The 57671-nt window shown below is 61.5% G+C and carries 52 protein-coding genes, 3 tRNA genes and 1 pseudogene (1 of these 56 only partly in view); 44 read left to right on the top strand and 12 right to left on the bottom strand.

From position 1 onward, the window contains the following. The 7 genes from CD932_RS02700 to rlmD form a co-directional block, all read left to right on the top strand. On the top strand, window positions 1-595 hold the 3' portion of the coding sequence (locus tag CD932_RS02700) for a toll/interleukin-1 receptor domain-containing protein (RefSeq protein WP_094441286.1). Its footprint begins 11 nt before the window's first position; the window shows 595 of its 606 coding nt (coding positions 12-606); the start codon falls outside the window, past its left edge; its stop codon occupies window positions 593-595. Window positions 596-606: 11 nt separating this feature from the next. Next, entirely contained in the window at window positions 607-2928 is a 2322-nt protein-coding gene (locus tag CD932_RS02695; protein ID WP_094441285.1) for a tetratricopeptide repeat protein, read from the top strand. Window positions 2929-3014: 86 nt separating this feature from the next. Then, entirely contained in the window at window positions 3015-3752 is a 738-nt protein-coding gene (gene surE, locus CD932_RS02690; protein WP_094441284.1) for a 5'/3'-nucleotidase SurE, read from the top strand. After that, on the top strand, window positions 3749-4639 hold the full coding sequence (locus tag CD932_RS02685) for a protein-L-isoaspartate(D-aspartate) O-methyltransferase (protein WP_094441283.1): 891 nt from the start codon (window positions 3749-3751) through the stop codon (window positions 4637-4639). Before surE ends, CD932_RS02685 begins: the two co-directional genes overlap by 4 nt. 42 nt (window positions 4640-4681) lie before the next feature. Next, complete coding sequence (locus CD932_RS02680; protein ID WP_094441282.1) at window positions 4682-5620, top strand: peptidoglycan DD-metalloendopeptidase family protein; 939 nt, start codon at window positions 4682-4684, stop codon at window positions 5618-5620. 8 nt (window positions 5621-5628) lie between these two features. Continuing rightward, window positions 5629-6657, top strand: a complete 1029-nt coding sequence (gene rpoS / locus CD932_RS02675) for an RNA polymerase sigma factor RpoS (protein ID WP_094441281.1) — start codon at window positions 5629-5631, stop codon at window positions 6655-6657. Window positions 6658-6788: 131 nt separating this feature from the next. Then, window positions 6789-8129, top strand: coding sequence for a 23S rRNA (uracil(1939)-C(5))-methyltransferase RlmD (gene rlmD, locus CD932_RS02670; RefSeq protein WP_094441280.1), 1341 nt, complete (start codon window positions 6789-6791; stop codon window positions 8127-8129). Here the strand turns inward: rlmD and CD932_RS02665 are convergent. Next, window positions 8126-9496 (bottom strand): hypothetical protein, encoded by a 1371-nt coding sequence (locus CD932_RS02665; protein WP_141213152.1) that lies wholly within the window; start codon window positions 9494-9496, stop codon window positions 8126-8128. The two genes, rlmD and CD932_RS02665, sit on opposite strands and share 4 nt — an antisense overlap. A 227-nt stretch (window positions 9497-9723) precedes the next feature. Next, window positions 9724-10410, bottom strand: a complete 687-nt coding sequence (locus CD932_RS02660; protein WP_094441278.1) for a Bax inhibitor-1/YccA family protein — start codon at window positions 10408-10410, stop codon at window positions 9724-9726. Window positions 10411-10629: 219 nt separating this feature from the next. Between CD932_RS02660 and ndk the strand changes: the two genes are divergently transcribed. The 22 genes from ndk to CD932_RS02550 all read left to right on the top strand — a co-directional run bounded on the left by ndk (window position 10630) and on the right by CD932_RS02550 (window position 35196). Then, complete coding sequence (gene ndk, locus CD932_RS02655; protein ID WP_065310563.1) at window positions 10630-11046, top strand: nucleoside-diphosphate kinase; 417 nt, start codon at window positions 10630-10632, stop codon at window positions 11044-11046. A 114-nt stretch (window positions 11047-11160) separates the two neighbouring features. After that, window positions 11161-12336, top strand: coding sequence for a 23S rRNA (adenine(2503)-C(2))-methyltransferase RlmN (gene rlmN / locus CD932_RS02650; RefSeq protein WP_094441277.1), 1176 nt, complete (start codon window positions 11161-11163; stop codon window positions 12334-12336). 11 nt (window positions 12337-12347) lie between these two features. Further along, window positions 12348-13124 (top strand): type IV pilus biogenesis/stability protein PilW, encoded by a 777-nt coding sequence (gene pilW / locus CD932_RS02645; RefSeq protein ID WP_254926432.1) that lies wholly within the window; start codon window positions 12348-12350, stop codon window positions 13122-13124. A gap of 13 nt (window positions 13125-13137) precedes the next feature. Then, on the top strand, window positions 13138-14079 hold the full coding sequence (locus CD932_RS02640; RefSeq protein WP_094441275.1) for a helix-turn-helix domain-containing protein: 942 nt from the start codon (window positions 13138-13140) through the stop codon (window positions 14077-14079). A 17-nt stretch (window positions 14080-14096) separates the two neighbouring features. After that, on the top strand, window positions 14097-15371 hold the full coding sequence (gene ispG, locus CD932_RS02635; RefSeq protein WP_094443410.1) for a flavodoxin-dependent (E)-4-hydroxy-3-methylbut-2-enyl-diphosphate synthase: 1275 nt from the start codon (window positions 14097-14099) through the stop codon (window positions 15369-15371). A gap of 57 nt (window positions 15372-15428) precedes the next feature. Beyond that, window positions 15429-16790, top strand: coding sequence for a histidine--tRNA ligase (gene hisS / locus CD932_RS02630; RefSeq protein WP_094441274.1), 1362 nt, complete (start codon window positions 15429-15431; stop codon window positions 16788-16790). A gap of 69 nt (window positions 16791-16859) precedes the next feature. After that, window positions 16860-17528 (top strand): tetratricopeptide repeat protein, encoded by a 669-nt coding sequence (locus CD932_RS02625; RefSeq protein ID WP_094441273.1) that lies wholly within the window; start codon window positions 16860-16862, stop codon window positions 17526-17528. A gap of 39 nt (window positions 17529-17567) precedes the next feature. After that, window positions 17568-18713 (top strand): outer membrane protein assembly factor BamB, encoded by a 1146-nt coding sequence (bamB, locus tag CD932_RS02620; RefSeq protein WP_094441272.1) that lies wholly within the window; start codon window positions 17568-17570, stop codon window positions 18711-18713. Between the two features lie 5 nt (window positions 18714-18718). Beyond that, window positions 18719-20065, top strand: a complete 1347-nt coding sequence (gene der, locus CD932_RS02615) for a ribosome biogenesis GTPase Der (RefSeq protein WP_094441271.1) — start codon at window positions 18719-18721, stop codon at window positions 20063-20065. A gap of 252 nt (window positions 20066-20317) precedes the next feature. Next, window positions 20318-20554 carry an RNA chaperone Hfq gene (hfq, locus tag CD932_RS02610; protein ID WP_008450615.1) on the top strand — a complete coding sequence of 79 codons (237 nt, stop codon included), beginning with the start codon at window positions 20318-20320 and terminating at the stop codon, window positions 20552-20554. A 108-nt stretch (window positions 20555-20662) separates the two neighbouring features. Next, window positions 20663-21904, top strand: a complete 1242-nt coding sequence (gene hflX / locus CD932_RS02605; protein ID WP_094441270.1) for a GTPase HflX — start codon at window positions 20663-20665, stop codon at window positions 21902-21904. Between the two features lie 2 nt (window positions 21905-21906). Further along, window positions 21907-23181, top strand: a complete 1275-nt coding sequence (gene hflK, locus CD932_RS02600; protein WP_094441269.1) for an FtsH protease activity modulator HflK — start codon at window positions 21907-21909, stop codon at window positions 23179-23181. Next, the gene (hflC, locus tag CD932_RS02595; RefSeq protein WP_094441268.1) at window positions 23181-24077 is read left to right on the top strand and encodes a protease modulator HflC; all 897 of its coding nucleotides are present in this window, start codon (window positions 23181-23183) and stop codon (window positions 24075-24077) included. The genes hflK and hflC overlap by 1 nt, the downstream gene beginning before the upstream one ends. A 56-nt stretch (window positions 24078-24133) precedes the next feature. Further along, on the top strand, window positions 24134-25315 hold the full coding sequence (locus CD932_RS02590; protein WP_254926431.1) for an acyltransferase: 1182 nt from the start codon (window positions 24134-24136) through the stop codon (window positions 25313-25315). A 465-nt stretch (window positions 25316-25780) separates the two neighbouring features. Next, window positions 25781-26941, top strand: coding sequence for an ATP phosphoribosyltransferase regulatory subunit (locus CD932_RS02585; RefSeq protein ID WP_094441266.1), 1161 nt, complete (start codon window positions 25781-25783; stop codon window positions 26939-26941). 3 nt (window positions 26942-26944) lie between these two features. Then, a complete protein-coding gene (locus CD932_RS02580) occupies window positions 26945-28258 on the top strand; it encodes an adenylosuccinate synthase (protein WP_094441265.1) in 1314 nt (437 codons plus the stop codon). 63 nt (window positions 28259-28321) lie between these two features. After that, on the top strand, window positions 28322-28867 hold the full coding sequence (locus CD932_RS02575; RefSeq protein WP_094441264.1) for a phosphoribosyltransferase: 546 nt from the start codon (window positions 28322-28324) through the stop codon (window positions 28865-28867). Window positions 28868-28936: 69 nt separating this feature from the next. Further along, on the top strand, window positions 28937-29446 hold the full coding sequence (locus CD932_RS02570) for a GNAT family N-acetyltransferase (protein WP_094443409.1): 510 nt from the start codon (window positions 28937-28939) through the stop codon (window positions 29444-29446). Between the two features lie 13 nt (window positions 29447-29459). Beyond that, complete coding sequence (locus CD932_RS02565; RefSeq protein ID WP_094441263.1) at window positions 29460-29765, top strand: NIPSNAP family protein; 306 nt, start codon at window positions 29460-29462, stop codon at window positions 29763-29765. Between the two features lie 138 nt (window positions 29766-29903). Beyond that, window positions 29904-31673: a TerB N-terminal domain-containing protein gene (locus tag CD932_RS02560; RefSeq protein ID WP_094441262.1), complete on the top strand. Its 1770-nt coding sequence runs from the start codon at window positions 29904-29906 to the stop codon at window positions 31671-31673. Between the two features lie 2 nt (window positions 31674-31675). Then, on the top strand, window positions 31676-32971 hold the full coding sequence (locus CD932_RS02555; protein ID WP_176460965.1) for an ATP-binding protein: 1296 nt from the start codon (window positions 31676-31678) through the stop codon (window positions 32969-32971). Window positions 32972-32973: 2 nt separating this feature from the next. Next, the gene (locus tag CD932_RS02550; protein ID WP_094441260.1) at window positions 32974-35196 is read left to right on the top strand and encodes a DEAD/DEAH box helicase; all 2223 of its coding nucleotides are present in this window, start codon (window positions 32974-32976) and stop codon (window positions 35194-35196) included. On the opposite strand, the gene CD932_RS02545 is transcribed toward CD932_RS02550, so the two are convergent. Further along, the gene (locus CD932_RS02545; protein ID WP_094441259.1) at window positions 35193-35543 is read right to left on the bottom strand and encodes a hypothetical protein; all 351 of its coding nucleotides are present in this window, start codon (window positions 35541-35543) and stop codon (window positions 35193-35195) included. The two genes, CD932_RS02550 and CD932_RS02545, sit on opposite strands and share 4 nt — an antisense overlap. Before the next feature lie 144 nt (window positions 35544-35687). On the opposite strand from CD932_RS02545, the gene CD932_RS02540 reads away from it, so the two are divergent. Then, window positions 35688-36314 carry a flavin reductase family protein gene (locus CD932_RS02540; protein WP_094441258.1) on the top strand — a complete coding sequence of 209 codons (627 nt, stop codon included), beginning with the start codon at window positions 35688-35690 and terminating at the stop codon, window positions 36312-36314. Between the two features lie 21 nt (window positions 36315-36335). On the opposite strand, the gene CD932_RS02535 is transcribed toward CD932_RS02540, so the two are convergent. The 3 genes from CD932_RS02535 to CD932_RS02525 form a co-directional block, all read right to left on the bottom strand. Next, on the bottom strand, window positions 36336-37670 hold the full coding sequence (locus tag CD932_RS02535) for an MFS transporter (protein WP_094441257.1): 1335 nt from the start codon (window positions 37668-37670) through the stop codon (window positions 36336-36338). 88 nt (window positions 37671-37758) lie between these two features. Further along, on the bottom strand, window positions 37759-38574 hold the full coding sequence (locus CD932_RS02530) for a substrate-binding domain-containing protein (RefSeq protein ID WP_094441256.1): 816 nt from the start codon (window positions 38572-38574) through the stop codon (window positions 37759-37761). A gap of 17 nt (window positions 38575-38591) precedes the next feature. After that, on the bottom strand, window positions 38592-39683 hold the full coding sequence (locus CD932_RS02525; protein WP_094441255.1) for a porin: 1092 nt from the start codon (window positions 39681-39683) through the stop codon (window positions 38592-38594). Between the two features lie 110 nt (window positions 39684-39793). Here CD932_RS02525 and CD932_RS02520 point away from each other — a divergent pair, with 110 nt between their 5' ends. From CD932_RS02520 to CD932_RS29220, 3 genes are all read left to right on the top strand, one after another. Further along, window positions 39794-40708 carry a LysR family transcriptional regulator gene (locus CD932_RS02520; RefSeq protein WP_094441254.1) on the top strand — a complete coding sequence of 305 codons (915 nt, stop codon included), beginning with the start codon at window positions 39794-39796 and terminating at the stop codon, window positions 40706-40708. 53 nt (window positions 40709-40761) lie between these two features. Then, the gene (gene otnI, locus CD932_RS02515; RefSeq protein ID WP_094441253.1) at window positions 40762-41562 is read left to right on the top strand and encodes a 2-oxo-tetronate isomerase; all 801 of its coding nucleotides are present in this window, start codon (window positions 40762-40764) and stop codon (window positions 41560-41562) included. Between the two features lie 79 nt (window positions 41563-41641). Further along, window positions 41642-41752 carry a hypothetical protein gene (locus CD932_RS29220; protein ID WP_369679803.1) on the top strand — a complete coding sequence of 37 codons (111 nt, stop codon included), beginning with the start codon at window positions 41642-41644 and terminating at the stop codon, window positions 41750-41752. 27 nt (window positions 41753-41779) lie between these two features. Here the strand turns inward: CD932_RS29220 and uvrB are convergent, their stop codons facing one another. Beyond that, window positions 41780-43867 carry an excinuclease ABC subunit UvrB gene (gene uvrB / locus CD932_RS02510; protein ID WP_094441252.1) on the bottom strand — a complete coding sequence of 696 codons (2088 nt, stop codon included), beginning with the start codon at window positions 43865-43867 and terminating at the stop codon, window positions 41780-41782. A gap of 119 nt (window positions 43868-43986) precedes the next feature. Here uvrB and CD932_RS02505 point away from each other — a divergent pair, with 119 nt between their 5' ends. The 5 genes from CD932_RS02505 (at window position 43987) to CD932_RS02490 (ending at window position 46038) form a co-directional block, all read left to right on the top strand. Beyond that, window positions 43987-45201, top strand: a complete 1215-nt coding sequence (locus CD932_RS02505; protein WP_176460856.1) for an amino acid aminotransferase — start codon at window positions 43987-43989, stop codon at window positions 45199-45201. Window positions 45202-45333: 132 nt separating this feature from the next. Further along, a tRNA-Asn gene (locus CD932_RS02500) sits at window positions 45334-45409 on the top strand. Window positions 45410-45413: 4 nt separating this feature from the next. Next, the gene (locus CD932_RS28665; RefSeq protein ID WP_176460855.1) at window positions 45414-45560 is read left to right on the top strand and encodes a hypothetical protein; all 147 of its coding nucleotides are present in this window, start codon (window positions 45414-45416) and stop codon (window positions 45558-45560) included. Window positions 45561-45565: 5 nt separating this feature from the next. Then, entirely contained in the window at window positions 45566-45892 is a 327-nt protein-coding gene (locus tag CD932_RS02495) for a Dabb family protein (protein WP_094441251.1), read from the top strand. A 70-nt stretch (window positions 45893-45962) separates the two neighbouring features. Further along, window positions 45963-46038, top strand: a tRNA-Asn gene (locus tag CD932_RS02490). 577 nt (window positions 46039-46615) lie between these two features. Here CD932_RS02490 and CD932_RS02485 read toward each other — a convergent pair. Continuing rightward, a complete protein-coding gene (locus CD932_RS02485) occupies window positions 46616-46864 on the bottom strand; it encodes a DUF1272 domain-containing protein (RefSeq protein WP_094441250.1) in 249 nt (82 codons plus the stop codon). 662 nt (window positions 46865-47526) lie between these two features. Between CD932_RS02485 and nhaA the strand changes: the two genes are divergently transcribed. The 5 genes from nhaA (at window position 47527) to CD932_RS02460 (ending at window position 53120) form a co-directional block, all read left to right on the top strand. Then, a complete protein-coding gene (gene nhaA / locus CD932_RS02480) occupies window positions 47527-48738 on the top strand; it encodes a Na+/H+ antiporter NhaA (RefSeq protein ID WP_094441249.1) in 1212 nt (403 codons plus the stop codon). A 120-nt stretch (window positions 48739-48858) separates the two neighbouring features. Continuing rightward, window positions 48859-50847, top strand: coding sequence for a BCCT family transporter (locus tag CD932_RS02475; RefSeq protein WP_176460854.1), 1989 nt, complete (start codon window positions 48859-48861; stop codon window positions 50845-50847). A 375-nt stretch (window positions 50848-51222) separates the two neighbouring features. Further along, entirely contained in the window at window positions 51223-51627 is a 405-nt protein-coding gene (locus tag CD932_RS02470; protein WP_094441247.1) for a GtrA family protein, read from the top strand. A 42-nt stretch (window positions 51628-51669) separates the two neighbouring features. After that, the gene (locus CD932_RS02465) at window positions 51670-52971 is read left to right on the top strand and encodes an NCS2 family permease (RefSeq protein WP_094441246.1); all 1302 of its coding nucleotides are present in this window, start codon (window positions 51670-51672) and stop codon (window positions 52969-52971) included. 73 nt (window positions 52972-53044) lie between these two features. Further along, a tRNA-Asn gene (locus CD932_RS02460) sits at window positions 53045-53120 on the top strand. 93 nt (window positions 53121-53213) lie between these two features. Here CD932_RS02460 and CD932_RS02455 read toward each other — a convergent pair. The 3 genes from CD932_RS02455 to CD932_RS02445 all read right to left on the bottom strand — a co-directional run bounded on the left by CD932_RS02455 (window position 53214) and on the right by CD932_RS02445 (window position 56403). After that, window positions 53214-54626, bottom strand: coding sequence for a S41 family peptidase (locus tag CD932_RS02455; RefSeq protein WP_176460853.1), 1413 nt, complete (start codon window positions 54624-54626; stop codon window positions 53214-53216). Between the two features lie 327 nt (window positions 54627-54953). After that, a complete protein-coding gene (locus CD932_RS02450; protein WP_254926430.1) occupies window positions 54954-55862 on the bottom strand; it encodes an alpha/beta fold hydrolase in 909 nt (302 codons plus the stop codon). A 154-nt stretch (window positions 55863-56016) separates the two neighbouring features. After that, the gene (locus tag CD932_RS02445) at window positions 56017-56403 is read right to left on the bottom strand and encodes a hypothetical protein (protein WP_094441244.1); all 387 of its coding nucleotides are present in this window, start codon (window positions 56401-56403) and stop codon (window positions 56017-56019) included. 229 nt (window positions 56404-56632) lie between these two features. On the opposite strand from CD932_RS02445, the gene CD932_RS02440 reads away from it, so the two are divergent. Next, on the top strand, window positions 56633-57409 hold the full coding sequence (locus tag CD932_RS02440) for an alpha/beta fold hydrolase (RefSeq protein ID WP_094441243.1): 777 nt from the start codon (window positions 56633-56635) through the stop codon (window positions 57407-57409). Window positions 57410-57416: 7 nt separating this feature from the next. Here the strand turns inward: CD932_RS02440 and CD932_RS02435 are convergent. After that, window positions 57417-57671: pseudogene (locus CD932_RS02435) on the bottom strand (hypothetical protein); the annotation flags it as partial.

The raw sequence follows: 57671 nt of genomic DNA, 5'->3' as shown, positions 1-57671 counted from the left end.
CTACGGCTGTTTCTTGAGCTATGCACACGGAAACTTCGCTTTCATGAACAAGTTCAAGAATGATCTGGTGGAAGCCCTGTCGTGCTATCTGGAACCCCACCTCGACCGCGAAGACGCCCTGTTCATCGACAGCGAACAACTTGGCGGCGGCGACGACCTCGATCTGCGCGTGGCGCGCGCCATGTGCGAAAGCGTGTGCATGATCGTGCTGTACACGCCGAAATACGAAGCGCATGGCTATACGCGGCGCGAGTTCGCCGCCATGCAACTGATCGAACAGGAGCGCCGCAACTGGTACGAGCTGCCCAGCCACCTGATCATCCCCATCATCATGACGCAGCATACCGAGGGCTTGCCGGCGCAAATCGCCGGCCCCGGCTTCTACGTCGATTTTTCCGCCTACACGCTGGCCAGCGGCGAGCTGAAGTCGAATCCGCAGTTTTTGCCCGATATCAAGAAAATCGTGCAGCGTATCGCCAGGCATTATCAAATGCTTAAGCGCTCGACACCGCCTGGCCATGATTGCAGCCGCTTCGTCCTGCCGGAGATCCCGCCGCAGTGGCGGGCCGTGCCGCCCCCTCACTTCCCACGTTAAAGGTCCCCGCCATGGAATGCCCACGCCTGTCCCTGCCGCCTTTGAGCGCCCCTGGTGAAGTCGTCACCTTTTATTCCTACAAGGGCGGTACCGGCCGCACCATGGCCCTGTCGAATATCGCCGTGCTGCTGGCGCGCCGCGACAACGCCAGCGTGCCGGTGCTGATGCTGGACTGGGACATGGAAGCGCCCGGGCTGCACCACTATTTTGATCAGCACGAGGAATGCCCTGGCGTGCTGGAGTTTTTCGAGGCTTGCCGCGAACAGCTGGAACAACTGGGCGCGACGCACGGCGAGGGCGGCGCGCAGGACGACGCGGCGCTGGCCGAGCGCGTGCTCGACGCCATCGACTGGCAGCAATACGTGGTGCGGGTCGACCAGGGCAGTCCGCTGTACCTGATGCGCGCCGGGCGCTTCGACGCCAGCTACAGCGAGCGGCTGGCGCAAATGCGCTGGGATCAATTGTTCGACGCCTGCCCGGCGCTGTTTCGCTGCTTTGCCGATACGCTGGCGCGGCATTTCCGCTACGTGCTGGTCGACTCGCGCACGGGGCGCACCGACAGCGCCGGCATCTGCACCACCTTGCTTCCAAAGAAACTGGTGGTGGTGTTCACGCCGAACCGGCAAAGCCTGGAAGGCGTCGATGCGCTGGTGACGCGCGCCATCGAGTACCGGCGCAGCCATGAAGACGAACAGCGCCCCTTGCTGGTGTACCCATTGCCGTCGCGCATAGAAATGGGCGACGGTGCGCAACGCGCCGAATGGCGGCGTGGCGACAGCTACAAGGGCATCGCCGGCTACCAGCCGATGTTCGAGCGCCTGCTGCGCAACTCCTACGGCTTGCCGCAGATCGCGCTCGACAGTTATTTCGATGAAGTGCAGTTGCAGCAGACCAAGACCTTCGCCTATGGCGAGCAGTTGGCCGTGCGCATCGACCAGGGCGGCGACCGCTTTTCGCTCACGCGCACCTTCGAAGCGTTTTTGCAGTGGCTGACAGGCGGCTATTTTCCATGGCAATCGAGCCGCGAGATCGGCCTCTTGGCCGCCATCGAGGAAGCCCGCAGGGCGCTGCAGCTGGAGCCGGGCCGCGCCGTGGCTTTGCCGCTGGCGCGCGATCTGGCCCGGTTGGGCGAGCTGTACCGCAAAGACGGCCGGCCGGAACCGGCATTGGACGCTTTCCGGCAAAGCGTGGAGATCCGCACCCGCGTCCTCGGTGGCGAGCATATCGATACCCTGGCCGGCAAGAGCGGCATGGCGCGCCTGCTGCGCCAGCTGGGCAGCCTGGACGAAGCGCGCCGGCTGGAAGAAGACGTGGCTGGAGCGCGCGCACGGCTGCAGGGCGCCGAACATGCCGACACCCTGGCCGCCAAGGCCTGCCTGGCGCAGACCATGGTACGCCAGGGCGATTATGCGGCCGCGCTGGCCTTGCAGGATGCGGTGCTGGCCAGCCAGTTGCGCCAGCTGGGCGCCGAGCATCCGCGCACCCTCGGCGCGATGGAGTGTCGCGCCGCCACCTTGCTGCACATGGGCAAGCTCGACGAGGCGCGGCAATTGCTGGTCACCGTGGTCGCCGCGCGCACGCGGCTGTTTGGCGCCGAGCATGGCGACACCCTGCACAGCAAACTGGTATTGGCCCAGGTGCTGGGGCGGCAGGGCGAGCTGGACGGCGCACGCCTGCTGCTCGACGCCATCCTGCAGGCGCAGGAGCGCACGCTGGGCCTCGACCATCCAGCTACCCTGGCCACGCGCGACCGCCTGGCCGATATCATGGCCGGGCTCGGCGACTGGGCTGGCGCGCGCCAGTTGCATGAAAACCAGGTGGCGGCGCGCGAGCGCACGCGCGGACTCGACCATCCTGAAACGCTGATGAGCCAGCGCAAGCTGGCCGAAGCGCTGCTGCGGCGCGGTGAGTTCGAAGCCGCCCGCAGCGTGCAGGAGCAGGTGCTTGAAGTGCATGCGCGCGTGCTGGGCGAGGACCATCTCGATACCCTGCACAGCCGGAGGCAACTGGCCGGTACCGTGCAGCAGCAAGCCATCCTGGCCGAGCATGACGCGGCCTATACGCAGGAGCCGGAGACCCTGACCAGCATGATCGCCATGTTGCAGGCCATGATCGAGCGCGAGCAATACCGCCAGGCCGGCGAGCTGGCCGGACACCTGAAGTCCAGCCTGTTGCGCCCCGGCGTGCCGGGCAAGCTGCGCAAGCGCGGCATGGTTCAGCTCAAGCTCCTGTACAAGCTGCAGGGCGACCTCGAGGCGCTGTTCGCGCTGCAGGAAGATGAGGTGCAGGCGTTGGAAGGGGCGCTGTCGGAAGCGGGCATCGAACAACGTTGACGCGGGGTTGTCTGGAATGCAAAAAAATGCCGCATTGCATCGTCGCAGGCACGCAGCGCAGGCCTTGCTTCGGTTAAAATCGCGGCATGAGAATCTTAATCAGTAATGACGATGGCTACCTTGCGCCGGGCCTGGCCGCTCTGGCCGATGCGCTGGCGCCAATTGCCGACATCGTGGTGGTGGCGCCCGACAGCAACCGCTCGGGCGCGTCCAACTCCCTGTCGCTGGACCGGCCGCTGTCGGTGCACAAGGCCGGCAACGGCTTTTATTATGTCAACGGCACGCCGACCGACTGCGTGCACGTGGCGCTGACCGGCATGATGTTCGAGCGCCCCGACCTGGTGGTGTCCGGCATCAACAATGGTCCCAACATGGGCGATGACACCCTGTATTCGGGCACGGTGGCGGCCGCCACGGAAGGCTATCTGTTCGGCATCCCGGCGATGGCTTTTTCGCAGTCCGAATTCGGCTGGGCCAATCTGGACGCCGCTGCCCGCGTGGCGCGCGACATCGTCGAGCGGCGTTTTGACGAACTGCAAAAACCGTATCTGCTGAACGTGAATATCCCTGCCATTCCCTACGAGCAATTGCAGGGCATGGCTGCCACGCGGCTGGGCAAGCGTCATTCGGCCGAGCCGGTGATCCGCGCGCTCGATCCGCGCGGGCGCGAAATCTTCTGGATCGGCCCGGTGGGCGCGACCCGGGAAGGCGGCCCCGGCACGGATTTCCATGCGGTGGCGCAAGGGCAGGTTTCGATCACCCCGCTGCAGATCGACCTGACCCATGTGACGCAACTGGGCGCACTGGCAAAAGGCCTGGCATGAGCGACAAGCCACGCAGTTTTCCTTTATCGCTCGATGCGCTGGCCGGCAAGCCGTCGCGCCAGGGCAAGGGGCCGACGCTGGCACAGTCGCGCATCGTGCGGCCGCAAACGGCGACGCAGAATGCGGCGCAAAACGCCGGGCGCGGCGCGGCGCCCGTGTACGGCGCGCCAAACGGCATCACGCCGTCGCGCGCCCAGGCGATCGCGAACGAACGCGCGCAGCCGGTGCCGGTGGCGGCACCAAGGCAAAATCCGCTGGTGTCGGACGCCGTGCGGCGCGCCATGGTGGTCAGGGTCGCCAGGCATGGCGTCAAGGACCAGCTGGTGCTCGACGCCATGCAGGCCGTGCCGCGCCATCTGTTCGTGGACGAGGCGTTCGCCTCGCAGGCGTATATCGACGCGTCCTTGCCGATCGGCCACCAGCAGACCATTTCCCAGCCGTATATCGTGGCGCGCATGATCGAAGTGATGCGCAATGGCGGCGCGCTGCAGCGCGTGCTCGAGATCGGCACCGGCTGCGGCTACCAGGCGACGGTGCTGTCGCGGGTGGCGAAAGAGGTATTTTCCATCGAGCGCATCAAGCCGCTGCACGAACTGGCCAAGGCCAACCTGCGCCCGCTGCGCGTGCCGAACCTGCGCTTGCAGTATGGAGATGGTATGCTAGGCTTGCCGCAGGCGGCGCCCTTTGACGGGATCATCCTTGCCGCAGCCGGCCTGGAAGTGCCGCAAGCCCTGTTGGAGCAATTGACGATAGGCGGGCGCCTGGTGGCGCCGGTGGGCGACAAATTGCAGCATTTACAACTCATTACCCGGGTAGGAAAAATGGAATGGACCAGCGCAGCCCTGGAAGACTGCCATTTTGTGCCTTTGCGCCCGGGGACCATCTGATCCGCGGATCAATCAGCAAGCAGGACAGACAACGACATGCGAATGATGAAACAAACCAAGGTACTTCTCAGCGGCGTCACGCTGGCCATACTGCTTAGTGCTTGCGGCACCACCGGCGTGCAGGCGCCCGTCGTCGAACGCCAGCATGCGCCGGGCGCTACCTCAGCGAGCGAGGCGCGTGACCGCGATCCCGCCCTGTACACGGTCAAACGCGGCGACACCCTGCTGCGCATCGCGCAAGAACACGGTCAGAACTTCCGCGACCTGGTGCTGTGGAATGAGCTCGCCAATCCGAACGACATCAAGGTCGACCAGGTGCTGCGCGTGCTGCCGCCGAGCGGCGAGGCGGGCGGCGCCCAGACCTCGGCCGTCGTCATGCCGGCCGTCACGGAAGTGCGCAGCGCCGCGCCGGTGGTGCCGAAAAAGTCCGGTCCGCGCGGCGAGAAACGCCCGTATTCCGATGCGACCCTGGCCGAGCTGCGCAGCGATGCCGGCGTGACCGACACCGCGCCGCCGGCGGCGCCCCTGGCCGTGCCGGCCAAGCCTGCGGTTGCCGTCGTGCCGGCGGGCGCGCCGGCCGCCGCTGCCACCGCCGCGCCAGCGAACGGCGATGAAAAGCTCAGCTGGATGTGGCCTTCCGAAGGCAAGGTGATCGGCACCTTTGACGAAGGCAAGAACAAGGGCGTCGATATCGCCGGCAAGGCCGGCCAGCAAGTGGTGGCCGCCGGCGCCGGAAAAGTCATGTACGCTGGCAGTGGCATCCGTGGTTATGGTAATCTTGTTATCGTGAAGCACAGTAACAGTTTATTGTCGGCTTACGCGCATAACCGCAGCATCCTGGTGAAGGAAGGGCAGAGCGTCAACAAGGGCCAGGCCATCGCCGAAATGGGCGACTCCGATGCCGACCGCGTCAAGCTGCACTTTGAAATCCGCCAGCAGGGCAAGCCTGTCGATCCGTCCAAGTTCCTGCCTAACCGTTAGGTAAAGCAATGAAAAACGCGCCGCACGATCCGCATGCTGATGAGCCGGACCCGCACGACGAAGTGCTGGACGAGGTCATCACTGATGATGAAAGCGAGCTCGACGGCGTAGATCCGGCCGAGGCCGGGGGTGATAACGTGGCCGTCGCCAGCGTGCTGGTCGACAGTGTCGATGAGTTGAAAAAAGTGCTGGCGGCCGAACTGTCGACCGATACCACCCAGCACTACCTGAACCAGATCGGCACGCGAGCGCTGCTGACGGCGGCGCAGGAAGTGCATTACGCGACCCTCGCCAAGCAGGGCAATTTCGACGCGCGGCAAACCATGATCGAGCACAACCTGCGCCTGGTCGTGTCGATCGCCAAGCATTACATCAATCGCGGCGTGGTGCTGCTCGACATGATCGAGGAGGGTAACATCGGCCTGATGCGCGCCATCGACAAGTTCGAGCCCGAGCGCGGTTTCCGCTTTTCCACCTACGCCACCTGGTGGATACGGCAAAGTATCGAGCGCGCCATCATGAACCAGGCGCGCACGGTGCGCCTGCCGGTACATATGGTGCGCGAGCTGAACCAGATCCTGCGCGGCAAATACCACCTCGAAGCGCAGCACCACGACGGCAAGGACGCCTCGGCCGAAGACATCGCCCACCTGGTGGGCCGGCCGGTGGAAGAGGTGCAGGATATCCTGGCCCTGTCCGAACACGCCACCTCGCTCGACGCGCCGCTGGATAACGATCCGCAATCGTCGTTGATGGACATGCTGCCCGGCGCCAGCGAAGACAGCCCCGACGCGCGCGCCGAACACCATGAAATGACGGTGCTGGTGCGCGACTGGCTGAGCAAGTTGCCCGACAAGCAGCGCGTGGTGATCATGCGCCGCTTCGGCCTCGACAACGACGATCCGGCCACGCTGGAAACGCTGGCCGAGGAAATGGGCGTCACGCGCGAACGGGTGCGCCAGATCCAGCAGGAAGCCCTGATCAAGTTGAAACGCGCCATGGCCGCGCGCGGCGTGGTCAGAGATTCCTTGCTGTAGTCCCCCGGGCCGGCAATTGCTGGCCTGCATCTGCTATCATACGCCCCGCTCGCGGCGCCTGACCTTTCCCCATTCTCCCCCAGGTTTCAGCGCGGCCCTGCGTCCTTGCCCACTTTTACCTATTGATCGCTATGCAAGAAAATATCATCGAAATCAAATCGCTCGACATGGACGCGCGCGGCGTCGGCCATCTCGACAATGAAGACGGCTCGCCGGGCAAGGTCGTGTTCGTCGAAGGTGCGCTGCCGGGCGAACGGGTCGGCTTCGTGACGTTCAAGAAAAAGAAAAACTGGGAAGCGGCGCGCATGACGGTGCTGCACCGCGAGTCGTCCCTGCGTGTCACGCCCAAATGCAAGCATTTCGATTACTGCGGCGGCTGTTCGATGCAGCACCTGGAGCCATCGGCCCAGGTCGCCATCAAGCAGCGCGTGCTGGAAGACAACCTGTGGCATATCGGCAAGGTGCGCGCCGAGAACATCATGCGCCCCATGTACGGCCCGACCTGGGGCTACCGCTACCGCGCGCGCCTGTCGGTGCGCCACGTGAAGAAAAAAGAGACGGTGCTGGTCGGCTTTCACGAAAAGAAATCGGCCTTTGTTGCCGATATCGACAGCTGTGAAATCCTGCCGCCGCATATCTCCGCCATGCTGCTGCCGCTACGCGCACTGATCGGTTCGCTGTCGATCTTTGACCAGATGCCGCAGATCGAACTGGCCATCGGCGAAGATGTCACGGCCATGGTGCTGCGCATCATGGCGCCGTTGACGGCGGACGACGAGACGAAACTGAAAGCCTTTGCCGACGAATACGGCGTGCAATGGTGGTTGCAGGTCAAGGGACCGGAGACGGCGGTGCCGTTCTATCCGCTCGACAAACAGCTGCATTATCTGCTGCCGGAATTCGGCGTCAGGATGCCGTTCAAGCCGGTCGACTTTACCCAGGTGAACCACCATATCAACCGCGTGCTGGTGTCGAAAGCACTGCGCCTCCTGGATGTGCAGGCTACGGACCGCGTGGCCGACCTGTTCTGCGGCTTGGGTAACTTCACTTTGCCGCTGGCCACCCAGGGCAGGGAAGTGGTCGGCATCGAGGGCAGCACCACCCTGACCGAGCGCGCGCTGGAAAATGCGCTGGCCAATGGCCTGTCGGCAAAAACCTCGTTCTCGACGCGCAACCTGTTTGAAGTGACGACCGACGACCTGATCGCGCTGGACAAGTTTGACCGCATCCTGGTCGACCCACCGCGCGACGGCGCCATGGCCCTGTGCCAGGCGCTGGCCGGTCTGTCGCAGGTGCGCCCCGAGATGCTGCCAAAACGCATCGTGTATGTCTCCTGCAGCCCCTCGACCCTGGCGCGCGACGCCGGCATCCTGGTGCTGGAAGCTGGTTACAAGCTCAGCAAGGCGGGTGTGGTGAACATGTTCCCGCATACTTCGCATGTGGAGTCGATGGCGGTGTTTGATCTGGTTTAAGCTGGTGCCTGGCCGCTCAGAATGCGGATGCGGTCAGCCCACTCCTGGCGCAGCAGCTTGCCGTCCTTGTGCAGCAGCGAGGCGCGCCGCTCTTTCAGGTGCTGCTGGCGGTAAGTCGCATCCACCAGTTTGATGTGCAAGCAGAATTCGTCGCAGGACACTTGCGCACCGGCCCAGCGGCCTTGCCAGATACTGGCGCCATCCTCATACACCAGTACGCCGCGCCCGTGGCGGTCGGCGGCGATCAATTCGCTCACGCCGCCCTGTTTGTTGCCGGCATAGTGGATGAACAATTCTTCAGGCAAGGTGCTCAAGCCGGCTGAACGCACGATTTCCTGCGCGGCGCAAGCAGCGTGTTGTTTCGCTGCGCGGGCTTGCTGCACTTGCGCCGCGTCGTTGTCGCGCCGCTGCTGTTCCTTTTGCAGGCGCTGTTGTTCGGCGGCGGCGGCGATCTGCGCTTCCTGCGCATCGAGCGGTGCCTGTACATGGGCGGCAATCGCCTTGCAGGTCTCTTTAACGGCATTGCCTGTGCTGAGGTTGGTCGCGAAACTGAAGCGCCGCGTCTGGCCCTCGCTGGTGAGGGTAATCCACAAGGTGCCGAAGCCCGTGCCTCTTTCGTAGGTGCCGCCGCTCAATTGGGTGGTGGTCACCGTGCTGGCGGGAATATGCACGGTAACCGTGTTGGCGCCGCTGTAGCCGGTCGCCATCGAGCCGGGCACGTGGTGAGTAGAGCTGGTCGTGTTCAGCGCTGTCGTGGTGTTTTCACGAAAGTAGGCGCTGACATTCGCCACCAGCAAAGGCGTGGCGTCAGTCCTGCTCCTCTTGCGCGTGGCCAGCAACGGCAACGCCAGGCGCTGGCGTTGCACCGGCAAAGCGTTGCTTTCTTCGTCTTCGATACTGTCGGGCAGCAGGTCGAGCTGCACCAGTTCACTGCCGGGCTGGTAGACGATGGTAACGGTTTTTGACCGATAATGTGTGGCAGCTACCGCGCCGCCCTTCAGCATGCGGTATTGATGTTGCAGGGTGGCGCGCAGCATGCCGCCCACGCGGTACAGCAAGCCCAACAGCAAGGTCAGCGGCACGCTCGCATACACGGTGCCCAACGACATGCCGCCGACCAGTATCTGGCCACACCAATACACCAGCACCAGCAAGCCAAGCAAACCCAGTATTTGTACGCCGCCCCTTGGTGCTTGTTTGACGTACTGCGCAAGAAAGGTGCCATACGCCACCACGGCCACCCAGATTGCGATCTGCGCATCGGAAACCGTTTCAGCGAAGGATGTTATCGGCATACTGAACAGGATCACGCTGAGCACCACGTTGAGCAGCAGCAGCGCTGCCAGTGGCGGAAATTTTCCGCTCATCTTGTGTATCAACCAGGAAATGCCAATGCTGGTGACAGTGACGATCAGGAGGGTGTTCAGGGTCATTGTGGGAGGGCGTCAGAAGGGGGAGGTACTGTCCATTATAAATGTGTGGCAGACATTGGTTCCATTAAGAATTGTTCTATATGGAGACAGGTGCAGCCACAACAATGGACGAAAAAAAACCGGCCAAAGCCGGTTTTTTTGTTACCGCATGATTCCAGCGATTAGTCGCGGCTGCCGCCGGCAAAACCCAGCAGTGACAGCAGGCTGGTAAAGATGTTGTACACGTCCAGGTAGATGCGCAGGGTGGCCGAGATGTAGTTGGTCTCGCCGCCGTTGATGATCTGCTGCACGTCATACAGGATGTAGGCCGAGAAGATCGCAATGGCCACCATCGAGATCACGATCGACAATGCCGACAGGCCCAGGAAAATGTTCGCCACCGACGCCAGGATCAGCACGATCACGCCGGCGAACAGCCATTTGCCCATGGCCGAAAAATCGCGCTTCGACACCGTGGCGATGGTTGCCATCACGGCCAGGATGGTGGCGGTGCCGCCGAAGGCTGTCATGATCAGCATGCCGCCGTTCGAGTAGCCCAGGGTGCGTGTCAGGATGGGCGTGAGCATCAGGCCCATGAAGAAGGTAAAGCCCAGCAGGACGGCCACGCCGATGCCCGAGTTCTTGGTTTTTTCGATCGCAAACATGAAGCCGAAGGCGATCGCCATGAAGATGATGAAGCCCATGCCGCCGGTCAGCATCGGCAGGTGCATCTGCACGCCGATGAAAGCGCCCAGCACGGTCGGTATCATGGACAGCGCCAGCAGCCAGTAGGTATTGCGCAAGACCTGGTGGCGTACTTGTTGCATGCCTCCCGACAGGTCAAAGGTGCGTTGCATGTTCTGATTCATAAAGCCTCCGTGTTGTCAAATCGATTTACTTCTTTGTGCAAGGATAGCATGGCGCCGCTTTTTTGCAAAAAAACCAGCTTAAGATTCCATTAAACGCATCTGGCTTGCACCATCGTGACGGTCGCCCTGGGTGGGAAGGCGTGTAGTATGGTAAAATCGAAGGTTGATTGAACTATCAATTATTGATTTAAACCTTACTTTTTATTGGAGTTTTCACACATGGCAATCGAACGCACCCTGTCGATCATCAAACCAGACGCAGTTGCAAAAAACGTAATCGGCCAAATCTACAGCCGTTTCGAAAACGCTGGCCTGAAAATCGTCGCCGCCCGCATGACCCAACTGACGCGCGAACAAGCTGAAGGCTTCTACGCAGCGCACAAAGAGCGCGGCTTTTTCAAGGATCTGGTCGACTTCATGGTTTCCGGTCCAGTCATGATCCAGGCCCTGGAAGGCGAAAACGCCGTGCTGGCCCACCGTGACCTGATGGGCGCAACGGATCCGAAAAAAGCAGAAAAAGGCACGATCCGCGCCGATTTCGCCGATTCGATCGATGCCAACGCCGTGCACGGTTCGGACGCTGTCGAAGCTGGTCAAGTGGAAATCGCTTACTTCTTCCCAGAACTGAAGGCCTAATCGCCTTGGATAACGTTATTTCCTGGCGTTATCTGTGAAATAACTTTATCACCCCTGTTCCCGCTGTGCTTTTTCCTTCGCGCGCGGGGACGGATTTTTAGAATAGGCAACATCATGACGACGACGACCCTCACCAACTTGCTGGACCTCGATCCCGCGCAGCTGATCGCTTATTGCGCCGAGTTGGGAGAGAAACCGTTTCGTGCGAAACAACTGCAACGCTGGATACACCAGTTTGGCGCCTCCGACTTCGACGCCATGACCGATCTGGCCAAGTCGCTGCGCGACAAGCTGGCCACGCGCGCCGAAGTGCGTGCCCCGGCCATCATCAGCGACCATACTTCGACGGACGGCACGCGCAAGTGGCTGGTCGACGTGGGCAATGGCAACGCCGTGGAAACCGTGTTCATTCCGGAAGACAATCGCGGCACGCTGTGCATCTCGACCCAGGCCGGCTGCGCCGTCAACTGCCGTTTCTGCTCGACCGGCAAGCAGGGCTTCAACCGCAACCTGTCCGTTGGCGAAATCATCGGCCAGCTGTGGATGGCGGAATTCGAGCTGCGCCGTACCAAGGGCATCGAACCAGGCCCGAAAGGCGAACGCCAGATCACCAACGTGGTGATGATGGGCATGGGCGAGCCACTGCTCAATTTTGAACCGACCGTCACCGCGCTGAAATTGATGCTCGACGATAACGCCTACGGCCTGTCGCGCCGCCGCGTGACCCTGTCGACCTCGGGCGTGGTGCCGATGATGGACAAGCTGTCGCAGGAAGTGCCGGTGGCCCTGGCCGTCTCGCTGCACGCCTCGAACGACGTGCTGCGCGATGGCTTGATTCCACTGAACAAGAAATACCCGTTGAAGGAACTGATGGCAGCTTGCCGTCGCTATCTGGAATTTGCGCCGCGCGACTTCATCACGTTTGAATACTGCATGTTAGATGGCGTCAACGACAGCGACGAGCACGCGCGCGAACTGCTGGCGCTGGTGCAGGACCGCGAGTTTGGCGTGAACTGCAAGTTCAACCTGATTCCGTTCAATCCCTTCCCCGAGTCGGGCCTGTTCCGCTCGAAAAATCCGCGCATCAAGGCGTTTGCCCAGGTGCTGATGGACGGCGGCATCATCACCACCGTGCGCAAGACGCGCGGCGACGATATCGATGCCGCTTGCGGCCAGCTGGCCGGTGAAGTCAAGGACCGTACGCGGGTGCAGGAGCGGATGGAAAAAATGACGGAATACCAGCAGAAGTTTGGCGCCAATTTCGGCAAGATCGTCGAGATCCGCTCCTGATGCGGGGAGGCATGGCTTACCCGCGCGCGCTGGCCGTGGCTGCCGCCAGCCTGGCCGTGCTGCTGGCCGGCTGTGCTTCCACCGCGAACAGGGATCAGGCCGCCTCGTTGCAGGAACGCGCCGGCTTGCGCCTGCAGCTGGCCGGCGCCTATTATGCGCAAGGTCAGTTCAATATCGCGCTCGATGAGGCGCAGCAAGCGCTCACACTGGCGCCAGGCGACGCCCAGGCTTACGGTATGCGCGCGCTGGTCCTTGCTGCCATGCGTCAGCCGGTGCCAGCCGAAAAAGATTTTCTTTACGCATTGCGCCTTGCGCCCCACAATCCCGAGTTGAGCAATAATTATGGTCAGTTCCTGTGCCAGACGGGGCGCGCGGCGCAGTCGCTGGCCTATTTTGACGCCGCGCTGCGAGACGCCGCCTATGTGTCGCCGGAAAAGGCGCTGGGCAATGGTGGTGCTTGCAGCCTGGCAATGAAAGATCCTGAGCGCGCCACCAGTTACTGGCTGCGCGCAGAGCGCATTGCGCCGGGGATGGCAAGCACTTACATCGGCCTGGCGCGTGCATATTACGAACAGCAGGACTACCGGCAGGCGGCTTTCTATCTGGAGCGCCTGGGCAAGGTAACGATGATGGAGAGCCAGGCGGCCGATGTGCTGTGGCTGGCGATCAAGGTGCGGCATAAGCTTGGAGATGCGGGTGCGGAAGCTGGCCTGGCGGCGCAATTGCGCCGCCACCATTTCGGCTCGCCCGAATATGCCGCTTATCAAAGTGGGGCGTTTGATGAGTGAAACAGGGATACCAATGAATTCAGAGCGGGCAGAAATACCTCAGCAGCAGCCCCAGGGCAATCTTGCGTCGGCAGGCGCACAACTGAAGGCGCAGCGCGAAACGCTGGGCTGGTCGGTGGAACAGGTGGCTGACCAGCTCAAGCTGGCGCCGCGCCAGATGGTGGCGCTGGAAGAGGGTGACGTGGCGGCCTTGCCGAACCTGGCCGTGGTGCGCGGCTTCGTGCGCGCCTACGCCAAGGTGCTGCGCATCGACCCGGCGCCGCTGGTGGCGATGATCGCCATCCATCCGCCCATGCCGGTGCCGGAGCATCATGCGGCGCCGGCGCGGCGCGACATTTCCGCCACGTTTTCCGAGTCGCGCTTCCCGTCGATGACGCAGCGCTCGTCGCATTCCGGCCTGTGGATCGCCGGCGTGCTGGTCGTGGCCGCCGCCGCCTTTGGCGCCTACAAAATGGGTTATGTGCCCGAGACCCTGTTTGCCCATGGCGACAAGGAAGTGGTGCACGCCGGCGTGACCGCGCCGGTGGAAACTACCCTGGTCAAGCCGGGCCAGGAGATCGCTCCGGTGCAAACGCCGTCGGTGCCTTTGATTTCCGTGCCGCCAGCCGCCAGCGCCAGTGCCGGCGCCAGCACTGACACGCCAGCGCCGGCGCCAGCCGCGGTGCCCGCACCTGCGCCGGCGGCCGAAACGCCGGTAGCTGCGCCAGCCGTGGCCGGCGCCAATGCGCTGGTGCTCAATGTGACGCAGGATTCCTGGGTTGAAATTCGCCGCCCGGGCAGCACGCCGCTGATTTCGCGCCTGGTCAAGGCAGGCAGTACGGAAACGTTCGATATCACCGGGCCGGCCGTGCTGGTGGTGGGCAAGCCCGAGGTGGTGCAGGCGACCCTGCGCGGCGCCAAGCTGGAGCTGCCGCGCATTGCGGGCGGCACGATTGCCCGCGTCAATATCAAATAACTGACAAGACTATCATGATGGCTACCTCGAATACAGCGATCGGCTCCGGCCCGTCCGGCCGGCGCGACAGCCGCAAAGTGCTGGTCGCCCATGGCCAGCGCCAGATCTGGGTGGGCGGCGACGCCCCCGTGGTGGTGCAGTCGATGACCAATACCGATACGGCCGACGCGGTCGGCACCGCGATCCAGATCAAGGAGCTGGCGCGTGCCGGCTCGGAACTGGTGCGCCTGACGGTCGACCGGCCGGAAAGCGCAATGGCGGTGCCGTATATCCGCGACCAGCTCGACAAGATGGGCATCGACGTGCCGCTGGTGGGCGATTTTCACTATAACGGCCACACCCTGCTCAATGACTATCCCGATTGCGCGCGCGCGCTGTCGAAGTACCGCATCAATCCGGGCAATGTGGGCAAGGGCGCCAAGCGCGACACCCAATACGCGCAGATGATCGAGGCGGCCTGCCGCTACGACAAGCCGGTGCGCATCGGCGTGAACTGGGGCAGTCTGGACCAGGCCTTGCTGGCGCGTATCATGGATGAAAACGCGGGCCGCGCCGAACCGTGGCCGGCGCAAGCGGTGATGTACGAAGCGCTGGTGACGTCGGCCATTGAAAACGCCGTGCGCGCCGAGGAGCTGGGCCTGGCGCGCGACAAGATTATCCTGTCCTGTAAAGTGTCCGGGGTGCAGGACCTGATCGCCGTCTACCGCGAACTGGCCAGGCGCTGCGACTACCCGCTGCACCTGGGCCTGACGGAAGCGGGCATGGGCAGCAAGGGTATCGTGGCCTCGACGGCGGCGCTGTCGGTGCTGCTGCAGGAAGGCATCGGCGACACCATCCGCATTTCGCTCACGCCCGAACCGGGCGGCGACCGCACGCGCGAAGTGATTGTCGGCCAGGAAATCCTGCAGACCATGGGGCTGCGCAAGTTTGCGCCGATGGTGATCGCCTGCCCCGGTTGCGGCCGCACCACCTCGACCACCTTCCAGGAACTGGCCGACAATATCCAGACCTATCTGCGCGAGCAGATGCCGGAATGGAAAAAACTGTATCCGGGCGTGGAAGCGATGAACGTGGCGGTGATGGGCTGCATCGTCAACGGCCCGGGCGAGTCGAAACACGCCAATATCGGCATCAGCCTGCCCGGCACCGGCGAATCGCCGGCCGCGCCCGTGTTTGTCGATGGCGAAAAAGTCATCACTCTGCGCGGCGAGCGCATCGTCGAAGAATTCCAGGACATCGTCCTCAAGTATGTAAAGAGTCACTACAGCACCGTAACCGCAGTAACGGCGTAGGTTGGATTAGCCCTTGGGCGTAATCCCACAACACAGTTAAAGCAAAGAAGAATATTTATGTCCGAAAATAAAAAAGCCGATAAAATCACCGCCGTCAAAGGCATGAACGACGTGCTGCCGGCCGACGCGCCGCTGTGGGAGTTGTTTGAGAATACGGCCCAGTCCGTGCTGCAAAGCTATGGCTTCCAGCAGATCCGCACGCCGATCGTGGAAGAAACGAAGCTGTTCGCGCGCGCCATCGGCGCCGTCACCGATATCGTCGAAAAAGAGATGTATTCGTTTACCGATTCGATGAATGGCGACAACCTGACCCTGCGCCCTGAAGGCACGGCCGGCGTGGTGCGCGCCGTGGTCGAACACAATCTGGTCTACGAAGGCCCGAAACGCCTGTGGTACAAGGGCCAGATGTTCCGCCACGAGCGTCCGCAGAAAGGCCGCTACCGCCAGTTTCACCAGTTTGGCGTGGAAGCCATCGGCTTTGCCGGCCCGGATATCGACGCCGAGCTGATCATGATGTCGCGCCGCCTGTGGGATGACCTGGGCCTGGAAGGCATCCGCCTGGAACTGAACTCGATCGGCGACGCGCAAGAGCGCCTGCGCCACCGTGCCGACCTGATCGTGTACCTGGAAAGCCACAGCGAGCTGCTCGACGAAGAAGCCAAGCGCCGCCTGCACAGCAATCCGCTGCGCATTCTCGACACCAAGAATCCGGCCATGCAGGAACTGGTCAATGGCGCACCCAAGCTGCTGGACTACCTGGGCGAAGAATCGCTGGCGCACTTCCACGGCCTGCAGAAGATCTTGAACCACAACAATATTCCGTTCACCATCAATCCACGCCTGGTACGCGGCCTCGACTACTATAACCGCACGGTGTTCGAGTGGGTCAGCGACAAGCTGGGCGCGCAAGGCACGGTCTGCGCGGGCGGGCGCTATGACGGCATGGTCGAAATGTTCGGTGGCAAGTCGACGCCGGCCGTCGGCTTCGGCATGGGCGTCGAGCGCCTGGTGCTGCTGATGAAAGACGCGGCCGAGCCGGAAGCCCCGGCACAATGCGATGTCTACCTGGTGCACCAGGGCGAACAGGCCGGCCTGCAGGCGTTCGTGCTGGCCGAGCGCATCCGCGATGCGGGCCTGGACGTGGTGCTGCACTGCGCGGCCAGCAATGGCGGCGGCAGCTTCAAGACGCAGATGAAAAAGGCCGACGCCAGCGGCGCCTCGTTTGCCGTGATCCTTGGCGACGATGAAGTCGCCAGGCATGTGGCCACGGTCAAAGCGATGCGCGCGGCCGAAGGCGCAGCGCAGCAGAACACGGTGCCGTTCGACGATGTCGTCGATTACGTGGTCGACCAGATCATCGGCGACCATGATTGCGGTCATGACCACGGCCCCGGCGGCCATGTGCATCACCATCATTGAACTACGTTGCCACAGCAATGTGGCAACATGGCGTACCCCTCGATCCACTATTCATTACACTGACGACTCATGGCATACGATCACGAAGAGCAAGAACAACTGGCATCCCTCTCGGCATGGTGGAAGCGCTATGGCAACCTGACCTCCTGGGTCCTGATCGTGGCGCTGGCCGGCTACAGCGGCTGGGCCGGCTGGCAGTACTACCAGCGCACCCAGGCCGCGCAGGCCGGCCAGCTGTACGATGAGCTGCAAGGCGCCATCGCCGCCAAGGATGCTGCCAAGGTGCAGCGCGCAGCAAGCGACATGCAGTCGCGCTTCGGTGGCACGGCGTATGCGCAGATGAGCGGCCTGGCCGCAGCCAAGGTGGCGTTCGACGCCAACGACCCGAAAACCGCCAAGGCCCAACTGCAATGGGTGCTTGACCATGGCACTGAAGAATACAAGGTCATCGCCAAGCTGCGCCTGGCTGGCGTGCTGCTGGACGAAAAAGCCTACGATGACGCCCTGAAAGCCCTGTCGGGCGCCACCGTGCCGCAATTTGCCGGCGCCGTGGCCGACCGCAAGGGCGATATCCTGGTCGCGCAAAACAAGCTGGCCGATGCGCGCACCGCCTACCTGGCCGCGTTTGCCGCGACCGATAAAAACAACCCGGGCCGCCAGCTGATCCAGGTCAAACTGGAAGCCATCGGCGGCAGCGTGCCGGAAGAGAAGGCCAAGGCCGCGCCAGCGGCTGCCTGATAGTCCTTACAAGTACAAGAAAAAGGTTGGATAACATTTATGCGTCTCACTGAAAAGCTGGTAGCGGCAAGCCTGATGGTCTTGATGGCGGGTTGCTCGTCATGGAATCCGTTTGCCAAGAAAGATCCGAAAACCGAGCCGGCCAAGCTGGTCGAGTTAAAATCGAGCATGGCCGTGCGCGAGGCATGGAAGTATTCGATCGGCAAGTCGGGCGTATATGCGTTCAGTCCGGCGCTGTCCGGCACCAGCCTGTACGTGGTCAACGCCGATGGCGCGCTGGCGCGTCTCGATGCGGGCACCGGCCGCGAAGCCTGGCGCATCAAGGCCGGCGCCGACATCACGTCCAGTCCAGGCACCGATGGCAACGTGGTGGCGGTCGGCGGCGCCAAGGGCGCTATCCTGGTGTTTGACGCCAGTGGCAAGGAACTGTGGAAGGCGCAAGCGTCGAGCGAAGTGCTGACGGCGCCGGTGGTCGGCGAAGGCATGGTGGTGGTACGCAGCGTTGACAACCGCATCCTCGGTTTCGACGCCAAAACGGGCGAGCGCAAGTGGGTGGTGCAGCGCACCACGCCGGCACTGACCCTGCGCAATGCGCCGGGCATGGTGCTGGGCGGCACGAACGTCTATGTGGCCCAGCCGGGCGGCAAGCTGGTGGCGCTGACGGCGGCCACCGGCGTGGTGCGCTGGGAAACCGTGGTCAGCGAACCGCGCGGCGCCACCGAACTCGAACGCGTCTCCGATATCGCCGGCACGCCGGTGGTGTTCGCAGGCGAAGTGTGCACCGTTACCTATCAGGGCAAGGCCGGTTGCTTCGACGCCGCCACCGGCGTGCCGCGCTGGACCAAGCCGGTCTCGTCCGATGTGGGCGTGGCGGTCGACCAGCGTTTCGTGTTTACCGCCGATGACCAGGGCACGGTGCTGGCATTTGCCCGCGACGGCGGCCAGGGCGCCTGGAAGAACGAGGCGCTGGCGCGCCGCCGCCTGTCCACGCCTGCCTCGTACGGCCGCAGCGTGGCCGTTGGCGACTATCAAGGTTACATCCACTTCCTGTCACGGGAAGATGGCGCATTAATAGGTCGGGTCAGCACCGACGGCAGTCCGATCGTTTCGGTGCCGCTGGTCGCAGGTTCGAATTTGATTTTTCAAACCCAATCAGGGACAGTGACCGCTCTCGCGGTCGAGTAATACAAATGAAGCCGGTAATTGCACTAGTAGGTCGACCCAATGTTGGGAAATCGACTTTATTCAATCGTCTGACCCGCTCGCGCGATGCGCTGGTGGCGGATTTGCCTGGGTTGACGCGCGATCGTCACTATGGCGAAGGCCGTGTCGGCGAACGTCCCTTCCTGGTCATCGATACGGGTGGTTTCGAACCCGTCGCCAAGGAAGGCATCATGCACCAGATGGCGCTGCAGACCAAGCAGGCCGTGGCCGAGGCCGATGTGGTGGTGTTCATCGTCGATGGCCGCCAGGGCCTGACGCCGCATGACAAGACCATCGTCGACTTCCTGCGCAAGAGCGGTCGCCCGGTCCTGCTGGTGGTCAACAAGAGCGAAGGCATGCGCTATACGGCCGTGGTGTCCGAATTCTATGAATTGGGCATGGGCGATCCGTATGCGATCTCGTCGGCGCACGGCGACGGCGTCAACGACCTGGTCGAAGTGATGCTGGACCTGGCGTTCGCACAACGTCCGGACGAGCCGGAAGAGCTGGAAAAAACCGACCGTGGCATCAAGATCGCCCTGGTCGGCCGTCCGAACGTGGGCAAGTCGACCTTGATCAACACGCTGCTGGGCGAAGAGCGCGTAATCGCCTTCGACATGCCGGGCACGACGCGCGACTCGATCGAGATTCCGTTCGAGCGCGACGGCCAGCAATATACCCTGATCGACACGGCCGGTATCCGCCGCCGCGGCAAGGTGTTCGAAGCGATCGAGAAATTCTCGGTGGTGAAAACGCTGCAGTCGATTTCGGAAGCCAACGTGGTGGTGCTGATGCTCGACGCGCAGCAGGATATCTCGGAACAGGACGCGCACATCGCCGGCTTTATCCTGGAATCGGGCCGCGCGCTGGTGGTGGCCGTCAACAAATGGGATGGCCTGCAGTCGCATGAGCGCGACGAGATCAAGATCGATATCGACCGCAAGCTCGATTTCCTGTCGTTCGCGCAGATGCATTTCATTTCGGCGCTGAAGGGCACCAACATCGGCCCGTTGATGAAGTCGCTCAACGCGGCGTATGCGGCCGCCATGTGCGACCTGTCGACGCCGAAGCTCACGCGCGCCCTGATCGAAGCGGTGGAGAAGCAGGAACCGCGACGCAAGGGCTCGATCCGTCCGAAGCTGCGCTACGCCCACCAGGGCGGCATGAACCCGCCGGTGATCGTCATCCACGGCAATGCGCTCGACGCCGTTGGCGACCCGTACAAACGGTATCTGGAAAAACATTTCCGCGATACCTTTGCGCTGGTCGGCACGCCATTGCGCATTGAACTGCGCACCGGTAAGAACCCGTTTGCGCGCACGCCGGGGAAATAAGGTTTTAATGGCAAAATTAAGCGCATATTAAGGCGCCGCAGTAATAATGCGGCGCCGATAGCAAATAATATTGCCATTCCTGTGTATTAACGCCAAAATAATAAAGTGTTAATGCGCCATGCGCGACAGCGATCGCGAAAACAGGTTACAGTAGCTATGACGCATCTTTCTCTGCGAGAGAGGTGTGAGAGCACTTGAAATCAAGCGAGTCGCCTCCAATTCTTACACAACAACATAAACAACGGAGCTGTTATGAGCAACAAAGGGCAACTGTTACAAGACCCATTCCTCAATGCATTACGCAAAGAGCATGTTCCTGTCTCGATCTACCTGGTCAACGGCATTAAATTGCAGGGCCATATCGAATCGTTCGATCAATATGTCGTATTGCTGCGCAATACGGTGACGCAGATGGTGTACAAGCATGCCATCTCGACTGTGGTGCCGGCCCGTGCCGTCAATCTCAATATTGAATCCGAAGCGGAGTAAAGCGTTGAGCCTGACGGCCCCGCGCCTTTCACCTTCCATCGCCAGCATCCGTGCCAGCGGTGTTGATGTATTTGCATCGGCACCCGCGACAACCTGTCTGTTTCCATCATGCGCGCGGCACTAGTCGGAGTTGACTTCGGTCACAGCGACTTTGCCGCCAGCATGGAGGAACTCATGCTGTTGTCGCGCTCGGCTGGCGCCGACCCGATTTCCACTATCACGGCCAAGCGTTCCAGTCCCGATTCGGCCTACTTTGTCGGCAGCGGCAAGGCCGACGAGATTGGCGACGCCGTCGTCAACGATGGCCTGGAAATCGTCATCTTCAACCATGCCCTGTCGCCCGCACAGCAGCGCAATCTGGAAAAGCGCCTGAATGTGCGCGTGCTCGATCGTACCAGCCTGATCCTCGACATCTTTGCGCAGCGCGCGCAAAGCCACGAGGGCAAGCTGCAGGTCGAGCTGGCCCAGCTGCAGCATCTGGCTACGCGCCTGATCCGCGGCTGGACCCACCTTGAACGGCAAAAGGGCGGCATCGGCCTGCGCGGCCCCGGCGAGACGCAGCTCGAGACCGACCGCCGATTGATCGGCGACCGTGTCAAGGCGCTGCGCGCACGGCTGGAAAAACTGCACAAGCAACGCGAAACGCAGCGCCGCGCGCGTGGCCGCAATCACACGTTTTCAGTGTCGCTGGTCGGCTATACCAATGCCGGCAAGTCGACCCTGTTCAACGCCGTGACCAAGGCCGGCGTGTATGTGGCCGACCAGCTGTTCGCCACGCTCGACACCACCTCGCGCCGGGTCTATCTCGGCCAGGAAGTGGGCAATGTGGTGATCTCCGACACGGTCGGTTTTGTGCGCGAATTGCCGCACCAGCTGGTGGCCGCTTTCCGCGCCACGCTGGAAGAAACCATCCATGCCGATCTGCTGCTGCACGTCGTCGACGCCTCGTCGCCGGTGCGCATGGAGCAGATCGAGCAGGTCAACCTGGTATTGCAGGAAATCGGCGCCGATCATATTCCGCAAATTCTCGTGTGGAACAAGATCGACGCGGCCGGGCTGGAGCCTTCCGTCGAGCGCGATGAAGATGGCGTGCTCAGCCGCGTATTTGTCAGCGCACACAAGGGCAGCGGGCTCGACCTGTTGCGCGAGGCCATCGTCGAGATGGCCAGGAGCGCACCGCGTTCGGCCCACCTCTATCAGTACGATGCAGCACAGGACGGCCAGTCGATCGACGAGCAGCAAGCGCAACACGATCACGCTGGCCAGCACGATGGCGCCGCCCGGGACCAGGCCGAAGAAACTGGCCCGGACGATGGTATTTCCACCCACTCCAAAGTCGGAACACGATAGTTATGCTTGTCTCCCTACTCAAAAAAACAGGCTTGAAGTTGTCCCTGAATGATCCCCGCTGGGGCAATCGCAAGGACGACGGCAAGAAAGCCCAAGAAGGCAAAAAGCCCGGTGAGGGTCCGCCCGACCTCGATCAGCTGTGGCGCGATTTCAATCAGCGCCTGAACGCCTTTTTCGGCCAGAAAAACCGTCCCGACAACGGCGGCAACGGCGGCAACAACAACGGTGGCGGTCCGCGTCCCGACATGAAGGGCGCCGGCATCACCGCCGGCGTGGTCGGCGTGATTGCCGTCGTCATCTGGCTCGCCAGCGGCGCCTTTATCGTGCAAGAGGGCCAGAGCGGCGTCGTGCTGACGTTCGGCCAATACGCGCGCACGGCGCCGGCCGGTCTCAACTGGCGCTGGCCGTATCCGTTCCAGACCGATGAAACCGTCAATGTGTCGCAGGTGCGCACGGTGGAAGTCGGTTACCGCACTTCGCTGCGCAACAAGCAGACTGGCGAATCGCTGATGCTGACCGACGATGAAAACATCATCGATATCCAGTTTGCCGTGCAATACACGCTCAACGATCCTGTCAAATGGCTGTTCAGCGTGCGTGACCAGGAGGACACCTTGCGCCAGGTCGCCGAAACCTCGATCCGCGAAGTGGTGGGGCGCAGCAAGATGGACTTCGTGCTGTACGAAGGTCGCGAGAAAGTGGCCTTCGACACGCAGAAATTGATGCAGCAGATACTCGACGATTACAAGGCCGGTGTGTTGATCACCAACGTGACGATGCAGGCGGTACAGCCGCCAGAGCAGGTGCAGGCCGCGTTCGACGATGCCGTGAAAGCCGGCCAGGACCGCGAACGCCAGAAGAATGAAGGCCAGGCCTACGCCAACGACGTGATTCCGAAAGCGCGCGGCGCCGCCTTCCGCCTGATGGAAGAAGCCGAAGCGTACAGTGCCATGGTGACCGAAAACGCCGCCGGTAACGCCTCGCGCTTCAAGCAGGTGCTGGTCGAGTATCAAAAGGCGCCGGGGGTCACGCGCGACCGCATGTACCTGGAAACCATGCAGCACGTGTTTGCCAGCGCCAGCAAGGTCATGGTCGATGCGAAAAGCGGCAGCAACCTGCTGTACTTGCCGCTCGACAAGCTGATCGCCCAGACCGCCGCCAGCGAGGCCACCCGCAGCCCGGGCACGCCCGCCACCACCACTGTTTTGCCACAGGAAGCCATGCCGACAGTCGAAGTCAATACGCGCCGCTCTTCGCGTGAACGGGAGAGCCGCTGATGAACCGTATCGTTGCCGCCCTGATCGCGGGCTTTATCGCGATCATGCTGTTGTCCTCGACCGTGTTCGTGGTCGACGCGCGCAAATATGCAGTCGTCTTCGCCCTCGGTGAAGTCAAGGATGTGATCAACGAGCCCGGCTTGTACTTCAAGCTGCCGCCGCCTTTTCAGAATGTCATGTATCTGGACAAGCGCATCCTGACCCTGGACACGCCGGAGCCGGAACGCTTCATTACGGCCGAGAAGAAAAACATCCTGGTCGACGCCTTCGTGAAATGGCGCATCACCAATCCGAAGACGTATTTCCGCAGCTTCGGCGGTGATGAAAACCGCGCCCGCGACCGCATGTCGCAAATCGTCAAGGCTGCCCTGAATGACGAAATCACCAAGCGCACCGTGCGCGAAGTGATCTCTGGCCAGCGCGGCAAGGTGATGGAGGCGATCAAGGCCAAGGCGGCGGCCGAGGCCGTGGCCATCGGCGTGGGGATTGTCGACGTGCGCCTCAAACGCGTCGATTACGTCGAGCAGATCAACAATTCGGTGTACGAACGCATGAAGTCCGAGCGCGTGCGCGTGGCCAACGAGCTGCGGTCGACCGGTTCGGCCGACTCCGAGAAGATCCGTGCCGACGCCGACAAGCAGCGCACCGTGATCATGGCCGAAGCCTACCGCGAAGCCGAGAAGCTGCGCGGCGAAGGCGACGCCAAGGCCTCGCAGATCTACGCCGAAGCGTTTGGCCGCAATCCCGAGTTCTACAAGTTCTATCGCAGCCTCGAAGCCTACCGCGCCACGTTCAAGGACAAGGGCGACGTGATGGTGATCGATTCGAGCTCGGAGTTCTTCAAGTACTTCAAGGGCAATGGCCCGGGCGCTGCGGCCGGCGGCGCCAAGAAGTAATCCAGGGGCAGTCCTTCACGCGGGGCCGGCAGCGATGCCGGCCCCGCTTTTTAAATGTGATATTCAGCGCTAATCCTCAAATCCAGCGCAATTCCGGCCGTCTTCCAGGGCTGGACGTGTTGCGCGCGTTCGCGGTGGTGTGGGTCATGCTCTACCATGTGACGAGTTACGGCCTGTCATTGCCGGAGATCATCGAATTCGGCTACATGGCCGTAGATTTGTTCTTCGTCCTCAGCGGATTTCTGATTGGCGAACAGCTGCTGAGCCCGTACGCCGCAGGTAGCGAACCGCATTGGTGGCAATTCTATCTGCGGCGTGCGTTTCGGATATTGCCCGCATATCTGGTCATGGTGATGCTGTATTTTGCAGTACCGGCGATTCGAGAAAGCGAAGGTATTCAGCCGCTCTGGCAATTTTTAACATTTACTCAGAATATGTGCGCCGATTATTTCCGCGCCCGGGCTTTTTCCCATGCGTGGTCTTTATGCATAGAGGAACATTTCTATCTCATATTGCCGCCAATCGTGTGGCTGCTGGCCCGAAAACCGAGCGCCACGCGAATTGCCATGGTGGCTATCGTTTTGTTGCTGGGTGGCATGGCATTGCGTGCCTGGCTATGGCAACATAGTGTGGCGCCGTTCCTGCACATTGCAAGCGGCGAGGGCGATTTTTTCACGCGTTACATCGAGAAAATATATAACCCGACATTCACGCGTCTCGATGGCCTGCTCGCCGGCGTCCTGCTGGCCGTGGTAAAAGTGTTCCGGCCAGGGTGGTGGACGTGGGCGATGGTTCGATCCAGGTGCTTCCTCGCAGGAGGACTGATCGGCGTTGCCGCAGCCATGTACATGCCGTCGCCTGGCTACGCGAGCGCCGTGTCCAGTTTTCCGCTTCTTTCGGCCAGCTTTGCTTGCATCGTGCTTGCGTCATCGGGTCCAAAGCATTGGGCCGGTCTCGTGCCGGGCGTCTTCCCGATCGCAACCATGGCATTCAGTCTTTATCTTGCCCACAAGCCGGTTTATCAGCTCATCCACTCTCATTTTGACGCACAGCTACAGGACGCCAATTTGCTTGCGTTGTGTGTCTACGGTGGGGGCGCACTCGCCGCGGGGAGCCTGCTTTACTTGACCGTAGAGCGGCCAGGTGTGCGCTTGTGCGCGTTTATTCTCAATCGCCGTCGACGTCGACTTGGGAGCGATGCTGACGGATCGTTCGTTGCCGATGCCCGAGTACCCTGAACCCGGAAATGCGCCCAGCATCCATTTGATGACGTTACCGATACTTTGGGGTGGATTTCCCTCGAATAGGCAGTGTTGCGCAAATTGCTTGGGCTCGTATAACCGCAGCCGCCATTGATGCTCGCGATAGGTTCGTCTACTCTGGTTTGCTTGGCATGAACGCCAGCGAGGACGCGAGACGGTGCTGTTGGTTCGTTTAGCTACGGCCGTACTGCGCGGAACGAACGTCGAACACGGGCAGATTCGGGATGCCGTTACGCATCGACGCCAGGAAGTCGTCGGCATCGAAGTATTGCCGGCCCCAGAAAAGGGCGGCTTTTTTGCCCTCGGTTATCACTGCGGCGACAACTTATCCCTAAAGCCACACTTTTTCGCGTAAAATATCAGGTTCGGCCTCTTGCCTGGCGCGCCCGCCGCTGCCTCGCCTGATGCATTTTTCAACTTTCTTCCGTATCACGCTCCCTCATGCCGAATTGGCTTTTGCCCGAAAATATTGCCGATGTATTGCCGTCGGAAGCGCGCAAGATCGAAGAGCTGCGCCGCCTCATGCTGGATAATTTCCGTCTGTACGGATATGAACTGGTGATGCCGCCCTTGCTCGAGTACCTGGAGTCGCTGATGACCGGCGCCGGCAAGGATACCGATCTGCGCACCTTCAAGCTGGTGGACCAGTTGTCGGGCCGCATGCTCGGCCTGCGCGCCGACATGACCACGCAAGTGGCGCGCATCGATGCCCACCTGCTCAACCGTAGCAGCGTCACCCGCCTGTGCTATGCCGGCAGCGTGCTTCATACCCGTCCGTCGGGCCTGCATGCGACGCGCGAGCCGCTGCAGATCGGCGCTGAAATCTATGGCCACGCCGGCCTGGAAGCGGACGCCGAAATCCAGGAACTGGCGCTCGCGTCCCTGGCGCTGGCCGGGTTCGATGCGGTGCGCCTCGATCTGTCGCACGTCGGCTTGCTGCGCGCTATTATTGCGCCGGATGAACAGGCGGTGCGCGACGAAGCTGCGCTGTACAGCCTGCTGCGCGCGAAAGATGCGCCAGGTCTGCGCGCCCTGACCGCGTCCTATGATGCCGTCACGCGCGAGGCGCTGCTGGCCTTGCCGAACCTGTATGGCGACATCGATGTGCTGGCGCGCGCGCGCGAAGTGCTGCCGCCGCTGCCGGGCGTGCAAAAAGCGCTGGCCGAACTGGCCGCGCTGGCTGGCTCGGCTTTGGGCCGCGCCGAAGTGGCGATCGACCTGGCCGACCTGCGCGGTTACCAATATGAAAGTGGCGCGATGTTTGCGCTGTATGTACCTGGCTTGCCGAATGCTGTGGCGCGCGGCGGCCGTTATGACCACGTCGGCGAAGCGTTCGGCCGGGCTCGTCCCGCGACCGGCTTCTCGCTCGATTTGCGCGAACTGGCGCGCCTGTTGCCCAGCGCGGAGCGCAAGCATTCGATCCGCGCGCCGTGGGGCAGTGCGCCAGAACTGAAGGAAAAAATCGCCGAGTTGCGCAAGGCGGGCGAGGTCGTGATCCAGAGTTTGCCGGGTCACAGTAATGAACAAGACGAGTTCGAGTGCGATCGCGTGCTGGTACTTGCCGATAATGGTAGTAGCTGGATTCTTAAAAACTTAGGTTGAGTGATGTCAAACAAAATTATGGCAAAGAACGTCGTTGTCATCGGCACCCAATGGGGCGATGAAGGTAAGGGCAAGATCGTTGACTGGTTGACCGATCACGCCCAGGGTGTGGTGCGCTTCCAGGGCGGCCACAATGCAGGCCACACGCTGGTCATCGGCGGCGTCAAGACCGCGCTGCAACTGATCCCTTCGGGCATCATGCGTCCAGGCGTTGCCTGCTACATCGGCAACGGCGTGGTGGTGTCGGTGCCGGACGTGCTGCGCGAAATCGACAAGCTGGAAAAAGTCGGCGTCGAAGTCGCTTCGCGCCTGAAAGTGTCGGACGCGGCGCCCGTGATCCTGCCTTACCACACCGCCATCGACCTGGCCCGTGAAGCCAAGCGCGGCGATGCCAAGATCGGCACCACCGGCAAGGGCATCGGCCCGGCCTACGAAGACAAGGTGGCGCGCCGCGCGATCCGCATCGCCGACCTGCTGAACGAAAAGCGCTTCGCCGAAAAACTGGCCGAAAACCTCGACTATCACAACTTCGTGCTGGAACACTACCTGAAGGCGCCGGTTGTCGACTATCAGAAGACCCTTGACGACGCGCTGGCCTATGTGCCGCGCCTGCGTCCGATGGTCACCGACGTGTCGAGCGCGCTGTACGCCGCGCACAAGGCCGGCGCCAACCTGTTGTTCGAAGGCGCGCAGGGTTCGCTGCTCGACGTCGATCACGGCACCTATCCGTTCGTCACCTCGTCGAACTGCGTGGCCGGCAATGCCGCCGCCGGTTCGGGCGTCGGTCCTGGCATGCTGCACTACATCATGGGCATCACCAAGGCCTACACCACGCGCGTCGGCTCCGGTCCGTTCCCGTCGGAACTGCCAACCGACGCTGGCGTCGGTCACCACCTGGCGCAAGTGGGCCATGAATTCGGCACCGTGACGGGCCGCGCCCGCCGCTGCGGCTGGTTCGACGCCGCCTTGCTGCGCCGCTCGGTGCAGATCAACGGCGTGTCGGGCATGTGCCTGACCAAGCTCGACGTGCTGGACGGCATCGACACCCTGAAGCTGTGCACCGGCTACACCATCGATGGCGTGTCGGTCGATATCTTCCCGTCGGGCGCCGAAGAAGCGGCCCGCTGCGTGCCGGTGTATGAAGAGATGCCAGGCTGGACCGAAAGCACGGTCGGCGCCAAGTCGATGGACGCGTTGCCGGCCACCGCGCGCGCCTATATCAAGCGGATCGAAGAACTGGTCGGCGTGCCGGTGGACATGGTCTCGACCGGTCCGGACCGCGAAGAAACGATCGTCCTGCGCCACCCGTTCCAATAAAACGCGTCGCACACAATCCGCCGCAAGGCGGATTTTTTCAAGCAACGAATAAAATACACCACCATGACTACACCGCAAAGCAATGACCAGCACCTGTGGGTGAACTGGGAGCAATATCACCGCCTGATCGAGCGCCTGGCGCTCAAGGTTCACGAATCGGGCTGGAAGTTTGACCAGGTGCTGTGCCTGGCGCGCGGCGGCGTGCGCCCCGGCGACGTGTTCTCGCGCATTTTCGACCTGCCGCTGGCGATCCTGTCGACCAGCTCCTACCGCGAAGACAAGGGCACCACCCAGGGCGACCTCGATATCGCCAAATACATGACCATGACCAAGGGTCCGCTGGCCGGCCGCATCCTGCTGGTCGACGATCTGGCCGATTCGGGCGTCACGCTCGACAAGGTCACGCATCACCTGAAAGACAATTTCCCGGGCGTGACGGAAGTCAAATCGGCCGTCATCTGGCTCAAGGGCTGCTCCGTCGTGCGTCCCGACTACTTCCTGGAAGAGTTGCCGCACAACCCCTGGATCCATCAGCCGTTCGAGGACTACGACGGCCTGCGCCCGCACCAGCTGGCGGCGTGGATCAAGAAAGGCGAGAAGGGCAAGTAATTGTTCTTTCGCGTAGCAGAAAAAAAGACGATCATGTATCGTCTTTTTTTTCGCCTGAAGGAATTGCGCATGACTATCCTGCATACGGCGCGGCTGCGCCTCGAACCGGTCACCGAAACCCATTACGAGGCCATGCACGCCATGAACTCGGATACCGAAGTGATGACCTTCCTGAACGCCGGCCAGCCGGAGACGGAAGAGCACACGCGCGCCGCCGTCGCCCGCATCATGGGGCGCTGGGCCGAGTGGGGCTATTCGTGGTGGGCCCTGATCCGCAAGGACGACGAGGTGCTGGTCGGCATGGCCTGTTTGCAGCATATCGGCGGCGACAAGGCGCAAGCGCACGAAATCGGCTGGCGCCTGGCGCGCGCGGGCTGGGGCAAAGGCTACGCCAGCGAAGCGGCCACCGCCATCGTCGCGCATGCGTTCGACGTGGTTGGCGCGCCGTTTGTGGTCGCCGTCGCCCATCCCGACAATGCTGCGTCCATCAAGGTCATGACGCGCCTGGGCATGCACTACACGGGGATGGAAAAGCACTACGATCTCGATTCGGTGGTCTACCGCCTGGATCGACCATGAACAAGGAAACCATATGATCACCTGCTATTTACGCTATATCATCGACCCGTACAAACTGCAGCAATTCGAAGCCTACGGCAAGCTGTGGATACCGCTGGTCGAGCGCTTCGGCGGCCAGCATCACGGCTACTTTTTGCCATCCGAAGGCGCCAGCAACGTGGCGCTGGCCATGTTCTCGTTCCCCAGCCTGGCGCTGTATGAACAATACCGCATCGACTCGCTGCAGGACCCCGACTGCCAGGCGGCGTTTCGCCATGCCGAGGAAACGCGCTGCATCGTCAGCTATGAACGCAGTTTTTTCCGGCCTGTGTTTGGCTGAAGTCATGTTAGCATGAGGAAATAACAACAGCCGATTTACATGGCTCGCTTGTTGAAGACCGTGATTGCAGCATGAGCGTCATTCGGCACGGTACTCGTGCCGGACGACACTACCACTAACGTGAGCAAGACGAGATCGATGACGCGATACAGTTCAGATGATGCGCATTTTTCCTTTGAGGATAGTGGGTTTCGTATCCCCGGGCCGCCCGCTCAGCCATTAATGGCGCAGTGGCATGGCCGCAATCAAGCTGTGACGGTCGCTGGTCTATCGATTCCATCAGGCATGGTGTATGTCGGGGAGAATTTTCCAGGAAGAGATGGCCCACCCGATCCCTGCCTGATCGATCCCCTGAAAGCGGTCGACTTGCGGGCCGATTACAACCAGGCGCATGCCCATGAAGATCGGCCCAGTTATGCCGATATGTCTCCGAGCGCACGCGGCGCCTATTTGAAATGGCTTGCTGATGGCCGCAGTGGTCCTGACGCCGATATCAGCAATATCTGGCTATTTTTCTTTGGCCTGGAACGCCGGGTTTTACTGGACTTCCAAGCTGACAAGACACTGCTTGCAGAGTTGCCAATAATTGCCAAAGAATTGCTGCGGCTCTTGAAGCATTACGGCAAGACATCATCGTTGTTTCAGCGGAAGTGCGGTGAGCTTCTGGATGTCGTCAATTTGTTGCAGGCGCCGCCTCAACTGTATTTGCAAGCCGTTCCAGAGTTAGCCGTTGGCACCGTGATGCCCATGCAGCTGCGCCTCGCCATCGGCCAGGCTGTGGCTGACCGGCATCCTATTCCGGTGCAGCTGGCCTTGGCCTGGGTACTGCACGATCCGGCGATCGTACTGAGCCCGGCGACCGCGTATTGCGATGAGCAATTCCATGCGCTCTTCCTGGCAAAATATGGGAACATGCATGGTGACCGGATCAGGATCCGGCCGACGGCGGCCAGACTGAAATGTGTGTATGCACCGGCGTCCGGCTTCCTCCGGGACACGCAAGGCATCGATGTCGAACTGGGCGATATTCCAGATATCAACGCCATCGACGGACCCGTCAATTTCCTGCAAAGAGTGGTGGACGAATGTACCGCCGTGCTCGAGATGCAGAACGCCACCGCCACCTTGGCACTGGAACTGCTGATCATGCAGGCGCAGATCAACCAGGTATTGAGCGACGAAAAAATGGTGGTACTCGATGAACAGATCGCTTCCTGGAGTCACCTGGGCACGCAACAACAGCGCAAGCTGATGATGCACGCTCGATTGCTGCAGCAAGAACCGATGCTGTCTTCCACCATGCGACGCAAGGTGCAAGACGCGGGACAGGCGGTGCGCGAAGCGTGCGCCGAATTTATCGTGGGCATTGCCAACTCCGACGCGCATCTGCCGCGTGGCGCGGTAGCGGTGCTGGAGCGGCTGTATGATTTTCTTGATGTCGAGCGCAAGAAGCTGTACCTCGCCCTGCATGGGGTGGAGATGGCGCCGGCAACCAAGCACGCCACGGTGTCAGACGCCCTCCCTTCCGGCGTGGTCATGCTTGACCTCGCGCGCATTGCACAATTGCAGAGCGATAGTGAAAAACTGGCAGTATTACTTGGTAATATATTCGTCGACGATACCGTGCCCGTGCCCGTTCCTGTGGCAACGGCGTCTCCAATCTCGTCTTCGCTGGACCGCCTGACCGGACTCGATTCTGCGCACACGGTATTCATGCGCCAACTGCTTGCCCGTTCATCGTGGTCACGCAGCGAATTGGAAGTGCTCGCCCGCAGTCTGGACATGATGCTCGATGGCGCGCTGGAACATGTCAATGAAGCCTGCCTCGACGCCTATGACTGCCTGTGCTCCGAAGGCGATGATCCGATTGACATCAATCCCGACATCCACGAAAGAATCGCACCATGAGTTTGCCACCTATCCGCCCCAGGGACCGCGATGCCGTCCTCCAGTCCTTGCGTGCCGGCGTGGTGCCGCGCGTCGGGCAGCATCTGATACAGGTAGGCCGCAAGCATGAGATAGAAACACTGGTATCCGATCTGGACAGGCTTGCCGACGGCGGCTCGGCGATCCGCTTTGTGATCGGTGAATATGGTTCCGGCAAGACGTTTTTCCTGAACCTGATACGCGCCGTGGCGATGGAAAAGAAACTGGTCACCGCCAATGCCGACCTGAATCCCGACCGGCGCCTGCACGCCACCGGCGGCCAGGCACGCTCGCTGTATGCCGAGTTGATGCGCAACCTGTCCACACGCTCCAAGCCGGACGGTGGCGCGATGACGGGCATCGTCGAGAAATTTGTTTCGACGGCGAAAACCGAAGCGGCGGCGCAGGGCGTTGCGACCGAAACGGTTATCCGCCAGAAGCTTGAACACCTGACGGAGATGGTCAATGGCTTTGATTTTGCCGATGTGATTGCCGCGTATTACAAAGGTTTTGAGACGGGCAACGAGCAATTGAAGGCCGATGCCATCCGCTGGCTGCGCGGTGAGTTCAATACCAAGACTGAAGCGCGCCAGGCCCTGGGCGTGCGGGCCATCGTCGACGACGCCTCGTTCTACGACCAGCTCAAGCTGTTTGCACGCTTCGTGCGCCTGGCGGGCTTTACGGGCTTTGTCGTCTGTCTTGATGAGCTGGTCAACTTGTACAAGTTGGCCAATACGGCCGCGCGCAATGCCAACTACGAGCAAATTCTGCGCATTCTGAATGACACCTTGCAGGGCAATACCGAAGGGCTGGGTTTTATCCTGGGCGGCACGCCTGAATTTTTGCAGGATGCGCGCCGTGGTCTGTTCAGCTATCCCGCATTGCAAAGCCGCCTGGCGGAAAATACCTTCGCCACGGCGAGGCTGGTCGATTACAGTGGTCCGGTGCTGCGCCTTGCCAGCCTGACTCCCGAAGACTTTTATGTCTTGCTGCAAAAAGTGCGCAACGTCCATGCGTATGGCGTGGCTGAGAAATTCGCCCTGCCTGACGAAGCGATTCACGCCTTCATGGAGCATTGCGCAAGGCGCGTTGGCGAATTCTATTTCAGGACGCCGCGTACTACTATCACGTCCTTTGTCGGCTTGCTGGCGGTACTTGAGCAAAATCCGTCGTCACGCTGGCAGGCATTGCTGGAGCAGGTCGACGTGTTTGCCGATACCGGCGGCGCTGCCGATGCCCAGCTGGAACCGGACGAAGATTTCGCCGGCTTCCGGATCTGACCATGTCCGCCGGCGAACCGCGTTCATCGGCCGCATTCAGCTTGCTGGACGTCCGCATCCAGCGCTGGATATGGACAGAGAAATGGAGCGTCTTGCGCGACGCGCAGGAGCGGGCGATTCCGGCGCTGGTCGGCTGCGACCGCGATGTGCTGATTGCCGCTGCTACTGCCGCAGGCAAGACCGAGGCCGCTTTCTTCCCCATCCTGACGCATTTGCTGGCCAATATCCAGGACACCGGCCTGTGTATCTATATCAGTCCGATCAAGGCCCTGATCAATGATCAGTTCATGCGCCTCGAACGGTTGTGCGAACAGCTGGAAATTCCCGTCTGGCCCTGGCATGGCGATATTTCTTCGTCTTCTAAAAACCGTTTTTTCAAGCAACCATCGGGCGTGGTGTTGATTACACCGGAATCGCTCGAAGCGATGCTGTGCAATCGCGGCTTCCAGGTGCCGCAGTTGTTTGCCAGGCTGCGCTATATCGTGGTTGACGAGCTGCATGCTTTTATCGGTAGCGAGCGCGGCAAGCAACTGCAGTCGCTGATGCAGCGGATGGAATTGGCGGTGGGGCACAAGGTGGTGCGGGTCGGGCTGTCCGCGACCCTCGGTGATCTTGGCATGGCGGCGGAATTCTTGCGCTTGCGTGGTGGCGATGGCGTCGAGATCATCAATTCGAATGCCGATCCGGTACGTCTGCAGCTTGAAATCAAGGCGTATGTGGAGCCGGCACATTTGCCGGCAGAGCAGCAGGATGCCCCCGCCATCACGACCAGTTCCATCGTCCGGCATCTGTTCGACACCTTGCGCGGTTCGAACAACCTGGTCTTTCCGAATACCCGCGGGCTGGTCGAGGAATACGCCCATGCCCTGGGCTGGCTGTGCGAGCAGCAGCATATCACCAACGAATTCTGGCCGCATCACGGCAACCTGTCGCGTGACATCCGGGAAGAAACCGAAGCGGCGCTGAAGAACAAGGCTTTGCATGCCACCGCCATTTGTACCAATACGCTGGAATTGGGGATCGATATCGGCGCCGTCAAAAGCATTGCCCAGATCGGCTCTCCGCCATCGGTGGCCAGCATGCGCCAGCGCCTGGGGCGTTCCGGGCGGCGCCCCGGCGAGCCGGCCATCTTGCGCGGCTATGTCACGGAACAGGCATTGATGAAGGATTCCACCCTGGATGTGCAGTTGCGCACAGGGTTGTTCACGTTCGCTGCGATGGTCAGCCTGCTGGAAGAGAAGTGGGTCGAACCACCGCAAACGGATGGCTTGCACTTTTCAACACTGATCCAGCAATTGCTATCCCTGATTGCCCAGCGTGGCGGCGTGCAGGCAGGTGACGCCTATCGCGCGCTGTGTGTGCAAGGCCCCTTTCCGGCCTTGGGCAAAGCTGATTTTCTCGATATGTTGCGCCATCTGGGCAAGCTCGAACTGATACAGCAGGACGCATCAGGTGTACTGCTGCATGGGGCAAAAGGTGAGCGCATGGTCAATCACTACTCTTTTTATGCCGCGTTTGCGGCGGAAGAAGAATATCGCGTCGTCTGCGATAGCCGCGTGCTGGGCTCCCTGCCTGTGTCGAGTAGCGTGTCCATCGGCGACTACATCGTGTTTGCAGGAAAAACCTGGTGTGTCGAGACGATAGAAGAAGAAGGCAAAACCATTTTGGTCAGCAAGACATCGATCGGCAAGGCGCCGGTGTTTGCCGGCGGAAAAGGGCATTTGCATGCCAGGATCAGGCAGCGCATGCGCGAACTGTACCGTGGCAGCGAGGTGCCGCATTTTCTCGATGCCGCCTCCGTCCTTTTGTTGCAGGAAGGGCGAGACAGCTATGTGCGCTATCGTCTCGATCAGCGCGTGATGCTGAGCATGGGAAGCAATATCTATCTGCTGACCTGGCTGGGCGACAAGCAGAACGAAGCCCTGGCCGCAGTGCTGCGCAAGGCGGGCGTGAGCGTCTCGGTATCCGGTCCTGCGATCGAGATTTTCGCCAAGGAAACTGACGAGCAGAGGATCGCGCAATATCTGCAGGCGTTTGCCCGCCAGCCGCCGCCTGACGCGCAGCAACTGTTGGCGGGTGCATTCAATCTGCGCAGGGAAAAATGGGATTGGGCGCTGCCCGAGCACTTGCTGAAAAAATCCTATGCCAGCTTGCAGATGGATGTGGCCGGAGCGCATGCCTGGACGCAGCAATATGCGGCTGCGCCGCAGGCGCATGACGATTAAAACCTGATTGGACAAGGCGCGGCCGTACCGCCGCCGAAGCCGGCATAACCGGATCTGGTGTCGAGATTGAGCGTCAGGTTGCCCTTGTCGGGCATGTCGATGCAGTATTCGCCGGTGGCCGTGATGATGCGGCAGATGCGTTTCGGGTCATTCGGGGCGCTCCACAGTTCGATGCGGGCCGCCTCGAACCATTTTGGCCTGGCTGCCGCATGCGCTTCGGCAAAGCCTTTTGCCAGGCGCGTTTGCGGCGTATCGGGCGGCGCCACGAACTGTTGCGGATGTTCGGCGCGCAGCTGGCGGTCGATGGCGTCGGGCCTGGGCGCGGCAGGCGGCGCTTCGGCGGGCACGGTGTCGTCGGCGGGGCTTGTCGGCGGGTCCGAGCCGCGCTCTGTCTGGGCGGATGGCGCATCCCAAGGTGCCGGAAAACGCGCCCGGCCGACGATTTTGTTAAGCTGGCACTCCCGGCTTGCGGCCGCAACGAAAGCAATTGCATGAGCGACGATAGCCATTTTTATGAACCCGCGCGGGGCCATGGCCTGCCGCACGATCCCTTCAACGCCATCGTCGGGCCGCGCCCGATCGGCTGGATCGCCACGCGCAGCAATGCGGGCGTGCTCAACCTGGCGCCCTACAGTTTTTTCAATGCCTTCAATTACACGCCGCCGCTGATCGGTTTTTCCAGCATCGGCCGCAAGGATACCTTGCGCAATATCGAAGAGAATGGTGAATTCGTGTGGAACCTGGCCACGCGGCCATTGGCCGACGCCATGAACACCAGTTGCGCGCCGGCGCCGCCCGAAGTCGATGAATTCGCGCTGGCAGGCCTGAGCCCGCTCGCTTCACGCGTGGTGCAGGTGCCGCGCGTGGCCGAAAGCCCGGTGTCGTTCGAATGCCGGCGCACGCAGATCATCGAACTGCAAGGTGTCAATGGCAGCGGTGTCGGCAGCTGGCTGGTGCTGGGGGAGGTGGTGGGCGTGCATATCGCGCGCCATCTGCTGAAAGATGGCGTGTACGACACGGCCGCCGCCGCGCCGATCCTGCGCGGCGGCGGCCCGGCCGATTATTTTGAAATCAGGGCCGACGGCCTGTTCAAGATGCGCAGGCCGGCCTGGCCTTGATACTGGTCAGGCCGGCCTGGTTCAGGCGACGGTCGGATGGCGCTCCCTGACGATGCCGCGATACACCAGCCATGTTGCGGTCAGGCTGATGGCGCCGGCGCCGGCCATCCAGTAGCCTGGCGAGGCCTTGTCGCCGGTGCTCTCGATCAGCAAGGTCGACACCAGCGGCGTCAGGCCGCCGAATAGCGCCGTGGCCAGGCTGTAGGCCAGCGAAAAGCCGGTGGTGCGCACGCTGGCCGGGATGATTTCCGTCAGCGCGACGATGGTGGCGCCGTTGTAGCTGCCGTACAGGAAGGAAAACCACAGCTCCACCATCACCATATGGTTGAAGCTGGGATGGCCGACCAGCCAGGACAGCGATGGATACGCGGTCAGCATGGTCAGCGCGGCGCACACCGCCATGATGGGCCAGCGCCCGATGCGGTCGGACAACGCGCCCATCACCGGCAGCCAGATGAAGTTCGACAGGCCGACGCACAGCGTGACGAGCAGGCTTTCCTCGGTGCTCAGTTTGAGCACGCTCTTGCCGAAGGTCGGCGTGTAGACGGTGATCAGGTAGAACGCCACCGTGGTCAGCACCACCAGCATGGCGCCGGCGACTACCAGCGGCCAGTTCATGGCGATGGTCTTCAACATCTGGCGGAAGGTCGGATGCGACTTGCGCGCCAGGTAGGCTTCGGTCTCCTGCAGCGAGCTGCGGATATAGAACACCACCGGAATGATCGAGCAGCCGATGAAGAACGGGATGCGCCAGCCCCAGTCGGCGATGAAAGCCGGGCTCAAGGTCTGGTTGAGGAAGTAGCCCAGTGCGGCGGAGAAAATGATGGCCACTTGCTGGCTGGCCGACTGCCAGCTGACGTAATAGCCCTTGTTGCCGGGTGTGGCCATCTCGGACAGGTAGACCGATACGCCACCGAGTTCCACACCGGCGGAAAAGCCTTGCAGCAGGCGCCCGATCAGCACCAGGAATGGCGCCAGCAGGCCGATGGTGGCGTAGCCGGGCACGAAGGCGATCAGTGCCGTGCCGGAAGCCATGATGGCCAGGGTCAGCACCAGGCCCTTGCGCCGGCCGATGCGGTCGACATAGCTGCCGAGAATGATGGCGCCCAGCGGACGCATGAAAAAGCCCGCGCCGAAGGTGGCGAAGGTCATCATCAGTGCGGCAAATTCGCTGGTGGCAGGGAAGAACGCCTTGGAAATATACGTCGCATAAAAGCCGAACAGGAAAAAATCGTACATTTCGATGAAGTTCCCGCTCGTCACCCGGATGACGGTGGCGAAGCGCGACGGAGCGCGCACCGTGGCGCGCGGCGCGATGGCCTCGGCGACGGGTGTGGCGGGGGAGGGAGTAGCCATGTGTTACCTATTGGTGAAAAATGAAAAAACGTCGTTCAGAGTCTATCCCCGCAGATGAATACATCTCCCGGGATAGACTCCTGGTGCATTAGTGCGGGACTGGCTTGGACTGTGGCGCAGGCGCCGAAGCGGGCTGCAAGCCGGTGGCCTCGATGGCGCCGGCGTTGGCCGGCGATGACAGGAAGCGCAGCAGGGCGCGTCCGGCTTCGGGCTGCCTGGCGTCGCTCACCAGCGCGGCTGAAAATTCCGTTATCAGTTGCACCTCTGCCGGCAGCAGGCCGACGATGTCGATGCCTTCCACAGGCAACAGCTCGCTGCGCTGCTGGCAACCGAAATCGGCCTGGCCGTGCGCGATGATTTCACCGACCGGGGTGGCGGGGATTTTCGCGGCCTTGCCCTGCATCTGTTCCGAGATTTGCAGCGTCTTCATCAGTTTCTTCTCGATGTATTCGCCGCTGGCGCTGTCCGAATAGGCCACTTTGTTCGCCTGCAGGAAGGCCTTGCGCAAGCCCTCGGTGGTGCTGATGTCGGGCTTGGCGGTGCCGCGGCGCACGGCGCAGGCAATCGGCGAGTTCGCCAGCACCACCTTGCTGCCTGCGACCAGGCGGCCTTCCTGCATCAGTTTGTCGAGCGCATCGCCGACCATGATGACGACATCGATCGGCTCGCCGCGCGCCAGTCGCGCCGGGATCGCGTTTTTGGTCGCGCCCATCGACGGCCCCCATTCGGACACCAGATGGTCGCCGCTGGCGCGCTCGTAGGCGGGCGCCAGGTTTTTATAGGCCTGGGCGAAACCGCCCGAGCTGACCACGCGGATGTCGGCGGCCTGCGCGGCGCCGGCGCCGAGCAACACCAGTGCGGCGAGCAGTGGCCGCGATGTGTGCATCAGAATATGTTGAAGCATGGTGCTTTCTCCTGTTGTTAAAATTTATGCATGAGGCCGAGCGTCAGGCCCAGGCCGTGGCGGTCATTGGCGCGGCCCGCAGTGACGCCGGCGGCATCGCCTTGCCACAAGGTGTAATCCGATTCAATGTACACGGTCGAGCGTGGCGAGAGCGACTTTTCAAGGTAGGCAAAGGCGCGCTGGAAGCCGTCGTCGACGTAGCCGGTGGCGGTTCGCCGCACCTTGTAGTACGCAGTCGTGAGCAGCAGGTCGGGCGCAAACTGGCGGCTCACGCCGGCCGATAACACGCCCTGCCGCACGGACTTGCCGACGCCGACATCGGCGCGGTTGACGCCCACGTTGGCCTTGAACTGCCAGGCATCGACCTTGTAGGCCGCGCCCACAGTGGCGGCGTCGAGGCTGCGGTTGTCGCGATTATGAAAACGCATCACCGCGCCGGACACGGCCAGAGCGTCCTGCCGGTAGGTCAGGGCGCCGCCCCAGGTCGACATGGCCGACGTGTTGCCGGCCACCTCGCCGAAGGAATACGCGGCGCGCGCCACCACCGGTCCGACCGTGGTGCTGTATTTCACCATATTGTCGAGCCGGTAGAAGTTGTCGGCATAGCCGCTGGTACCGTATTGCTGGCCGAACGCATGCCGGCCGAAAGCGGTATTGCTCAAGCCGGTGATATTGACGTTGGGGTTAAACGAGGCGTAGCGCACGCCGAGCGGGTCGACTGGCGCGATGGCGTCGGAGATCAAGGTCGCCTGGCGTCCCAGGTAGACCGAGCCCAGCGGCGACTTCAGTCCGACCCAGGCCTGGCGGTCGAACAGCTTGTCGGATTTGGCCGCAGTGCCTGCATCCAGATTGAGCCCGCCCTCCAGCCGGTACAGCGCCTGCCAGCCGGCGCCGAGATCCTCCTGGCCGTGCACTCCCCAGCGGCTGGTGTTGTTGACGCCGCTGCTGAGCGACGGCGTGCCGCCGCCGGGTGTCGGGGCGTTGGCAGCGTTCAAGCCGTTGGTATAGCGCGCGCCGACATCGGCGATGCCATAGAAAACCGCGCTGCTCTGGGCCAGGCAGGTGCCGTTGGCCGCAAGCAATAGCGCGAACGTACAATACTGTCGCATTATGTCTCCCTTGTTGTGGATGGTGCCTTCTTGATGAGGCTCATCATTCGTCCCCCATCATCGTTGAAATGGCATAATTTGATAATTGCAATTTTTCCGGGAATTAATGCATGCAACGCATCAATTACGAGCTTCATGATTTGCAGGCCTTTGTCGCCGTGGCCGAGCGCAACAGCTTCCGCCACGCCGCGGCCGATTTGTTCCTGTCGCAGCCTGCGCTGAGCCGCCGGATTGAAAAACTGGAAGATGCGCTGGGGGTCAGGCTGTTCGAGCGCACCACGCGGCGCGTGCAGCTGACCAATGTCGGGCAGGTGTTCCTGGTCAATGTGCGCGATGCGCTCAACGGCCTGGAGGACGCCGTGCTGGGAGTGGCCGACCTGGCAGCCCACCGCACCGGCACGGTGACGCTCGCCTGCGTGCCGTCGGCCGTGTGGCATTTTTTGCCCGCTGTGCTCAAGCGCTTCAGCACGCAGTTTCCGAAAATCCGCGTGCGCGTGCATGACGAAAGCGCGCAGGACGTGCTCAACCTCGTGCTGGCCGGCGAGGCGGACTTCGGCATCTGCTTCACGGGCGCGGAAAATTCCGAGATCCTTTTCCAGCCCATCTTTGTCGAGAGCTATGTGCTGGCGATGCGGCACGACCACCCGCTGGCCAAACGCAAGAAGCTGAGCTGGAAGGATACGGTCAATGAACGCTATATCGCGGTGGCCAAGTCGAGCGGCAACCGCAGCGTGCTCGACGCTGCGCTGTCCGGCGTCGAAAAGCACCCGTGGATCTCGTGCGAGATCAACCATGTGTCCGGCGTGCTGGCGCTGGTGGAGTCGGGCCTGGGCGTGGCGGCGGTGCCGGCGCTGTCCATCTTGCCGGAGCGGCAAAGCATGGTCGTCGGCGTGCCGCTCGTCAATCCCGCCGTCAAGCGCACGCTCGGCCTGATCAGCAAGCATCGCCATGCGATGGCGCCGGCCGCGCGCACCCTGTTCGACATGCTGGCCGAGAATATCATCAAGCAGCGGCGGCCGGCGTGAGCGGCGCCTGGCATACACTGTCAAACCCAGTGCACAAAATCAAGGAGACCCGCATGCCCCGCTTTGCCGCCAATCTCACCATGATGTTCAATGAAGTGCCGTTCCCGCAGCGCTTTGCCGCCGCCGCCAGGGCCGGCTTCCAGGGTGTCGAATTCCTGTTCCCCTATGAGCATGCGGCGCAGGATGTGGCGCTCTGGCTGCGCGAGCATGGCCTGCAGAACGTGCTGTTCAACCTGCCGCCGGGCGACTGGGCGGCCGGCGAGCGCGGCCTCGCTTCGCTGCCGGGGCGCGAGGAAGAGTTTCGCGCCGGCGTGGCGCAGGCCATCGACTATGCGCTGGCGCTGGGCACCCCGCGCCTGCACATGATGGCGGGGCTGGTGCCGGGCGGCGCCGACCTGGCGCCGCACCGCGCTACCTATCTGGCCAATCTGCAATACGCCGCCACGGCCGCCGGCGCGCATGGCATCGAGATCATGATCGAACCGATCAACGGCCGCGACATGCCCGGTTACTTCCTCGTCACCCAGGCCCAGGGCCATGCCTTGCGCCTTGCATCGGGCGCGCCCAACGTCAAGGTGCAGATGGATTTTTACCATGCGCAGATCGTCGAGGGCGACCTCGCCACGACGTTCAAAAAACACTTCGATGGCATCGGCCACGTGCAGATCGCCAGCGTCCCGGCGCGCAATGAACCGGACGACGGCGAAGTCAATTACCCGTATCTGTACCGGCTGCTCGACGAGCTGGGCTACGAAGGCTGGATCGGCTGCGAATACCGTCCGCGCGGGCGTACCGAGGAGGGGCTGGGGTGGCTTGCGGCCTGCAACAGCAAAGCGACTATCGCGACGACATGAGTTGTCGTTCTGATGGAGGAAGTCATGAAATCGCATAGCGCAGTTTGCCCGATTCGATGGCAGACAGGAGCTGTCCATCGTGATCGTGGCGCATTGCGGCGCCGTGCAACTTGAGGGCATCGGCGGCACAATGGCCATCCGCATCGAGGACTGCCAGCATTTTTATGACCTCGATTACTCGTTACCGTAATCCCGATAAGATGCTTGACGCGGACGGCTACTTGCCCAGGATCGACGTCACATTGTCGGTGCCCGGCGCGCCGAACAGCTGCTGCTTGAGCATATGCAGCTGGTCGCGCACCTGCGCCGCTTTTTCGAACTCCAGGTTCTTGGCGTGGTCGACCATCAGTTTTTCCAGGCGCTTGATTTCCTTGCTGACCTGTTTCTCGCTCATCGCTTCGAACTTGGCCGTTTCCTGCGCCACCTGCAGGTTTTCGCGCGCTTCCTGCGGGCTGTAGACGCCGTCGATCATCTCGCGGATCGATTTTTTCACGCCGATCGGGATGATGTTGTTGGCGGTATTGAAGGCGATCTGCTTGGCGCGGCGCCGTTCCGTCTCGTCGATGGCGCGGCGCATCGAGTCGGTGATGCGGTCGCCGTACAAAATCGCCGTGCCGTTCAGGTTGCGCGCGGCGCGGCCGATGGTCTGGATCAGGCTGCGCTCGGAGCGCAAGAAGCCTTCCTTGTCGGCGTCGAGTATCGCCACCAGTGACACTTCGGGCAAATCGAGGCCCTCGCGCAGCAGATTGATGCCGACCAGCACGTCGAACGTGCCCAGGCGCAGGTCGCGCAAAATCTCCACGCGCTCGACGGTTTCGATATCGCTGTGCAGGTAGCGCACCTTGATGCCATGGTCGCTCAGGTATTCGGTCAGTTGCTCGGACATGCGCTTGGTCAGCGTGGTGACCAGCACGCGCTCGTCCTTTTTGATGCGCTCGACGATTTCCGACATCAGGTCGTCGACCTGGCTGCTGGCCGGGCGCACGATGATCTGCGGGTCGACCAGGCCGGTCGGGCGCACCACCTGTTCCACCACCTGGTCGGAGTGCTGTCTTTCGTACTCGGCCGGCGTGGCCGAGACAAAAATCGTCTGCCGCATCTTCTGTTCGAATTCCTCGAATTTCAAGGGCCGGTTGTCGAGCGCCGACGGCAGGCGAAAGCCATAGTCGACCAGGTTGGTCTTGCGCGAACGGTCGCCGTTGTACATGGCGCTGAGCTGGCCCGTCAGCACGTGCGACTCGTCGAGGAACATGATGGCGTCAGCCGGCAGGTAGTCGACCAGGGTCGGCGGCGGCTGGCCGGGCAGGGCGCCGGACAGGTGGCGCGAGTAGTTCTCGATGCCTTTGGTAAAGCCGATCTCGGCCATCATTTCCAGGTCGAAACGGGTGCGCTGTTCCAGCCGCTGCTCTTCGATCAGCTTGTTTTCCTTGCGGAAAAATTCCAGCCGTTCGCGCAGCTCGTCCTTGATGGTCTCGACGGCGCGCAGCACGGTCGAGCGCGGCGTCACATAGTGCGATCCCGGATACACCGTAAAGCGCGGAATCTTCTGCCGCACGCGGCCCGTCAGCGGGTCGAACAGCTGGATCGATTCGATCTCGTCATCAAACATTTCCAGGCGCACCGCCAGCTCGGCGTGTTCGGCCGGGAAGATGTCGATGGTGTCGCCGCGCACGCGGAAGGTGCCGCGGCCAAAGTCGACCTCGTTGCGCGTATATTGCATCTGGATCAGGCGCGCAATCACGTCGCGCTGGCTCACCTTGTCCTTCACGCGCAGGGTCAGAATCATCTGGTGGTATTCGTTGGGATTGCCGATACCGTAGATGGCCGAGACGGTGGCAACGATCACCACGTCGCGCCGCTCCATCAGCGACTTGGTGCACGACAGGCGCATCTGTTCGATATGCTCGTTGATCGAGGAGTCTTTCTCGATGAACAGGTCGCGCTGCGGCACATACGCTTCCGGCTGGTAGTAATCGTAGTAGCTGACGAAGTATTCGACCGCGTTTTGCGGGAAGAAATCGCGAAACTCGCTGTACAGCTGCGCGGCCAGCGTCTTGTTCGGCGCGAAGATGATGGCCGGCCGGCCCATGCGCGCGATCACGTTGGCCATCGTATAGGTCTTGCCCGAACCGGTCACGCCGAGCAGGGTCTGGAAGGCCAGGCCATCGGCTATGCCTTCGGACAATTGGGCGATCGCGGTCGGCTGGTCGCCGGCCGGCAGGAAGGGCTGGTGCAGCTTGAACGGCGAGTCGGGAAAGGTAACGACTGTCGGTTCGGCGTCGTTGACGTTGGATAAATCGGGCATGTGAATCAGACCTTTGTTAGAATAGACCTCCGCTGGCGGCCCCGATGCGGTATTAACGGTATTTGGGCGCTGTCAACAACTCCGCTGTGAACCTGCTTCCAATCAAATCCAATCTTATCATGACGAACCCAACTGTTTCTGCCAGTCTGTTTAGCGCCATCGAGATGGCCCCACGTGACCCGATCCTGGGTATCACCGAAGCATTTAACGCGGATCAGAATGCCGCTAAAATCAATCTTGGCGTCGGCGTTTATTATGACGACAACGGCAAAGTGCCTCTGTTAGCTTGCGTACGCAAAGCCGAAGCGATCCTGATCGAACAGGCCGCGCCACGCACCTACCTGCCGATCGAAGGCCTTGCGGCTTACGATAAAGCGGTACAAGAACTGGTATTTGGGGCCGACAGCGCCGTGATTCAAGAGCGCCGTGCCGTTACCGTGCAAGCCATCGGTGGCACGGGCGCGCTGAAGCTTGGCGCCGACTTCCTGCAGCGTTTTGCACCCGGCGCCCAGGTCTATATCAGTGACCCGAGCTGGGAAAACCACCGCGCGCTGTTTGAAAGCGCCGGTTTCGTAGTCAACAACTACACCTATTACGACGCCGCCACCCATGGCGTCAATTTCGAAGGCATGCTGGCCAGCCTGAACACCATGCCGGCCGGCTCCATCGTGGTGCTGCACGCCTGCTGCCACAACCCGACTGGCGCCGACCTGACCGCCGCCCAGTGGGACCAGATCATTACCGTTGTCACCTCGCGCGGCCTGGTGCCGTTCCTCGACATGGCCTACCAGGGCTTCGCCAACGGCATCGCCGAAGACGGCGCCGTGGTGCTGCGCTTTGCCCAGGCCGGCGGCCCGCTGCTGGTGTCGAACTCGTTCTCGAAGTCGTTCTCGCTGTATGGCGAGCGCGTCGGCGCCCTGAGTGTGGTGGCGTCGAGCGCCGAAGAAGCGACGCGTTTGCTGTCGCAACTCAAGCGCGTGGTGCGCACCAACTACTCGAACCCGCCAGTACACGGCGGCAAGGTGGTCGCCACCGTGCTGTCGACCCCGGAACTGCGCCAGCTGTGGGAAGAAGAGCTGGCCGGCATGCGCGTGCGCATCCGCGAAATGCGCAATGCCTTCGTTGAAAAGCTGAAGGAAAAAGCGCCAGGCCACGACTTCGAATTCGTGCGCCAGCAAATCGGCATGTTCTCGTACTCCGGCCTGACCAAGGAGCAGGTGGCGTCGCTGCGCGAGCAGTCGATCTACGCCGTCGACACCGGGCGTATCTGCGTGGCGGCATTGAATTCGCGCAATATCGACATCGTGATTGACGCGATTGCCAAAGTGCTTTAAGATCTTGCTTCTTCGGCGCTGCTTGCAAGAGCAGCGCCGAAGGCAGTAGAAAGTCGTGGCGCTTGTATTGAACAGGTCTTGAAAATTGAGTCTTGCAAATATGAAATAAACGACATATAATATTGCCTCTTTTCCCTGATAGCTCAGTTGGTAGAGCGACGGACTGTTAATCCGCAGGTCCCTGGTTCGAGTCCAGGTCGGGGAGCCAGAATTTGAAAGCCACGTTGAAAAACGTGGCTTTTTCATTTTCAGCGCCACTTTTCCAGCGGGTGCCGGGCTTGGCGGCAAACCATCTTTTACACCCCGCCACCCGCTTTGCCGATTTGCGCTATCCTTTCCAGACGTTACGAGAAGGATAGCCACCATGACCTGCACCGCCGCCTTGCGCCATATCGTCCTGTGCGAATTGAACAGCGACATCACGCCCGCCAAACACGCCGAGCTCGTGTGCGAGTTTTCCCTGCTGAAAGACAGCGTGCCCGGCGTGCTGCAATTCGAGTGGGGGCCGAACGTCAGCCCGGAAGGCCTCGACGACGGCTACACCGATTGCTTCACCCTGACCTTCGCCGGCGTCGCCGCCCGCGACGTCTACCTGTCCCATCCGGCCCACCTGGCCTTTGTCGAACTGTTGAAGCCGTGGCTGGCGCGGGTGCTGGTGTTTGATTATTTCCCGCAGGAAGTGCCGGGCTGAGCGCATCTTTAAAATTTTCTTGCGAGAATCTGGACAGTTGAAAAATCGCTGTATATAATGCGGCCTCTTTTCCCTGATAGCTCAGTTGGTAGAGCGACGGACTGTTAATCCGCAGGTCCCTGGTTCGAGTCCAGGTCGGGGAGCCAGAATAAAGCGTTGATTACAAAGGCCTTCTTCGGAAGGCCTTTGTTGTTTACATGCACTCCGGTGGCCATCCCGGTGGCGCCGCGTACAGGGCCGAACTCGACTGCCGGTCAAAAGCGCGCGCCAGTCCCCTAGTTGTACGATTCTGCAAGCCCGCTAGCACGTAGCAGTGCCGGCGCACGCGCCATTGCTCGCCACCAGCAACAGTCTCATTCCCAGCTGTGATACATCTCATTACAAATGATGATTGGCAAAATATGGCGCAGTGCAGCATAATTCATCTGTCTCCTCCAACTCCTCCAAGAATTGGATTCAACCCGCCCTCAGTTGGCGGGTTTTTTTTCGGCAAAATTTCGTCTTCGAGGCCAGCGATGGCCATTAATGCATGAAGCACATGGAAAACGTCGAGAAAATAGCTGTTGTGGACCGGTAAGGTTGCCAATTTTCTTGATGGGCTGGCATTCTTTGCTCAGGAGAAAAGAGTTGCCTGCACTCGAAAAAAGTTATCGATGATATAAAGACCAAGTTGCGCGCCTGTTTGGCGGACTGGGGAGGGATTTCGGGCCGAAATGCCTTAGCTCAGGCCGTCTTTTCGCAACCAGCTGGCTTGTAAATGCGCTGCGTAGAAGCCGGGTTGTTGGCAAGTTTCGCCAGCGGACGCCGAGGTCGAGCAAGCAATTCACCGCCGCAGTTTGGACAAGTGCCTTCAAGGATGGAAGTGGCACACGCTGTGCAGAATGTGCACTCGAATGAACAGATGAGAGCTTCGGTGGATTCAGGCGGAAGATTTTTGTCGCAGCACTCGCAATTGGGACGCAGTTGAAGCATGATTTTCCCTGTAGGCTTGGGACTACGCCTCGGCTTGCGACGTATCCTGTGGCCGCCGAGCCTGGCGCCACTGTCCCTTCGCATCTCACTTTCTCACGAAAGTACGAGACCGTCAACGTGGTTGTTTTTCACGCGTGTTCGATGTGATCGCCTCCCTGTGCTCTTCGAAGAATGGCTCGGTGGCGAGCTGAACGGCTCCTTGCGCGCGACGAACCGGTTTTTTCCACGAATGGATGACGCGCCGGCCGCCCCTTCGGGAAGTAATCCGCAGGTCCCTGGTGCGAGTCCAGGCCGGCGAGCCAGAATGCACAAGGCCTTGTGGGCATCTTCCGCGATCATGCGAGCCGCCTTGCAAGGGACGCGTTCTGGTCTGCCGACAAGCCGTTACGGTATAATGATTCCCGGGTGATCATACGAACAAGTATGACAGGACATGCGCTGGTCGGGCCGCCACGCAGACCACTTGCGTGCCATCCCCATGCCCTTGTTCCGCCTCGCATTTCCCCTCTACTTCCGTCGACACGCGCGCTGCCATGCTGCGCCATCGGTCGTGACCTTGCCGCTCGATACCTCCTGACGCGCCGCCGAACCGACGTTTGGCAAGTTCCTTCCATCACAAGACAACGGCGTGCCCATCCATCGGACAGGGTGCCGAATACATCATGCGCATCGAAAAAAAACTCTCCCGCACCTTCAATGAATTCATGCAGTCAGGAAAATCCGGCGGCATTGTCCTGATCGTCTGCACCCTTGTGTCGCTGGCGCTGGCCAACTCCGCGCTGGGCACCGATTATCTGGGGTTCTGGCACCGCCACGTTGCCGGCCTGAGCATTGAACACTGGGTCAACGACGCCCTGATGGCCATCTTCTTCCTCCTGATCGGCCTGGAACTGAAGCGCGAACTGTACAACGGCGAGCTGTCCGACCTGCGCCGCGCCATGCTGCCCATCCTGGCGGCGGCCGGCGGCATCGCCGTGCCGGCGCTGATCCACCTCGCGTTCAACGGCGGCACGCCGACCCAGGCCGGCATCGGCATTCCGATGGCCACCGATATCGCCTTCGCGCTTGGCGTGCTGAGCCTGCTCGGCAAGCGGGTGCCGGCGTCGCTGAAGGTCTTCCTGGCCGCGCTGGCGGTCATGGACGACCTCGGCGCCATCATCGTCATCGCCGTGTTCTACACGACGCAGCTGTCGTTCGCGTACTTGCTGGCGGCGCTGGGCGTGTTCGCGGCGCTGTTCCTGATGCAGCGCGTGCTGCGCGTGATGGTGCTGTGGCCCTATCTGCTGGGCGGCGCGGTGATGTGGTTCTGCATGCTGCAGTCCGGCGTGCATGCGACGATTGCGGGCGTGCTGCTGGCCTTCGCCATCCCGGATTCGGCCATCGAGGACGATGCCGCTTCGCCCTCGCAGCGGCTCGAACATGTGTTGCACCAGCCGGTCGCCTTTTTGATTTTGCCGATCTTTGCGCTGGCCAACACCGGCATCGTGATCGGCGCCGGCTGGGCGGCAGAACTGCTGTCGGCCAACAGTGTCGGCATCCTGCTGGGACTGGGGATCGGCAAGCCGGTGGGCATTTTCCTGTTCACGTTTGCCGCAGTGACGCTCGGCGTTTGCCGCCTGCCGCTCGATCTGGCCTGGCGGCATGTGCTGGGCGCGGGCCTGCTCGGCGGCATCGGCTTTACCATGTCGATCTTTATCACCAATCTTGCCTTCGTGGGCCAGGCCGAGCTTATCAATGCGTCGAAAATGGCGATCCTGCTGGCCTCGTTTGCCGCCGGGCTGGCCGGATTCCTCTGGCTCAAGTTCCTGGGTGCGCCGCTGGCCTCGGACCCTGATCCCGACACCATGGATTTTGACAGCGACGCGGCGCTTTGACAGGGGGCGCACGCCATCCGTCCGGTGCCGTGTTTCCGACCCTTGCAATGATAATATTGCTTCGGCAACAAACAGCCTGCCCTGACTCCACCAGCCATATCTTGAGAGAAAGCTGAATCGATGAGTGACCATCAACCCAAGCAAGTCGCGGGCCGTCCGTCTCGCTTCAGGATGGAAGTCAATCCGCCGGTATTTTTTATCTCCGCCGCCCTGATCATTGCCTTCGTGCTGTTCGGCGCCCTGTTCCCGCAGCAGGCCAGCAGCGTGTTCGATACGCTGCAGGCGCGCATCGTGCACGATTTCGGCTGGTTTTATATTTTGGCCGTCGCGCTGTTCCTGATCTTCGTGATTTTCCTCATGCTCAGCCGCTACGGTGACGTCAGGCTGGGCCCTGACGACAGCGAGCCCGAATACAGCTATCTGTCCTGGTTCGCCATGCTGTTCAGCGCCGGCATGGGCATCGGCCTGCTGTTCTTCGGCGTCGCCGAGCCGATCCAGCATTATGCCAGCCCGCCGGTGGGCGAGGGCAGCACCATCGAGGCGGCGCGCCAGGCCATGATCCTGACGTTCTTCCACTGGGGCTTGCATGCCTGGGCCATCTATATCGTGGTCGGGCTGGCGCTGGCCTATTTTGCGTTCCGGCGCGGCCTGCCGCTGACCTTGCGATCAAGCCTGTTTCCGCTGATCGGCAAGCGCATCTACGGGCCGATCGGTCACGCCATCGATATCTTCGCGGTGCTGGGCACCATGTTTGGTGTCGCCACCTCGCTGGGCTTTGGCGTGCTGCAGGTCAATGCCGGCTTTGCGCACCTGTTCGGCCTGCCGGTCAACACCACGGTGCAGGTCATCCTGATCGCTGTGATTACCGGCATGGCGACGCTGTCGGCCGGCACCGGGCTCGACAAGGGTGTGAAACGCCTCTCCGAACTCAACATCATCCTGGCGATCGCCCTGCTGATCTTTGTCCTGTTTGCGGGCTCGACGGTCTTCCTGCTGCAGGCCTACGTGCAGAATATCGGCGCCTACCTGGGCGCCGTGGTGCAGCGCACCTTCCGCATGTATGCCTACGAGCCCAACACTTGGCTGGGCGACTGGACCCTGTTCTACTGGGGCTGGTGGATTTCATGGTCGCCGTTTGTCGGCATGTTCATCGCGCGTATCTCGCGTGGACGCACCATCCGCGAATTCATTACCGGCGTGTTGCTGGTGCCGGTGCTGTTTACCTTCCTGTGGATGACCGTGTTCGGCAACACGGCCATTGCGCTCGACCTGAGCGGCGCCGCGCCCATTGTGCAAAGCGTTGCCAACAATATGCCGGTGGCGCTGTTCGAGGTGCTCGAGCAACTGCCGTTGTCGGTGATCGCGTCCGGCATCGCCACCTTGCTGGTCATCACCTTCTTCGTCACCTCGGCCGATTCCGGCGCGCTCGTGATCGACATGATCACTTCCGGCGCGGTGCCCAATGCGCCGGTGTGGCAGCGTATTTTCTGGGCCATCTGCGCCGGTGTCGTGGCGGCCGTGCTGCTCTTGGCGGGAGGGCTGAAGGCGCTGCAGACGGCGGCGCTGGCCAGCGCGCTGCCCTTCGCCGTGGTGATGCTGTTTATCTGTTATGGCTTGTTGCGCGCGCTGCAGACCGAGACCAAGGGGGCGGGGATGGACCTGTCGCTGGCGGCCGATATGCCGTCGGCGCCCGAAGGGCTGAGCTGGCAGCAGCGCCTCGCCAGCATTACCGGTTTCTACGACCAGCAGGCGATTACGTCGTTCCTCGGCGACACGGTACACCCGGCACTGGACGCGGTGGCGGCGCAACTGCGCGAAAGCGGCCTGTTGCCGGAATTTATGCAAGGCGAAGACCGGCTTGAACTCACCGTGCCGCATGGCGAGCGTGGCGTATTTCGCTATACGGTACGCGCACGCAGTTACCGCTCGCCCAGTTTTGCCTGGGCCGAATCCCGGCAGGCCGCGCCGGAAAGCCGGCACTACCGGGCCATGGCCGCCAGCTCGGAAGGGGAGCAGCAGCACGATGTGACTGGCTACACGAGCGACCAGCTGATCAACGACCTGTTGAATCAGTACGCCCGCTTTCGTCACGTGCGAAGGATTACCTGACTGCAAATCTCGCAATTGCCGCAATCGAAGCCTCTGATCGCCTTGCCGATCTGGCGCCGCGCACGCCGTCACGGCAAGGATGGCGCGCTTGATTTTGAATCTTTGCCGCAACTTGCAGTAAAATGCGGGATGAAAAATGGTTACGAGCAATCGTAGCCATTTTTTTGTTCTTGCCTGACCTAAGCAAGTACGCATAAATTCTTGTGGATTCTGACTTCCATAACCGGCGCTCTGCAGCGTTGCCCGCTGCTAGCAGTGCTCGCACTGCGTCGCATCGGGCGCCTTGCAGCGCATCCGGTTCTGTTCGTCATAATTTCACAATAATTTCTTGGCACTTACTTAGGCTATTTCGCATCGCTACCAGTGAAATCAACCATGTCGCATTCCCTGCATCACCAGTTCCTGCGCTTTGCCGCCGTCGGCGCTTCCGGCACGCTCGTGCAGTACACCGTGCTGTGGGCTGGCGTCAGCTGTTTCGGCGTTGGCGCCGCCGCTGCGGCTTCCGGAGTGGGCTACATCCTCGGCTCGGTGGTCAACTATGTGCTCAATTACTTTTTTACCTTCAAGAGCGACAAGGGCCATGGCGAGGCGCTCGCCAAGTACTTCAGCTTGCTGGCCGTCGGCTGGTGCATCAATACCGGCCTGATGTGGTTTCTGGTGCACGGGCAGGGCTGGCAGGTCTGGCTGGCGCAGATACTGGCAACCGGCCTGGGCCTGGTGTGGAATTTTGCCGGCAGCCGCTGGTGGGCCTTCAAGCCGGCCGATGCGGCGGCCAAATAAACGATCGTCTTTGCACAACAAAAACAAGACAAGGGGTTACTCATGCAGTTTCTGGAACGTTATTTCAAACTGAAGGACAACGGCACCAATGTGCGCACCGAGCTGCTGGCCGGCCTGACCACATTTTTGACGATGGCCTATATTATCTTCGTCAACCCCAGCATCCTCGGCGACGCCGGCATGCCCAAGGACGCCGTGTTTGTCGCCACCTGCCTGGCCGCCGCCATCGGCACCCTGGTCATGGGCCTGTACGCCAACTACCCGATCGCCCTGGCGCCGGGCATGGGTCTGAACGCTTACTTTTCGTACACGGTGGTCAAGGGCATGGGCATGAGCTGGGAAGTGGCGCTGGGCGCCGTCTTCATTTCCGGCTGCCTGTTCATCCTGGTCAGCCTGTTCAAGATACGCGAGCTGATCATCAATAGCATCCCGCCCGCGCTGCGCACGGCCATTACGGTTGGCATCGGCCTGTTCCTGGCGATTATTTCCCTGAAAAGCGCCGGCGTGGTGGTGTCCAATCCGGCCACCATCATCGCGCTTGGTGACCTGCACCAGCCGGCGCCCATTTTGGCCATCATCGGCTTTTTCATCATCGTCGCGCTGGACCGTCTGAAAGTGCCGGGCGCCATCCTGATCGGCATTCTGGTGATCACGGTGTCGAGCTTTTTCTTTGGCGGCAACCAGTTCAACGGCATCGTCTCGGCGCCGCCGGCCCTGGCGCCGACCCTGTTCAAGCTCGACATCATGGGCGCGCTGTCGATCGGCATCGTCAATGTGGTGCTGGTGTTTTTCCTGGTTGAACTGTTCGACGCCACCGGCACCCTGATGGGCGTGGCCAACCGCGCCGGCCTGCTCAAGGATGGCAAGATGGCGCGCATGAACAAGGCCTTGCTGGCCGACAGCACGGCAATCGCTGCCGGCGCCTGTCTGGGTACCTCGAGCACCACGGCGTTCGTTGAAAGCGCGGCCGGCGTGCAAGCGGGCGGGCGCACCGGCCTGACGGCCGTCGCCGTCGCGCTGCTGTTCCTGGCCAGCCTGTTCTTTGCGCCGCTGGCCCATACCGTGCCGCCCTACGCCACCGCGCCGGCACTGCTGTATGTCGCCTGCCTGATGCTGCGCGAACTGACCTTCATCGACTGGGACGACAGCACCGAAAGCATTCCGGCGGCAATTACCGCGCTGATGATGCCGTTCACCTTTTCGGTCGCCAGCGGCGTGGCGTTCGGCTTTATCACCTATGCGGTCTTGAAACTGCTGACAGGCAAGGGCCGGCAGGTGTCGGTGGTGGCCTACATCATTGCCGCGATTTTTCTGTTCAAGTTCATTTATCTGGGCGCGGAGTAAGAGCCGGATGTTTGATGCGGTGCAGATTGCTTCTGGACACAGGAAAAATCGGCGTATATAATACGGCCTCACTTCCCTGATAGCTCAGTTGGTAGAGCGACGGACTGTTAATCCGCAGGTCCCTGGTTCGAGTCCAGGTCGGGGAGCCAGAACAAGCAGCAAAGCAAAAAGCCCAGTCTTCACGGACCGGGCTTTTTGCATTGCAGATAACAGTATGCTCTCGTCGTGAACTGGGGAAGGCTTCAGAGCTGACTGATCCAGTGCCGGGCGGCCTCAAACACCGCGTCCCTGTGGTCTTCCGCTTGGACATCGACCGCATGGTCGGGCGCGATTTTTTCCGGGACCACCTGGCCATTGCGGTCGGCATAACGGCCAGTGCTGATGGCCAAACTGGCACCGTCCGGCCAGGGCTGGTCGAAGACACTGGTAGTCAATCCCGCAGTGGCGGCGCCAAAGGTCGCGGTGTACGGGCGTTGCAGAAAAGCGGTCAGCAGGGCTTCACCGGCACTGGCGGTACGCTTGCCGATCAATAGCGCCACCGGTTCGCGCTCGCCAGCAAACACGGGATCGGCGCCGCTGAAGTACGGTTCCTGGTCGTCGCTATCGGCCGGAATGCCAAAGGCCCATCGGCTGCGCTTGCCGGCACGGTCGACCGTATATGCGACATCGATGTTGCCGTAGAGCGGACGAAAGCCGGCAATCAATGGACCCGTGCTGCCGCCGCTTTGTTCGCGCAAATCGATGATCCAGCGCCGCGCGCCGCGCGTGTGCATGTCGAGCAGCACGTCGCGCACCTGGTGCGCATAGCGTTGCCGTGCTTCCCGGGTGACGGCGGACTTGCTGACCAGCTTCAGATAAGCCAGATCGGGCGCCAGCAGTGTGGCGTCAATCGGCTGGTTGTCAGGCGGATTCTCAGACGGACTGCCGGCGCGCACGCGTCCCTTGGCGGCGCCCAGGGTGCGAACTTCTGCGGCGCTCAGGAACCGGCTGTGCGGGTCGTCCAGCAGGCGGGTCACGTCTTTCAGCGTCAGGCTCAGCTCGGTTGGCGACACGGCGCCGCTGGCGCTGATGCCGGCACTGTGGCGCAGCGTGCGCAGCCGCGCCGCATCGTAGTACAGGTAGTAGTTGCTCAGCTTGTCGAAGGCTCGTTCCAGATAGGCCTCGCTGTCCACGCTCATCTGGCCTGGCGCATAGACCGCGCTGCTCCTGCTGAGCGACAGCGAATGGATATCGAGTCGTGGCGGACCGCTGTTCACCTGGATAAAAACACCGACCTTGTCCACTTCCGATGGAATGTAGGCACTGGCCTGCAGCACGCCGCCGTTGAACAGGTAATTGCCGCCACTATGGCTGGCCACCTGGTTGCCGTGATAGGCGGTGATCAGCACGCTGAGATTAATGGCATCGGGCGCGCTGAAGCGCAGGTCGGCGTTGAGATATAGACGCCGCCCTGCCACCTCCGAAGCAGGCATGACCGCGCCGACTTCCGAAACCTTGCCGGGACAATTGCTCAGCGCGGCGTCCGCGTCGAGCTGCATGTCTTGCGCGACACCGCACTGGCGCGTGACGCGGAACGTGGCGGCGACCGGCTGTGCAGCGTGCGTGCCATTGGCGGCAGCGGCCGTCCCCCACAACAGCGCCATCAGAAATGTCATCAGTGACTTCATGCGGACAGCCCCAACCGACAGCGACCTTGCGTGGCTGGAGTCGTTCACTGCCACAACGTTCCATGGACCCGCTTTGCTCGCGGTTGTCGGCATACGGCTCCCTCTCGTTCCACAGGCCAGTTAATCTCAGTACATCAACATGTTTTTATCAAGAGTATCAACTCCACCATCTACAGAGTTTGCCACGTTACAATATGGTACAAATCGCAATATATTTAAGTTGGGTGGGGATGAGGTTCGAAGGCGGCAATTGGCAATGTTCTGCGCGGTTGCCGTGGTTCTGTGCGGTACGGGGCGATTTTTCAGCTATTGGCATTACAGGGTGCTGATAATGTCCTGCTGGAGTTTTTCCGGTTCGTCCTTATGAATCTGATGGCCGGAGCGTTCAAACAGGAACAGCTTTTTCCTCGGTGCCTGCAGTTCGTCAAAATAGTCGCGCGTGATCCTGGTCGAAGTCTGGATATCGTTCTTGCCGACGAAAAAATAGACCGGGCAATCCGCTTTCCGCAAGCTGTCGCGCAGGTCGATCGTCATCACGTCTTTCCAGACCGGCGACCAGGTTTTTGTCCATTCAAAAAACATCTTTTTGAACTCGTCGCCGAGCGCGGCGTCCATGCCGTCTTTGTAGAACAGCCATTTCCTGACATAAAACAGGTCGTCATCGGTGGTGAACCTGGTATCGACCCTGGCCAATTCGCCGCTGGCGGCGGGATCGTTCTTGAAATGGTCTTTCAGGGTAGCGAGCAATGCCTGTTCGCTGGCCAGCTGGCTGACCACGGGATTGACGGCGAAATAGGCGTGCAGCAGTTCCGGATGCTGTTTGACGACATGAAAACCGAGCACATTGCCCCAGGAGCTGCCCAACAAATAGATTTTGTCCTGCCTGAATTCTTTTCTCAACAGCTTGACGACTTCCAGCGTGTCTGCCTGTATCAGCGCGACCGAAGGCGGCACCGGTGATCGATTCAATTGCAAGGTCTTGCCCGCATCGCGTTGATCCCATTGCACGATGGTAAACCGGGTTTGGAGTATCCTGGTAAACGCATCGGCATTGCGGATCATCGAACTGCCTGGCCCGCCCGATAAAAACAGCAGCACCGGTTTGCTGGCATCGTCGGTCTTGATATCGATGAATTGTGTGATGCCGCCGATGTCGGGCGTCAGCGATTTTTCCATCGGCACGGCTTGCGCCTGGCAGGCGGCAAACGGCATCAGGGCCGACATGAACAATGCTATGAGGTATTTTTTTATCATGTGCCGAGTCTAGCAGCTTGCATATGCGGAATATACGCGGATTGTTTCCTGCATTCGATGGCTGATAATGCAGCAGAGCCACGTGCTGCCACGTGGCCCTGTCGCTGTTGCGCTTGGTTCGACATCAAGGATCGATCAGCACGTCGAAGCGGATATTGAGCGGGCTGTTCCAGGAAATGTCGACCCAGGCGCGGAAGCCGCCGTTGTACGGAGCGATGTTGTAGACCGCCATGCGGGCCGCGCCGATAAAGCGCTCCTGGGCGTTTGCGCCGTATTCGCTGATGTTGACGAAGACGCGCGAATTGGCGTTCACGCTCGCTTGCGTGAAATTGACGTTGGGCTGGACGCCGTTGGCGCGCCAGATATAGTAGGTGGTGAACGAGGCACCGCTGAGGCTTGCAGTTGCCTCCTGGCCGCTCGCGTCCTGGCCGGCCAGTTGCCCTTCCTGCGGCATGTCCGTGGTTTCCGGCTGCAGATTGCTGCCTGTACGAATTTGTTCTGGTGTATCCATGATGCTCTCCTGATTGATGAGTTGGACTCCGAGCCAGTCTGGTGTCGAGTGGCGAGTCCATTCTAGGCGTGCCTTGCCGGGGCGGCGCCGTGAGTGCATCGGCATGTTTGCGTTGTGACAAACCTGCCGCAGATGCATTTTCCGGCCAGCTATTTTTACGGCGTCGGCGGGCGTGGCCCACAGGTCGATGGCACAATGCGGGGATCCTGTTCAGCCCAAGCGCCTGCCCATGCCGATATTGACACTGCGTCCCCATCACGAGCTGTATTACGAACTGATCGCCGGCGACCCGGCGCGGCCGGTGCTGGTCTTCCTGCATGAAGGTCTCGGTTGCTGCGCCATGTGGAAGGATTTCCCCGCCCGGCTATGCCAGGCCACCGGTTGCCCCGGCTTGCTGTATGACCGGCTCGGCCATGGTTTGTCGTCGCCGTTGACGGCGCCGCGCCGCCTGCATTATGTGCACGATTGCGCGCTCCACGAGTTGCCCGAAGTGCTAGAGCGCCTGATCCCGCAGCAGGACCATATCGTGATCGGCCATTCCGATGGCGGCAGCATCGCCCTGATCCATGCCGCGCAACAGCCGGCGCGCTTGCGCGGCGTCGTCATCGAAGCGGCCCATGTGTTTGTCGAAGCGGTGACGCTGGCCGGCATCCGCACTGCCAATGCCGCCTTTGAGGCCGGCAAATTGCGGGCGCTGGCGAAATACCATGGCGACAAGACGCAGACCCTCTTCAAGGCCTGGGCCGACACTTGGCTCAGCCATGGATTCGGCTATTGGAATATCGAATACCTGTTGCCGTCGATTGCCTGCCCGGCGCTGGTGATGCAGGGTAGCGCCGACCAGTACGGCACTGCGGCCCAGGTCGACGCCATCGTCGCGCAGGCGCTGCGCGCGGTGCCGGCGATGATCGAACAATGCGGCCATACGCCGCACCAGGAGCAGCCGCAGGCGGTGCTGGAACTGATGCGTGTGTTCCTCGAAGGACGCATCGCCGAGGCGGGCTGAGCCAATCTCAGTGACAGGCCGGGTCGCTGTCCCAGCGGCCCGCGCAGATGCGCGCGCGGCACAGCATGCCTTCTATCAAGCCCAGCTGCCGGCAGCGCTGCAGCAGGCTCGCCGTTTCCGCTTCCTCATGGCGCAGCACCACGTCGCGCGGCGGCTGCGTGCGCTGACCGTGGGCGACGATGGCGGCCAGCAAGGTCACGTCGCTGTCGCCGGCCGCTGCGGCCAAGCTGGGCCTGGCGGCCGCTGCGCGCGCGGCCGCCTG

Origin of the sequence: Janthinobacterium sp. PC23-8 (assembly GCF_002250505.1) — a bacterium.
Taxonomy (GTDB): Bacteria; Pseudomonadota; Gammaproteobacteria; order Burkholderiales; family Burkholderiaceae_D; genus Janthinobacterium.
This window is presented reverse-complemented; position numbering and strand designations above follow the sequence as displayed.

Coding starts and splice junctions, on each gene's coding strand:
- surE (WP_094441284.1), top strand. CDS start 3,015: ATGAGAATCTTAATCAGTAATGACGATGGCTACCTTGCGCCGGGCCTG.
- hflK (WP_094441269.1), top strand. CDS start 21,907: ATGCTTGTCTCCCTACTCAAAAAAACAGGCTTGAAGTTGTCCCTGAAT.
- CD932_RS02530 (WP_094441256.1), bottom strand. CDS start 38,574: ATGCTTCAACATATTCTGATGCACACATCGCGGCCACTGCTCGCCGCA.
- rpoS (WP_094441281.1), top strand. CDS start 5,629: ATGAAAAACGCGCCGCACGATCCGCATGCTGATGAGCCGGACCCGCAC.
- hflX (WP_094441270.1), top strand. CDS start 20,663: ATGCGCGCGGCACTAGTCGGAGTTGACTTCGGTCACAGCGACTTTGCC.
- CD932_RS02585 (WP_094441266.1), top strand. CDS start 25,781: ATGCCGAATTGGCTTTTGCCCGAAAATATTGCCGATGTATTGCCGTCG.
- CD932_RS02445 (WP_094441244.1), bottom strand. CDS start 56,403: ATGGATACACCAGAACAAATTCGTACAGGCAGCAATCTGCAGCCGGAA.
- CD932_RS02450 (WP_254926430.1), bottom strand. CDS start 55,862: ATGTCGGCCCTGATGCCGTTTGCCGCCTGCCAGGCGCAAGCCGTGCCG.
- uvrB (WP_094441252.1), bottom strand. CDS start 43,867: ATGCCCGATTTATCCAACGTCAACGACGCCGAACCGACAGTCGTTACC.
- CD932_RS02680 (WP_094441282.1), top strand. CDS start 4,682: ATGATGAAACAAACCAAGGTACTTCTCAGCGGCGTCACGCTGGCCATA.
- rlmN (WP_094441277.1), top strand. CDS start 11,161: ATGACGACGACGACCCTCACCAACTTGCTGGACCTCGATCCCGCGCAG.
- CD932_RS02625 (WP_094441273.1), top strand. CDS start 16,860: ATGGCATACGATCACGAAGAGCAAGAACAACTGGCATCCCTCTCGGCA.
- CD932_RS02525 (WP_094441255.1), bottom strand. CDS start 39,683: ATGCGACAGTATTGTACGTTCGCGCTATTGCTTGCGGCCAACGGCACC.
- rlmD (WP_094441280.1), top strand. CDS start 6,789: ATGCAAGAAAATATCATCGAAATCAAATCGCTCGACATGGACGCGCGC.
- CD932_RS02665 (WP_141213152.1), bottom strand. CDS start 9,496: ATGAGCGGAAAATTTCCGCCACTGGCAGCGCTGCTGCTGCTCAACGTG.
- CD932_RS02550 (WP_094441260.1), top strand. CDS start 32,974: ATGTCCGCCGGCGAACCGCGTTCATCGGCCGCATTCAGCTTGCTGGAC.
- CD932_RS02580 (WP_094441265.1), top strand. CDS start 26,945: ATGTCAAACAAAATTATGGCAAAGAACGTCGTTGTCATCGGCACCCAA.
- bamB (WP_094441272.1), top strand. CDS start 17,568: ATGCGTCTCACTGAAAAGCTGGTAGCGGCAAGCCTGATGGTCTTGATG.
- CD932_RS02695 (WP_094441285.1), top strand. CDS start 607: ATGGAATGCCCACGCCTGTCCCTGCCGCCTTTGAGCGCCCCTGGTGAA.
- CD932_RS02560 (WP_094441262.1), top strand. CDS start 29,904: ATGACGCGATACAGTTCAGATGATGCGCATTTTTCCTTTGAGGATAGT.
- CD932_RS02440 (WP_094441243.1), top strand. CDS start 56,633: ATGCCGATATTGACACTGCGTCCCCATCACGAGCTGTATTACGAACTG.
- CD932_RS02505 (WP_176460856.1), top strand. CDS start 43,987: ATGACGAACCCAACTGTTTCTGCCAGTCTGTTTAGCGCCATCGAGATG.
- CD932_RS02565 (WP_094441263.1), top strand. CDS start 29,460: ATGATCACCTGCTATTTACGCTATATCATCGACCCGTACAAACTGCAG.
- CD932_RS02455 (WP_176460853.1), bottom strand. CDS start 54,626: ATGACATTTCTGATGGCGCTGTTGTGGGGGACGGCCGCTGCCGCCAAT.
- CD932_RS02470 (WP_094441247.1), top strand. CDS start 51,223: ATGTCGCATTCCCTGCATCACCAGTTCCTGCGCTTTGCCGCCGTCGGC.
- ndk (WP_065310563.1), top strand. CDS start 10,630: ATGGCAATCGAACGCACCCTGTCGATCATCAAACCAGACGCAGTTGCA.
- CD932_RS02540 (WP_094441258.1), top strand. CDS start 35,688: ATGAGCGACGATAGCCATTTTTATGAACCCGCGCGGGGCCATGGCCTG.
- CD932_RS02685 (WP_094441283.1), top strand. CDS start 3,749: ATGAGCGACAAGCCACGCAGTTTTCCTTTATCGCTCGATGCGCTGGCC.
- CD932_RS02575 (WP_094441264.1), top strand. CDS start 28,322: ATGACTACACCGCAAAGCAATGACCAGCACCTGTGGGTGAACTGGGAG.
- CD932_RS02475 (WP_176460854.1), top strand. CDS start 48,859: ATGAGTGACCATCAACCCAAGCAAGTCGCGGGCCGTCCGTCTCGCTTC.
- pilW (WP_254926432.1), top strand. CDS start 12,348: ATGGCTTACCCGCGCGCGCTGGCCGTGGCTGCCGCCAGCCTGGCCGTG.
- CD932_RS02640 (WP_094441275.1), top strand. CDS start 13,138: ATGAATTCAGAGCGGGCAGAAATACCTCAGCAGCAGCCCCAGGGCAAT.
- hisS (WP_094441274.1), top strand. CDS start 15,429: ATGTCCGAAAATAAAAAAGCCGATAAAATCACCGCCGTCAAAGGCATG.
- hflC (WP_094441268.1), top strand. CDS start 23,181: ATGAACCGTATCGTTGCCGCCCTGATCGCGGGCTTTATCGCGATCATG.
- hfq (WP_008450615.1), top strand. CDS start 20,318: ATGAGCAACAAAGGGCAACTGTTACAAGACCCATTCCTCAATGCATTA.
- CD932_RS02495 (WP_094441251.1), top strand. CDS start 45,566: ATGACCTGCACCGCCGCCTTGCGCCATATCGTCCTGTGCGAATTGAAC.
- ispG (WP_094443410.1), top strand. CDS start 14,097: ATGGCTACCTCGAATACAGCGATCGGCTCCGGCCCGTCCGGCCGGCGC.
- CD932_RS02465 (WP_094441246.1), top strand. CDS start 51,670: ATGCAGTTTCTGGAACGTTATTTCAAACTGAAGGACAACGGCACCAAT.
- nhaA (WP_094441249.1), top strand. CDS start 47,527: ATGCGCATCGAAAAAAAACTCTCCCGCACCTTCAATGAATTCATGCAG.
- CD932_RS02660 (WP_094441278.1), bottom strand. CDS start 10,410: ATGAATCAGAACATGCAACGCACCTTTGACCTGTCGGGAGGCATGCAA.
- CD932_RS02520 (WP_094441254.1), top strand. CDS start 39,794: ATGCAACGCATCAATTACGAGCTTCATGATTTGCAGGCCTTTGTCGCC.
- CD932_RS02535 (WP_094441257.1), bottom strand. CDS start 37,670: ATGGCTACTCCCTCCCCCGCCACACCCGTCGCCGAGGCCATCGCGCCG.
- der (WP_094441271.1), top strand. CDS start 18,719: ATGAAGCCGGTAATTGCACTAGTAGGTCGACCCAATGTTGGGAAATCG.
- CD932_RS02485 (WP_094441250.1), bottom strand. CDS start 46,864: ATGCTTCAACTGCGTCCCAATTGCGAGTGCTGCGACAAAAATCTTCCG.
- CD932_RS02570 (WP_094443409.1), top strand. CDS start 28,937: ATGACTATCCTGCATACGGCGCGGCTGCGCCTCGAACCGGTCACCGAA.
- otnI (WP_094441253.1), top strand. CDS start 40,762: ATGCCCCGCTTTGCCGCCAATCTCACCATGATGTTCAATGAAGTGCCG.